Below are 57671 nucleotides of genomic sequence, written 5' to 3'. Positions count from 1 at the left end.
GTTCTTATGTTAGGAATGGTTGCTTGCCAAAGCGGAAATAAAACAAATGCAAATAAAGCTCAAGAAAATGCAGTAGAAGCTCAAGAAAATGCTGATAAGAATCAAGCAGAAGCTAATGCATCTCAAGCTGAAGCTAACAAAGCTAAAAACGACGCTCAAGAAGCTGCTAAAGAAGAAGCTACTAGCAATGCTTCAACTGAAGAAGCTACAAACAACGCTTCAACTGAAAAAGCTGAATAATTTTTTTAAAGTTAGGGTCTCTTTTGAGGCCCTTTTTTTACATATATTATTATAATAAAACATTTTTTAATATTTAATAATTTACATTTATGATATAATAGTATTAATTTTGAAAGAAGGTGGCATATGTTTTGTCCTAATTGTGGAAATATTGTTTCAAAAGATGACAATTACTGTACCCTTTGTGGGAAAAAGCTTAAAAATATAAAAATAAGCGTAGAAAATTTAGAAGATACTGTAAATACCAGTAGAACAACTACTAAAGAATCTACAAAAGATGTTACAAGGATTTTTAATCCACATAAATTAGATGGCATAGATACTACTGATGACATAAAAAATATAATTGCTGCTGTTGATAAAAAGATTTCTAAAAATATTAGAGATTATGAAAATCGTTCTAACACTTTAGACGATATCCCCAAAGTTAAAGAAACTAAATCGGCTCCAATTATAAAAAAAGATTCACCTAAAAAAGATGAAAATTTAAGTAAGAAGACTGATGTTAAAGAATCTGCTCCTCAAAAAAATATAAAATCTGATGAAAATTCTTTTAATGAATTCAAGATGTCTGAAAAAGAATTAGTTAGAAGAGTTCAAGAAGAACTAAAAAGAAATAATTTTAGCGAAAAAGATTATGAAAATTCTGATGATTCTTTAAATGACAAAAAATCTGAGACTAAAGCTGAAGATAAAAATAAGAAAAAGACATTAAAAGATAAATGGAAAGATTTTATAAATGAAGACGATGATGAATTTTCCATCTTCAATGATTTAAAAAAGGATAAATCTTTAAAAACTGCTAAAGAAAGAGATTTTCACCTAACAAATACTGAGGACTATTCTAATAAATCGATTGAACAAACATTGTCTGTTCCGAAAATTACAACTGAAAATGAAAAATTTTTAGATAAGATTGTCAGTAAAGAAAAAAGAAAAAACAAAGCTGAAAATAAAAAAATAAATAATTCTTCTAAAGAAAATGATAAAGTTTCTCCAAAGAATCATACAAAAAGTAAATTTTGGAATAATCAAAAAATTAAATCAAATATAAAAGAAGAAAAAATAAAATTATCTAAGCTAAAAGATAATATAGAGGATGATTTTAAGGAAAAACATATAGATAAAATAGAAAATGTCGATACCAATAGCTTTCTATTAAATAACTTCAAAAGATTTTCTGTCTTAAATCTAAATTTTTCTGATTTTCTAAAGAATATAAAAAGCAATGAAAGTTTGATATTGCTTGGTCTAGGCATATTATTGATTTTTGTACCAATGTTTATAGGTCAAGGAAAATTATCTTTTAATCTTATATTTTTCTTGCTTTTAAAACTCGTTTTTGACTATATTCAGTTTTCTATACCTTTAAAAGTCGCAAAGGAAAAAACTAATCTTACAGAAAGCTCTGATAGGTTTAGAATCAATGTTTTAATAAACTGGTTTTATACGAAAATACTTTTATTCATAGGATATATAATTACACCTATGGGTGGATTTTTCCAATTTAACCTTTTAAAAGCTATGACACCAATGCCAATAGCTACAATAATTATAATTCTTCTATCCCCTATCATAGCCTTGGGATTTTATTATAGGGATTTAGAGAAAAACAAAATTATAGATTTTGTCGGATGGTACTCATCAATGTTTATTTTGTTTGAACTGATCTTCAAACTATCATGGTTTGGTCTAAATTTTATATTTAATACTTTGTTTTAAAAAAGCTGCTTTAAATAAGGTTTTCTAAGTTGGCAAAAAACCAACTTAGAAAACTGCTTTAAATGGCAGCTTTTTCTTTGATAGATTTTCTCCATTTACTTCCCAATAAATAAATAATATATATGAGTAAATTATAAATAGCAAAAACAAAAATAGTATAAATTATTTTATTCACTGAATCAAAAAAACCAGTAAATATTGGACTATGAAGTAAATATCCAGCATTTGCACCTGTAGAATAACCAAAAATAAGAAAAACTAAAAGATTTATATTTGCAAATTCATACATAAATTTTAACTGTCCCTTAGAAAACTCGTAATTATCCACAAAAATAAATATTGCAGCGCAAATAATTATTATAAAGTGTTTTGCAAAGAAGCAGAATACTGTTGCATGAGGAAATTTGTAAGGATACATATCCGGAGATATTAAAGCCAATAATCCGCCTATACATCCCCAATAAACATTAACTGTTTTAAAGCTATCTTTTTCGTTAAATAAAAGTGCAAAAAAACCTGCCCATTGTGCAATTCTACAGGTATATATGGGAAGCAAATCATCCCAACTAAAAGGCTCTTTTAGAAAAAAATAATAGTAAATAAATTCTTCAAGAATAACAAAAAATATTAAAAATAATCTCAAAGCTTTTTTAAAGTTTTCTGAATTTTCAATTATATTACTATTTTTATATATACCAACCAGTACTAATGCAATAAAAATAATTATAGAGATATGTGCTAGAGAAAATTTTTCAAAAGGTACATTCTCATTAGTATGTCTAAAAAAATAAGTCAACAAATTTATCACCTACAGTAAAAATATTAACCCCACCCTTACATAAAAGTGGCATAAATTTTATCTAAAAATATTTAATTTATAATCAATAAAACCGCCTATAAGACGGTTTATTAATTTAATTTATTTATGTTCATTTAAAAAATCATTGATTTTTGGTGCGACTTCTCTTTGACTCCTACTGCTAACAAATAAACCAATATGACCTGTGTTTACTTCTAAAAGCTCCTTATCTTCAGAGGAAACTGCATCCATAATAGGCCTTGTTGCTGCTGGTGGAACCTGATTATCTTTCAAACCTAAAATTGCTAAGAAAGGACACTTGATATTTTTTAAATCTACTTTTTTCTTCCCATCAAGTGAAAATTCTCCTTTAATTAAAGAATTTTTATGATACATTTCTATTTGAAATTCCTTATAAGCCCTGCCTACTTGATCAGGTGAGTCAAAAATCCATTGCTCCATCCTTAAAAAGTTGGCAAGTTTTTCTTCATCGTCAATATAATCAATAAGACCAACATATTTATCAATCATTAGATCTAAGGGTTTTAAAAATACAAAACCTGCATTCATAAATTCACCAGGAATATTTCCAAATGTATCTACTAAAACTTCTGGATCCAAATACTTGCCCCATTTAAAAAGTAAACCATCGTTTGTAGAAAAATCCACTGGCGTAACAAGACTAACTAAATTTTTAATCTTATCCTGATTTAAAGCTGTGTATATATATGAAAAGGTTCCGCCCTGGCAAATTCCCATAAGATTGATTTTATTTAATTTATGTCTTTTCCTTATAAGATCAACACAATCATTAATATAACCATTAATATAGTCATCTAGACCAATATATCTGTCATCAGCAGTTGGATATCCCCAATCAATTATATATAAATCTTGACCACCTTTTAAGAGATTTCTAATAATAGATTTATCTTCTTGTAAATCCATCATATATTGTTTGTTGACAAGTGCATAAACAATCAAAAGTGGTGTCTTGTTTATATTTTCGACTAAGGGTCTATAATGGTATAACTTCATCTTATCTTCTTCAAAAATAAGGTCTTTGGGAGTTTCATTAAAACCACTGTAATCAACATTCATAATATTATTTATGCCCTTTAAAAGTTTGTTATATGATTTTAAAGATTGAGTCAAAGACTTATCAACTTCAATTCCATAAAAATTATCCAAAGAATACCTCCTTAATCCTCAAAATTATCCTTATCTTTTTCCCTAAGCTCTCTTTTTAAATTACGAATTTCTTTTTTTAAATCATAAACAGACTTGTAAAGAGAATCCATATCTTCATTTGTAGGTATAGGTAAATTCTTAAAAGCATCCATTATAAGCTTATCTAAATCTTTTTTCAAAAACATTAATGAATCCACATAATTTCCTAAAAATTTACTAAATTCGTCTGAATAAAATAATTTGTCAAAATTTTTAGAAACATTAGACTTCCAAAATTCATAAAATTCTTCAAAAGTCTTGGGTGTATTATCATTTTTAACATTTTCCACAAAAGAATTTACAACATCTTCTGTTGTATCCATGACAACAGTATTTAATTTTATATTAAGTTCAGCAAAATAAATTATAAATTTTATAAATCTATCAAAAGTTTGCATACGAACCTGATAAGTGTTTCTATCAATTCCAAATTGCGGTGCATTTAAAAGCTTTTCATAAGTCTTATTATAATTTTCTTTCCAAATATTGAAAAACTCAAGGAAGCCTTCAGGGTCTAATAAAGCACCTTTCATGAAACTATCAACTAAATTTTCACTTGCGTCCATCCAAGGCCCATAAATTATATTTGCAGTTTCCTTATAAGTATTTGTTAATTCATAAGCCTGTTTGAAAAGGTCCTGTAAATCTAAGGGTAAAAGAGGAAATATGTGATTATTTATAAATTTAACTTGACTCACTTTGAAGTTTTCTAAAGCTTCGTCTATAACCTTTTTACTGTCCTTATAATTGTCCAAAAAAGAGTCCTTATATAACTTATAAAGGTCATAATATATCTTTGAAGAATCTTTGATTTTATTTATAACTTGGAAAGGACTTCCTGTATAGTTAAAAAAATCCTGATTAATAAAAGAACCCATCATTTTTTCATAGTTAAGAAAAGGATTCATATTCGAACCAGCGTTTTTTGCAAAATTTTCTGTGAATTTAGACCAGGCATCCATAGATTTCTTTTGCCAATCCATATAATTATCAAAAAATTTAAAATCATTTTCCACTAAAACTACCTCCTATCATAATTACATCATAACATTTTATTTATTACTTATGCAAATATATTAAATATATAAATCGTTAAGTTTTAATTATATTATAATGAGTAGATTTAAAATATTTTTTAAATTTGTGAATTATTTAATAAAATTTTTCCAACAAATATATAAAAAAGAACTTAGCATATGCTAAGTTCAAAAATCTTTTTAATTAGTTTTGATATTCTTTGTAAGTTTCTTCATTGTAAGGAACTTTAATATCACCTGATATTATTTTTTTAGTTAATTCTGGAATTTTATCTAAAATTTCTTTCTTAACGTGTTTATCAGAAGTTGGTGCAATACCTACTGCTCCTTCATCTGCAAGGCCTAATTCTATAGTCTTTCCACCTTCAAATTTTCCTTCTTTCATAGTTTTAATAACATTATAAACTGCAACATCAGCATTTTTCATAGCAGAAGTAAGCACATTATCAGGTCCAACTTCGTATTGGTCTTTATCAACACCGATAGCCCACATTGTTTTATTGTCTTTACTAGCATCTTTTGCTGCTGCAATAACACCATCTCCAGCTCCTCCAGCTGCGTGGAATACAACATCAGCTCCGTTTTGATACATTGTAAGAGCTATTGATTTACCTTTTTGTGCATCAGTAAATCCACCAACATATTGGCTCATAACTTCAATTTTTGTTCCTTTTTCTTTAGCTGCATAATCAACGCCAGCTCTGTAACCATATTCAAAGCCCCAAATAATATTACCTTCTTGACCACCAACAAAACCAACTTTATTAGTTTGAGAAGTCATACCAGCAATATAACCAACTAAGAAAGATGGTTCTTGTGCTCTAAACATAATTCCTAATAAATTTGATGGAGCTTCTTTTTCTCCGCCATTAGTTGGGTCAACATCAACAATAGCATAATTAATTTCAGGATAATTTTGAGCAGCTTCTGTTATAGCATCGCCCATTTTAAAACCAGCACCAACAATCAAATTTTTTTCTTGGTCAACAAAAGTTTCAAGGTTAGGTACATAATCAGCAGCTTGTTTAGATTCCAAATAAGAACTTTCAATTCCTAAATCCTTAACAGCTTTATCAATACCTTCTTTTACACCTTGATTGAATGATTGGTCATTAAGACCACCTTCATCAGTTACGAAACCTACATTAATTTTTTCATCAGAAGATTTTTCTTGACTAGCTTCATTAGTGTTAGCATTTTCTTTCTCTGTGTTTTTTGAAGCATTATCTTTGTTTCCTCCACAGGCAGTCATTGCTACAGCTATAAATAATATTAAAGCTAATAGAGTTTTTTTGATTTTCATATATTTCCTCCTAATAATTTTCTCATTAAATTATATAACAATAAATAATTTTTTACAATTTCTATTGTAAACGATTTTTATATTTATTTATGCAAAAAAATCCGCAAAAATGCGGATTATAATCATTTTAAAATTTTACAAAAAGGCTCTTGGTACTATAAATACTATAATACAGAAGCACAAGTACATAAGTGCAAGGCCAAGAGATTGTTTCAAATCTTTCTTATCAACCATGACAACATCTTTTGAGATTAATTTTCCTGCCAAAGCTCCAATAAATCCCAAAATTGGATAAATAATTATTATTCCTAAATTTGAACTTCCCTTATCAATAAACCTATAAAAAGTTGAAATCATAATAAACATTGGCGCCACATATAATATGTAGTTATTTCTATTAAACCAAATCATAACAACAACAAATAAGCACAAAACTAAAAATACTACTGTTGCTAGTGTATTTAAAATATTTATCCTTGAAACAAAGCTAGAATTAATCATTTCAAGTTTATTTACATAATAGCCCGAATCATTGAATGCTTCTTTTATTGAGTCGGTAGTTTTAGTTGATTCTTTAAAATCACTCATCCTTGCATTAGTAATGAACACAGAAGTTTTTTCGACTACCCTTCCTCCTGAAAATAAAAGATTCTCAGGTTTATAATAAACCGTAAAAGAATAGTCTCCTATTTTTTCTTCAAGAGGTATTCTCATAACTGAATATGGTTTATAAAAGTTATTCTTAGATTTATTATAGAAATCCCTCAACCTGAATTTTGCATTGAAAAGTGTATTGTTTACCTTTTCATAATCTCCTTTAAGATTAGCAATTGAGTAGTAAGGGAGTATTCCTTCTTCAAAAAATATGTGTCTAGCTGGAACACCCATAATTCTAGCCGTTGAATCTTCTCCTGTATAGGTAAAACTTATTGTATATTTTATTAAATCTTCATTATTTTGATTCTCAACACTTCTAGAAACTACTAAATCCTCAACATTTGTAGGATTTTGGAAAATAATTCCCGAAAAATATCTATCCTTGCCATCATCAGGCCAAAGCAGATCTTTGCTAAAAAATTGTGTCAGAGAAGATAAAAATAAAACTATAATAAATATTGCAAAAATAATGTATTTTTTTATCTTTTCACTCATTTTCTACCTCCAAATGAAAACATTTCACTTTATTATTATAATAACATAGGTTAATGATAAAATAAACAAAAACTTTAATTTTAAGCTATTTATGATATTTATTTAATTAATTTTATCAATTTATAAATTTTTGTGAAATTATTTTCTTACATTTTAAAAAAGCTCCAATAAAATTTTATTAGAGCTTATTTTATTAAGGCTTATTTTATTAAGAAGTTGCATTGAGTTCTGTCCATGCTCTGTCATATAATTTTAAGCTATCTCCTAAATCTTTAAAACTTTCTAGATTTTCTAAATCATGAGGATTTGGATATGCTACATCTGAGTTTTTTATTTCCTCTGGCAAAAGCTCTCTTACTCCTTTTACAGGAGATGTATAACCGATGCAATATTTTACATTTTTTACTTGAACTTCTTTTTTTATCATATAATTTATAAATTTATGAGCGCCACTAGGGTTTTTTGCATTTTTTGGTATTACCATTGCATCCACCCATTTGTTAGAGCCTTCTTTAGGAATAACATATTTTAAATCAGGATTTTGTTCTATCATAAGCAGTGCATCTCCTGAATACATCACTCCAATATTAGCATCACCTTGAACAATTACATCTCTGCCATCATCATCCATATAAGCATATACCAAGGGTTTTTGTTTTATCAATTCATTTTTTGCTTCTTCTATTTCTTTTGGAACTACTGAATTAATTGAATATCCCAGCCTTTTCAAAGAAAGTCCTATTGTATCTCTTTGAGAATTATACATTATAATTTGTTTTTTATACTTGGGATTCCAAAGAATATCTAGTGAATCGACTTTATCTTTTACCTCTTTTGAATTGTATATTATGCCGACAGTTCCCCAATAATACGGAACTGAATATTTATTTTCCTTGTCATATGTTGGATTTTTTAAAAAATCCTCAACTTGTGAAAAATTATCTATTTTAGAAAAATCAATTGGTTGAAGAAAATCTTCCTTTATTAATTTCTCAATCATATAGTCGGAAGGAACTATGACATCAAATTTGTCTTGAGATTGAGTAACTTTAATATACATATCTTCATTTGAAGCAAATGTTGAATAATTTACCTTTATTCCCGTTTCTTTTTGAAAATCTCTTAAAATTTCTGGATCTATATATTCCCCGGCATTATATACATTGATACTTTCTTTGGCTTGATTTTTTCCGCAAGCCGTTAGAGAAAATAATATTAATAATAAGCATACAAAAATTTTTTTCATTGGCTCAACTCCCTTAATTTATTTTCACTTCTCCTATTTATAATTACAAGAAGTATTAATAAAATCAACAGCATTAAAGTTGATAAGGCATTTATTGATGGATTTATTCCTTTCCTTGCCATGGAGTAAATTGTTATTGATAGATTTGTTACTCCTTGTCCTGTATTGAAAAAAGACACAACAAAATCATCTATTGAAAGAGTAAAAGCCATCAAAGCTCCTGTTAAAATAGCTGGCTTTATTTGTGGTATTATTACTTTTCTTATAGCATAAAAAGGTTTAGCCCCTAAATCAAGTGCCGCTTCCAATGTATTGGTATCTAATTGATTTAATTTTGGCAAGATTGATAAAATCACATAGGGTATGCAGAATACTATGTGTGAAATTATCATTGTGCAATAGCCCATGCTGAGCTTAAATAGTCCGAAAAAACCCATTAATGCTATTGCTGTAACTATATCAGGATTAAGAACTGGTAGATAATTAATATTTAAAATTACATCTTTTTTTATTCCTCTTAATTCATGAATTCCTATTGCAGCAAGAGTTCCAATAATTGTTGAAATTAGTGTTGCTAAAACTGCCACTATTAAAGTTGTTCTTAAAGACGACAATATTGACGGGTCATAAAATAAATTTTTATACCATCTCAAAGTAAAACCTGCCCAGGAACCTCTAAGCCTTGAATCATTAAAAGAAAAAACTATTAAGATAAATATGGGAGCGTATAAAAATATAAATACTAGAAATAAATAAACTCTATCAATCAATTTTTTCATAAGCAACCGCTCCTTTAGACTCTTTATTTTTATTCATTTTCAGTAATCCAGGAAGTACCATAAATATAATCATAATAACTATTAGAACTATAGAAATTGCAGAGCCAAATCCCCAATCTCCTGTGAATGTAAATTGTTTTTCAATTAAATTACCTATCAAATAGAAATTATTTCCTCCCAACAAGTTTGGTATAACAAAAGTAGAAATAGCAGGTATAAATACCATAGTTATACCTGTATATATTCCTGGAAGTGATAGAGGAAAAATAACTTTTAAAAATACCATAAAACTATTACAGCCTAAATCTTTTGCTGCCTCAATAAGTCTTTTATCAATTTTTAATAGAACTGTATATATTGGAAGTACCATAAAAGGCAAGAAGTTATAAATCATACCTATTGCTACAGCCTTCATATTATACATAAGATTAAAAGGACCAAGACCAATTAATCCCAAAGCTTTATTAATAAGACCATTTCTTCCAAGTAAAGTCAACCAAGCATAAGTTCTTAATAGAAAATTCATCCACATAGGAATTATAAAAACCATTATTAAATTATTTCTTATTTTTTCATTAAATTGGGAAATAATATAAGCAATAGGATATCCTATTAATAGACACATCAAGGTTGATATTGCAGCTACTCCCAATGAAACAAATAGTATCTTTAAGTAAAGAGGTTCAAAAAATTTTGAATAATTATTTAATGTAAAAGAAAAATTAACTATATCTTTATTGGCATTTAATGAATAAAGTAAAATAAGTGTTAAGGGAAAAACTATAAATAAAATTCCCCATAAGGCATAAATATAAGCGTATCTCTTCATAATAAGCCCTACTTTCTTCTCATAACGTGGATTAAATCAGGTTCAATTATAAGTCCTACCTTTTCTCCAACCTCATTTTTAATTGTAGACTGTATTATCCATTCAACTCCGTCAACATCAACGCTCATTTCATGATGAACACCATAAAAAACTTCATTAGTAACAATACCATTAATCATCCCTTCATGGCGAACGAGCTTTATATCTTCCGGTCTTACAACAATATCCACTTCTTCATTTTTTTCAAAACCCTTGTCTACACAATCAAAAACATGTCCTTGAAATTCCACCTTATAATCTTCGATCATTTTACCTTTAATTATATTAGATTCTCCTATAAAATCTGCGACAAAAGCATTTTTAGGCTCATTATAAATAGATACAGGATCATCTTTTTGCTGAATTATACCATCGTTTAAAACCACAATGGTATCAGACATAGATAAGGCCTCTTCTTGGTCATGAGTTACATAAATAAAAGTTATACCGACTTGCTTTTGAATTTTTTTAAGCTCATATTGCATATCTTGACGAAGCTTTAAATCAAGAGCTCCTAGGGGTTCATCAAGCAAAAGAACTTCAGGTTCATTAACAAGTGCACGAGCTATGGCTACCCTTTGTTGTTGACCTCCTGAAAGAGAATCTATATTTCTATTTTGAAAATTATTTAATCCTACTAATTTTAATGATTGTTTAACCTTATTTTCGATCACATTTTTAGATAATTTTTTTATTTTTAAACCAAAAGCTACATTATCAAAAACATTTAGATGGGGAAATAAGGCATATTTTTGAAAAACTGTATTTATTTTTCTTTGGTAGGGTTCATCATCTGTAATATCCTTGCCATTAAAAATTACCCTACCCTTATCAGGCCACTCGAAACCTCCAATTATCCTTAAAATCGTAGTTTTGCCACACCCAGAAGGTCCCAATAGAGTTAAAAATTCATTTTTCTTAATTGTTAAATTAAAATCTTTTAAAATTACATTATCCCCAAAAGTTTTGCTGATATTTTTTAGTTCAATAACAAATTTATCTTCCATCCTTACCCCCTAGAAATTTGGTGGAGAGCTAATCCAAATAACCTTAGCCTCTCTTTTTTTATTATTTACAAGAAAATGCTCCCTTTTAGCCTCGAAATAAAAAGTTTGCCCACTTTTTAATTCAAAAATTTTATCACCATAATGCAAACAAATGCTTCCCTTCTCTACATATCCAAAAACTTCACCTTCAAAGGGGGCAATTTTTTTAGACTTGCCACCCTCTTTTAAGGAAATTAGAGTAGGTTCCATCATATTTTTTTGTGCATTAGGGACAATCCATTGTAAAAAAAATCCCAAATCTTCATTTTCATATTCAAAATAATCATCTTCAGAAAATATTATTCTTTCATTTTTGTCTTTTGAAAAAAATTCTGAAGGAGAAGTACCCAAAGCTTCAAGAATATCTAAAAGTGAATCAACGGAAGGTGATGTAAGATCTCTTTCTATTTGTGATATAAAACCTTTCGTAAGCTCACTTCTTGTGGCAAGCTCTTCCTGAGTAAGTCCACTGGCTACTCTTAGCTCTTTTATCTTATTACCTATTTCCATTTAATCTCCTCTTATTAAATATTTTTCTTAAATTATTAAACTATTCACAGTATAAAATCAATACCTATATTTGTCAATAGGTTTATTATATTAAATTTAAAATTTATCATAATTATAATTTGAATTTCATTTATTTGTTTTTCGTGATATAATTTTTTTATGAAAGAAAGATATAATACAATTGATTTTTTGCGTGGATTTACCATCATTCATATGATTATTTTCCACTTGATATTTGATCTGATTAATTTTTATAATTTTAATATCAACATGAATTTTTATTACTACCAACAGTATATATGTATTTCCTTTGTTTTTTTAGCTGGGCTGTGCGAAAACTTTTCAAAAAATAGGATAAAAAGATCTATTATTTTAGGAATATCATCTATATTAATTTCTGTTTTTTCATTCATTTTTGATAGATCTTATACCATATATTTTGGTGTTATACATTTCTTTTTTTCAGCAGGTATTATTTTTTATTTATTTGAAAAATTTTCTATAAAATTAAATAAAAAAATTTTATTCTTTGTTAGTTTATTGCTATTTATAATTTTTAAAGATATATACAAAGGTACTATATTTTTCAAGCTTATTGATATACCTAAAAATCTTTATACTTACAATTTATTTATCTTAGGCTTACCTAAAGCCACTTTCACTTCTGGAGATTATTTCCCGATAATTCCTTGGATATTTTTGTATTTTTCCGGTTACTATTTTTATAATTTTTTAAATATAAAAAAAAGAATGCCATCCAAAAATATTATTAATATTTTGGGAAGACATTCTCTAATTATATATTTGCTCCACCAAGTTATTTTAGTGGCAATATTAAAATTAATTTTAGGCTAGTTAGAATTTACCTCCGGCACCTCCGCCGCCACTTGAACCGCCGCCGAAGCCACCAAAGCCTCCTGAGCTTCCGGAACCAAAACCTCCGAAACCACCAAAGCCGCCAAAACCACCAAAATCATCAAAACCGCCGAATCTATTTCTTCTGTATCTTCTCTTGCGATTTTTAGGACCATTGATAAAAAATGAAAATATTATATAAATTACAATAATTAGAATTATAAATTCAGGACTTGACAATGAAAAATCATCTGATTGAGAAACATCTTTAGAATATTTCCCTTCCTCAGCATTTAATTCCACATCATATTCATCTTCATAAAGTTTAATAATATTATTAAAACCTTCAAGAATACCAGCTTCATAATCCAAATCTGAAGAATTTTCACTTTCTCTTATAACTTGTCCCATAGCCCTATAAATTCTGGCACATTTTGCATCAGTTATAAAACCTTCAGCTCCATAACCAGGCTCAATCTGAATATCTCGTGATTTAGTAGCCATAAGTATAAGACAACCATTATCCTTTCCCTTTTCACCAATTCCAAGCTCACTAAAAATTTCTGTGGCATAGGCTTTTGCTTGTCCTTCTTCAATGCTATCAAGGATAACTATTGCTATTTCTCCACCTGTTTTATTTTTTAAATCCAAATTTATTCCATTAATGTAGTCCTTACTTTCTTGGGACAATACGTTTTGTGTATCGTAAATAAAATAATCAAATTTATTTTTATCTATAATATTTTTAGCAAAACATATATCAAATATTAATGGAAATAAGACTACAATAAATAAGAGCCTTCTCTTCATAAAATCACCTAAAATTCAACACTAGGAACTTCCATATCCTTTTCTGAAACTTCAAAATATTCTTTTTCGTCAAATCCTAATATTCCAGCAATTAAATTTGTTGGAAATCTCTTTACAGATTTATTATAAACCGTAACAGTATCATTGTATCTTTTTCTTTCAGTTGCTATTCTATTTTCTGTTCCTTCGAGTTGAGATTGAAGGTCGAGAAAGTTTTCATTAGCTTTCAATTCCGGATAAGATTCTACAACAACATTTATTGCCCTTGTAAGTTCTGCATCGGCTTTTGCAAGTTCTTTCGGTGTTGATGCACTTTCTATCCCACTTCTTGCTTGTGTTATTTTTGTAAGTGTTTCTTCTTCATGTTTAGCATATCCCTTAACTGTATTTGTTAGATTAGGAATTAAATCAGCACGTCTTTTAACTTGATTTTGCACTTGAGCCCAAGACTGATTCACGTCTTCTCTGAGTGACATCAACCTATTATATTTACCTCCGAGAATTGCTACTAAAGCAATTGCTATTACTATTACAATTATTAATCCTGCTATTCCCTTATTCTTTCTCATGGTTTCCTCCTATTTTTATTATTTTCATATCATTTATAGCTTGCTCAACTAACTTATCAATATCTAAAGCTTCTTCTGAATTTTCCATCTCTTCAACCTCTGGTCTTAAAGATGGATGCTTAGGTAAAAATACTGTGCAGCAATCTTCAAAAGGTAGAATTGAAGTTTCATAAGTTCCAATTTCTCTAGCAATATCAATAATATTAATTTTATCCATACCTATCAAAGGTCTAAAAACAAGTTTACGTGTGATTATATCCGTAACTTTTAAACCGTCAATAGTTTGTGAAGCTACTTGTCCTAAATTTTCTCCTGTTATTATTGCATCATAAGAATTGTCTAGACTTAATTTATCAGCTATTCTCATCATAAATCGGCGAGAAAGAAGAGTCATCTGATCTTCAGGACAATTTTTGTTAATTTCTTTTTGAATATTTAAAAGATTAACTGAATACATTGTCATTTTTCCTGAAAAGCTAGAAATTTTTTCAGCTAATTTAATAACTTTTTCTTCTCCTCTTTGAGATGTAAAAGGATAAGAGTGAAAATGTAGGACATCTAAGGCTATTCCTCTTTTTGCCATTAAAAATCCTGCAACAGGTGAATCTATTCCACCCGATAAAAGTAATAACCCTCTTCCATTTGTACCCCTAGGAAGACCTCCATAAGCTTTTATTTTTTCCATATATATATAAGAATTTTCTTTTTTAAAATCCAAATATAAATAAAAATCAGGATTATGAACATCTACTTTTAGAGGGAAATTTTTTAAAATTGCCCCACCTAATTTATTATTAAAATCCATTGAATTCATTGGATAAGATTTATAGGCTCTCTTGCAATGAACTTTGAAAGTTTTAAAATTTGGGTTTTCTTTTAGTTTTTCTCCAACAAAAGAAACCACAGCCTCTTCTATTTCTTTTAGATCACTTTTAACTTTTATACAGGGACAAATATAAACAATTCCGAATATATGCTTACACCTTTTTATTAACTCTTTTTCGTCCCTATATCCATCAATATAAATTTTCCCCATAGAATGGTATACATTTCCATGATCTAAATCGCTTATAGCCTTTTTTATTTGTCCAAGAAGTTTTGACATAAATTGCCCTCTATTATTTCCTTTAAGGACAATTTCTCCTAAAGACATTGACAATACTTTTTCCAAACAATCACCCTATCATTATATTTCTAATTTCATTTACATACTTAATTAGTTTTTCGACAAAAATATCTATATCTTTAAAACTGATATCTTTAGATGTGCAAATTCTAATAGTTCCATCCATTAAATTGTCATTAAGACCAATTTCTTTTAAGGTTTTTGACTTGTGATTTCCGTTAGAAGAACAAGCTGAAGCAGTAGAAATATAAATTTCATCTCCCTCTAAATAGTGAAGAAGAACTTCTGCTCTTATATCTTTTATAGATACACTCAAGTGGAAATTTGAAGAATTTTGGGGCGTATTTATCTGATAATCTTTTAAATTTTCCTCTAAAAGTTTTAATAGATAAGCCTTAATCTTACCAGCGTGTTCTATTCTTTGTTCTAAATTTTCATAGGCAAGTTGGCAAGCCTTGGCAAAACCTAAAATTCCCGGAACATTTTCTGTTCCACTTCTGAGACCTTTTTCTTGACCTCCACCGATGACAAGGGATGGAATATCAAGGGATTCTCTAACATATAAGGCACCCGCTCCCTTTGGTCCATAAATTTTATGAGAAGAAATGGAATAAGTATCAATGCCTAAATCTTTTAAATTAACATGAATCTTACCAACAGCTTGAACGCCATCACCATGTATTAAAACATTTCTATTTTTTTCTTTAACTCTTTTAGTAATTTCCTTTAAATCATTTATAGTCCCAAGCTCATTATGAACATGGATAAGAGAGAGAACTATAGTATTTTCATCAATTTCATCTAAAAGTTTTTCTATATCTACATTTCCATGTTTATCAACACCAATAAATTTAACATCTAATCCTTCATTTTTATAATTGATAAACTGATCGTTAATTGATGCATGCTCAATAGCAGTAGTTATTATTTTTTTCCTTTTCTTTTATTCTTTTTTATTAAACCATGAATGGCAATATTATTGCTCTCAGTTCCACCCGATGTGAAAAAAATCTCTGAAGTTTGTGCCCCAACTAATTTAGCAACTGCACTTCTTGATTGTGCAATTTCTTTTTCAACTTTTAATCCAAAAGAATGTAGAGATGAAGGATTGGCAAAATCCTCACTCAAAGCTTTTGTCATAATATCTATTGATTCTTGACAAGTTTTTGTTGTTGAACAATTATCTAAATAAATCATCTAATCACCTATGTATCAATATCCTAAATCTTCATTTATCAAAAATACATATATATCTCTACCCTTAGCAGATGCATTTAAAAATAACTCCATATTAGCTGCATCATCATAATGTACACAATTATCAGACCTCAAGCCTTTAAAAATATCATTATTAATCCTTCTTGAATTTAAAGGTATAGCTATATTTTCAGCTCTTCTAACAGCTTCAGCCTTATCTGCTACAATTTTATTTCTGCCAATAAAAATAAAAACTTTCTTATGACCAAAGCAAACTGAGGAAATTCTATTTCCAATTCTATCTACAAAATACAAACTTCCATCAGATGTAATTGCATTTGCAGAAGTTAGATAATAATCAGCATCTTTACAGTTGTCTAATCCTTCTTTAAAGCCATCTTTCCAATGCCAAAAACATTTATAGCCCTTATCTATTAAAATATCATAAATTCCTAAAGTTTCTAAAGTCTTAGAGCCAGCAAAGCCAAAACTTATATTTTCTTTTGCAAAATGAAGAAAATAATCTACTGCATCTTCTTTATTATCAAAAATATAAGAAAAAAAGCCATTTTTAATAAGTGAGCTTTTAGTTCTTAGTAAATCTATCATTAAAGTTAATTCACCTCATATTTATGATATACTATTTTTTTTAAAATTTAAAGTATTTATAAGATCAAGTTAAATGCTATAATCATATTGGTGATTGCTTTGATATATAATGAAAAAAGACTAAGTGAAAATTCAGAAAAAAATTTTTTAATAATAGAAACAACAGGGCTTTCAATAAAAAATGACGTCATTATTGCAATAGGAATTATTAAAAATAATACTATTTATCAATTTATTATAGAAGATTTAAAAGAAGAGATAGAACTTATAAATAAGGCAAATAAAATTATTAGAAATGAAGAAATAATTGCTTATAACGGAACTTTTGAAAAAAATTTTTTAACTTATAAGGCTGATACTTATAAAATCCCAACTGATTTCAACATAAAAAAATTAAGTCAAAAAATAAAAAACTTTAAATATCTATTCCCTTTAGAAAATTATTCAAAAAATAATTTAGAAGAATTTTTCAAAATTGAGGGTCAACCTGTAATTTCAGGAAAAAATGTCGGCGAAAACTTTAAAAAATATTTGCTTAATAAAGACAGAAATAAACTCCTAGAAATTTCCAAAAGAAATAGGGAAAATCTAATAAAATTAAAAAACTTATATGTGGAAGTAAGTAAATACCTAGGAAAATTTCTTAAATTAGAATTTGGTAGCTTAACCTTTGAAATAAAAAATATTTATCTAGAAAAAAATACAATAATATATGAAGGAGAATCCTCTTTTGAAGGAAATTATTACAGATCTAATAAAAATTATACCTTTATTTGCAATAAAAATTTCAAAGTGGAATTATTTACTCATTCCGATATCTATGATAAAGCTGATTACTGTTACTATTTATTAAAAAAAGACTTTAAAAACCTGACCAATAAATCTCATCTAAAAAGTCCTTCTCAAATTTTGATTTTATACTATAAAGATTTTTTAATAGAAAATATAATACAAGTCTTTAAAAAAATAATCCAAATGGAGATAGAAAACTTTATTTAAGACTATGATTAATTCAAATATCTTTAAAAAAGACCTAAAGATTATTCTTTAGGTCCCTTTTCCTTAATATAATTATAAACTTTGTCTAACCTTTCAGCAGGCAATGTTTCTACAATTTCTTTTATTGAACTAACAATTTCAGAATCTTCTTTAGGGTCACTGCCCAACAATCCATAAATAAAAGATAATTCTTCATGAGATAACCATTTTTGATATCCCTTTAAATGACTTAGTATAAATTCTTTTTTTTCGTTATCACTAATCATATTATCACCTCTTCGTGACTATTTTACCCAAAAATATGAAGATAAACATAAAAGTTAAAAATTTTTCAAAATTTTTTAAATTGTAATAATTTTTTTCAAAAAGAAAAAATAAGTTTATTTTATCCATTATAAAAACTGATTTCAAATTTATTTATATGATTATTAATATATAGAATCACTCCTGTGTATTTATTAGAACCTATATTTTGTTGAAATTGTCCTTTGTCATTTTTTACATAAAAATATCTTTTATAGATTTACTCACAAACTTATTTTATAAAGCCTCAAAAAAAGTGCTGATGATTTGCCACCAACACTATTTTTCTATGAAAACATTAAATTTATGATACTAAATTCCTAATAAAAATTTTCTATAACATTAACTTATAAATTTTATATTTCTTTTAAATATTTTTTTAAAAACTTTACAGCTTTTTCTGGTTCAAATTTTGAAATAAGACCTACTGATGATAAAATATATGACTTGTCAAGCAAGAATTTGGGGTTTTCAGGTTTCAAATAAGAATCATCTAAATCATTTATCGACTTTAAAATTAAAGATGGATTCTTGGAATTAATCAATACTCCACCAGTTGCTAAAAATTCTTTAGCCCTTCTCAAATCCTTACCACTTTGCTTATATATATATCTTGTACTTGTAGGAATTTTTTTTAACTTGCCAATGTGTCTTGACAATGCAGTTTTTGCTGCTAAATACCCTAAAATTTGATCAAACTTTTCTTCTTCAAGATCAGTAGGAATAAAATCTGTATTATCAAAACGCTCTTGACATCTTTTTTTCGCATCAGTATAGCCAAGGTTTTTAAAAACTTGGTCACCCAAAGACTCATAAAGAGCTGTCGCAGAATATCTCATTCCCATATCTCCCTCAACTGTCCTTTTTTCATATGGCTCATCAATTTCGGGAGCTATGATATTTTCATCTCCCCAATAGGACTTGCCAATAGAATGAATATCTGTAGTAGCTCCACCGATATCAATAGACAATAGGCTTATATCATTTACCTTGCCATAAGTTGAAATAGCATTTTGAACTGCTATTGGTGTGGGTAAAAATATTTTGCATTTTTTTGATAAGGCATCTATCCCCTTAGCTTTTGTAATTGTACTTATAAAAATTTCAGCAATTACTTTTCTTAAAGGAATATAATTTACAATATTGGTTGTTGGCATTACATTTTCAGTAAATACATATTTAATATTGGACTTATCAAAAATATCCCTAATACAATTATTAGCCGACTCATTGCCACAACAAACAACAGGAAAATTATAATTTTTTTTAGCTATAGCTTTTGCGTTAAAAATTATATTGTAAGTATTTCCACCATTAGTTCCACCACAAAGCAATAGTATATCTGGTTTTAAATTTTCAATTTCATCAAGGTCTTTACTTGTCAATTCATAATAATATTCTTTTAAAATTCTAGCCCCACTTGAAAGGCTGGCAGTTTTACAAGCATAAGTTGTTAAATTTTTAGAAAATCCCACAACAACAACCTTCAAACCGCCCGATGCTGAAGAGCAACCTAAAAATTCATCATATTCAAGCTTGCATTTTGCCTTAAGCTTTTCAAGTGCCTTATAAAATCCAACTCTTACATCTGAATTTACAGTAGTATAACTTTGACTAGAACCGATAACTTCTATTTTTTCAGTATCTAATAGGTTAAGCTTTGTATAAGTTGAACCTACATCTACTAAAAGATATCTCATGCAAGTTTTTCATCTACAACTTTCATTATACTTTGGTCATTTTCTTTGATTATTTTAGCAACTTTTTCCATTTTCTCTTCAAGTTCTTTTTTATAATCTTGATCTTTCAAAGAATTTAAATTAATTTTTACATTCAAAAAAGCGCCTTCTGAAGCTGCTTTAATATTAATTAAAGCTACAGCAACATCTGTTATAGCATTAGAATTACCATTTTCAGCAAGTTCTTTGCAATAAGGATAAAGTTCAGTAACTTTTGTGCCTAAAGTCAATGGAACTTCTATTGCTTTTTTATAACCTTCTTGAATTTTTTCTGCCCTTATCTTTTTTTCATCTTCTGTTTCTTTTGGCAACTTCATAGCATCCATAACACCATTAAAAGAAGATGCGTCTTTATCTATAGCTTCTACAAATAAATCTTTATATTTAGCACATTCAATTTTAATTTCTTCAGCTCTTTTTGAAAAATCTGCATATTTTTTCTTTCCAATTGTTAAATTTGCAACCATAGTCAATAAAGAAGCTGCCATGGCAGCATTTAGTGCTGCAATGGATCCGCCTCCGGGTGCAGGAGAATTGGAAGCCGTTTCATTGGCGAATTCTACTATACTTAAATCTTTTAACATAATTCCTCCTAAAAAAGTCCTACAATATTTCCTTTATCATCAATATCCATATTTTCTGCTGCAGGCACTTTCGGTAGACCCGGCATTATCATAATATTTGAAGTTTCAACTACAATAAATCCCGCTCCGTTAGAAATTCTTACAGTCTTAATTTCAATATCAAAATCCCTTGGAGCTCCTATAACATTTTTATTATCGGTAAAGGAAAATTGCGTCTTGGCTACACATATTGGAAGCTTATCAAGTCCAAGCTCAACTAATTTCTTGACCTGTTTTTTGGCAGCTGCTGTTAAAACTGCACGTCTGCCTCCATAAATGTCTTTTACAATCTTATTTAATTTATCTTCAATTGAATCATTTACATCATATAAGAAATTAATTTCTGATTTTTGCTTTTCTATATTCTTTACTAATTTTTTAGCAAGGTCTTCGGCTCCTTCTCCTCCCTTTGCCCAAACTTGGCATAGAGAAATTTCAACCCCTAAATCCTTACAAAGTTTTTCAAGTTTTTCAATTTCCGCATCAGTATCTTGAGCAAATTGATTAATTGCAACTACAACAGGAAGACCAAACTTTCTTAAATTTTCAACGTGACGTCTTAAATTTTCAAATCCCTTTTCAAGGGCTTCGATATTTTCTTCTTTAAGATCGTTTTTATTTACGCCACCATGCATTTTCAATGCTTTGATTGTAGCAACAAGAACAGCTGCGTCCGGTCTTATTCCTGATGTTCTACATTTTATATCAAGGAATTTTTCTGCCCCTAAGTCAGCACCGAAACCGGCTTCTGTAACTGCATAATCAGAAGTTTTTATTGCCAGCTTTGTAGCTATTATTGAATTGCATCCGTGAGCAATATTGGCAAATGGTCCTCCATGAATAATAGCCGGAGTATTTTCAAGTGTTTGAACGAGATTTGGCTTAATTGCATCTTTTAAAAGCATAGTAACGGCACCTTGAATTTTTAAGTCTGAAATATATACAGGTTTTCCGGCTCTTGTATAGGCAACAATTATTCTTGCAATTCTTTTCTTTAAATCGTCAAGATCTTTTGCCAAACAAAGAACAGCCATAATTTCTGATGCTACACTTATCATGAAGTGATCTTCTCTAGTAACTCCATCAGCTTTTTTACCAAGACCTATTACAATATTTCTTAAAGATCTGTCATTCATGTCAAGCACCCTGTTCCAAGTAATATTATTAAGATCTATATCAAGAATATTACCTTGGTGTATATGGTTATCAATGCAAGCTGAAATTAAATTATTAGCAGTAGTTATAGCATGAATATCTCCGGTAAAGTGAAGGTTAATATCCTCCATAGGAATAACTTGTGAATATCCTCCACCAGCTGCTCCCCCTTTAACACCAAACACAGGTCCAAGTGATGGTTCACGAAGAGCCACAACTGATCTTTTGCCAATTCTGTTAAAAGCTTGTGCTAGTCCTATTGAAACTGTTGATTTTCCTTCACCTGCCGGTGTCGGAGAAATAGCAGTAACAAGAATTAATTTCCCATCTTTATTATTTTCAGACCTCTTAATGGCATCCCAAGAAATTTTTGCCTTGTATTTCCCATAATGTTCAAGATCATCATCAGATAAACCGATTTTTTCTGCTACCTGCTCAATAGGGAGAATTTTAGCTGCATCTGCTATTTCAATATCTGTTTTAAATTCCATTTTTTACCTCAATTAGTCTTCAATCAAGAGAGTTTCAAGAACTTGTTCAGCTTTTAAATCTTCAATTTGCATATAGTAGGCTGCTGAATCAATAAGAGCTTGTAAGGGTAGAAGTCCAATTAGTTCAGTATTGACAACCCCAACTCCATAACGTCTAGCTTCTGATTTAACCATTTCAAGAGCTTGGTAGATTCTAGTCTTTTCAAAATTTACTAAGTTCATTGAAACTTGAACTTGTCCTTTATCTTTAAGTTCTAGACCTATTGCTTTTACAAATCTAAGACCTCCACCTATATGACGAACTTTTTTAGCAATTGCATCAGCAATTTCAAGCTTATCTGTATTCAAATTAACGTTGAATGCAACAAGATGAAATCTTGCACCAACTGCAGTACATCCTGATTTTTCATTCATTTGTGCTGGGCCAAAATCTGGTTTCCAATCTGGATCTTTAATTTTTTCAAAGAATCCTTCATATTGACCCTTTCTAACCTTTGCTAAATTTTTTCTTTCTTTTGTTGTAGCTGCATCTTCATATAAATATACAGGGATTCCCATATCTCCAATTGCCTTACCAACTTCATTAGCAAGTTCTACACATTCTTCAGTTGTCATTTCACTAACAGGTACAAATGGAACAACATCGACAGCACCCATTCTTGGATGAGCACCTTCATGAGTTCTCATATCTATTATTTCACTAGCAACTTTTACTGATTCTATAACAGCTTCAACGACTGCTCTTGGATCCCCGATTACTTCAACCACTAATCTATTGTGGTCCTTATCGGGTTGATAATCAATTAACTTAATTTTTCCCTTATTTCTAAAACATTCTGTAATTTTATCTACCTTATCCAAATCACGTCCTTCAGAATAATTTGGAATACACATTACTCTTTTCATTTTTTTCCTCCTATTATCTATATATTATTAAAAATATTATTCATATACTATTTCAGTTCAAGGTTAACAGATTTTTTAACTTCTTCAAGTAACTTACCGCTATCTATAATATCAGTTGCTTTTTCAAGTTCATCATAGATTTCAATGTCCTTATCTTGTTCAATAAAGTCAACAAAATCTCTTATTACATCGTAAGCTTTTTGAGTTCCCTTGCCTAGATGAAGCTTACCATTTTCCATTTCCCTTCTGAAATCAACTGCTTGAGCAGCTATCATAAGTTCAGTTGCCAAAACTCTTTTAACGTTAAATACTACTTCACGAGCTTTTCTTGCTGCCCATTGACCCATAGATACAAAGTCTTCTTGATTTTCACAAGATGTTATTGAATCAACTGATGCAGGGTGAGCCAAAGTTTTATTTTCAGATACAATTGCTGCTGCTGCATATTGAGTAATCATAAATCCTGAATTTAGACCTGGGTGTTTAACAAGAAAAGATGGCATTCCTGAAAGTGTTGTATTTATTAGTCTTTCAATTCTTCTTTCAGAAACATTTCCTAGTTCTGAAACTGCAATAGCCAAAAAGTCAAGTGGTTGAGCCATAGGTTCACCATGGAAATTACCTCCACTGATTACATGGCCTTCTCCTGTTACTATTGGGTTGTCTGTTGCAGAATTTATTTCGATTTCTACCTTTTCTTTAACATATTCAATTGAATCTTTACTTGCACCATGAATTTGTGGAATACATCTAAAAGAATAAGCATCTTGTACTCTTAACTGTGCAGTATGAGTTACATATGTTGAATCTTCAAGCAATTCTCTCATATTTTTTGCAGTTGCAAGATTTCCTTCATGTGGTCTTATTGTGTGAAGTTCTTCCCAGAAAGCATCTATAATTCCTCTTGCACTTTCTATAGATAAAGCACCAGCTATATCAGCTATTTTTGCAAGTTCAATTGCATCGTAAGTTGCAAGAGCACCAGTAGCTGTTAAAATTGTTGTACCATTAATTAAAGCAAGACCTTCTTTAGCAGCAAGTTTAATAGTTTTAAGTCCTGCACGCTTCATCGCTTCAGCACCCTTTAAAAGTTCTCCTTCATAATATGCCTTTCCAAGACCAAGCATTGGAAGAACCATATGAGCAAGTGGAGCTAAGTCACCGCTGGCACCTAGAGAACCTTTTTCAGGAATAAATGGTACTACATTTTTGTTTAACATAGCTACCAAAAGTTCAATTGTAGAAAGTCTTATTCCAGAAACACCTTTTAACAATGAATTAATTCTAATGGCAATTGATGCCCTTACTTCAGCTTCTGATAATGGATTACCATATCCTGAAGAGTGAGTTCTGATTAGATTTTCTTGTAATTGTGCGTTATCTTCTTCTGGAATGCTAACCCTTGAAAGCGAACCAAAACCGGTATTAATTCCGTAAACAACTCTTTCTTCTTCAACAATTTCTTCAACAAACTTTCTTGATTTTTCAACTTCAGTTTTTGCACTTTCATCAATTTCAACTTTTTCATGAAATCTTGCAATTTTTACTAAATCTTCTAATGTAAGATTATTTCCATTTAAAACTATCATAATAATTATTCTCCTTTTTTTTAACACTTTTAATTTTTAATAAAACTTTTATTTTTAGCTGCATCAAAAATTTTAATTTTTTTTGATTTAGACTTAGCTAACGAAATTATACCTTGTAAATCTTCAGACTTGAAATAAAATCTCTTAGTTATATCACCCTTGGTAAAATAAATAATTTTTAGATCTTTGTAGTCATAATCATTAGCATAAGTTAATGCGTAAATATCTTCCCAATCCCAAATCTCATAAGATTTGCTAATAAAAATATTGTAAAATATTTCAAGCCCCCTACTTGTAACTACAACATATCTTTTATAAACCAAGGTTAAAAACAACACTAAAGCAATAAAAAGCCCAATTCTATAAACTGTAAAAAACCCAATTAAGGCAAAAAGAATTGTTAAAAACCACGCAATATAATTTACATAATTTTTTCTATTTTTTACATCTATATATGAGTAGATATTTCCATCTAAATCTTTCCAAGGTAAATCAAATTTCACTATAAAACCTTTCAATTAATCTATTTAATAATATATTTTTTTTAACTTTTAACGAATACTAGGTGCTTTTCCTTCAGCTCTTCTCTTTTCAAGTTGAGAAACTGCATACTTATGAATTTTTTCAGGAGCATTTGGAACATTTTTAAGCATTTTTGTTTTACCAAACAAATTAGTATAAGCGCCATCAGCCCAGAAAATATTGCGTCCTAAATAAGCGGTGATAACTGCATATATTGGATTTAATAAGTTAACAAAAGCAAATGGGAAGAATTTAAAAGGTGAAATTCCCAAAGTTCGCATTTGATAAGCGCCACAAGCAGTCCAAGGAAACATAACAGCCCAAAGTGTACCAGCATCTTCAAGTGTTCTAGAAAGCATATTTCTTGCAAGTCCCAAATCGTCATACTTATCATCATATAATGGTGCAGGAACTCCAATACCTAAAAATTGGTCACACATTGTAGCATCACAGAAAATTGATGTCATCATTGTTGCAAGGACAAGTCCTCCAACACTATTTATTCTCTTCTTTAAATTTCCAAATAATTTTTCTACGGTACCACATTTTTCAAGGATACCTCCAAAAGATACTGCTAAAATAATAAGGTTTATTGTCCACATTTGATGGTCCATACCACCTTTAGCTAAAGCTGCATCCAAAAATTCATTTCCTGTTTCTACACTTGGTCCATAGTGAAGAACTGAAAAAATTTCTCCAAGAGATCTTGGTTCTTGGAAAATAAGTGAAAAAATCACACCTGTAAATACAGAAATCATTACACCAGGTAATCCTGGAACTCTTAAAATACAAACTACCACAATTACTAAAATTGGAATAAGTAAGAATGGGTTAATATTAAAAGAACCAATTATCGCATCTTGAATCCCCTTAGCAATTGTTGGGTCATATGTCCCAATATTTGAACCCATACCCAAGATTGTATAAAAAATTAGTGCCAAAACAAATACTGGTCCTGTAGTTGAAACCATAGCTGTAACGTGGTCAAATAAACCAGTTTGTGCAACACCTGCTGCTAGGTTAGTTGTATCAGATAATGGTGAAAATTTATCACCAACATAAGCTCCTGAAATTGCCATGCCGGCGGTTATCGCTGGGTTAATACCAAGGCCTTGACCTATTGTCATAAAAGCAATACCTATTGTACCTGTAGCAGTCCAAGAAGAACCACAAGCAAGTCCAACAACAGCAACAAGAAGACATCCAACAGGTAAAAATAATTTTGGTGTCAAAATATCTAAACCGTAATAAATTAGAGCTGGAATTGTACCTGATATCATAAAAGATGATATTAAAAGTCCGACAGTAAGTAAAATTAATATAGCTTCCAATGTCGCATCCAATCTTTGAATCATACCAGCAACCATATCTGACCAGGTATGACCGCACATAATTCCAACAATTGAACCCACAATAATGCCAATAATTAATGGCATATGTGCAGCGTTATAAGTCTCGTTACTAAAATTAAAAACATAAATCATAAGACCAACCATTGTAAGAACAGGCAAAAGAGCTTCCAATAAATTTGGTAGCCTTACAGTTTTTTTACTATTGTCCATAATAACCTCCTTTAAAACTTTGCGCTTTGTGAAAACGCATACACATTGATTAAGCAGAAAAACTCTGCGCTAAATGTATCTGATTAGAAACTAAACAGATAAGCTTTGAAAATATCCAAACAAATTTCACCATTTGGATTATTTCAAAATGAATATGATATAGGCACTTTTCATACCTAACTTCATACTTAAATTATTTCACACAGGAAAATCATTGTCAACATAAAAAAAGATAAACTTTTTGACAAAAAAGGCTAAAATACAATATGTTAGCAAGACTTTTCGATAACTGTTTAGCACAGAAAAAAGTTTTAAATAATTCATAAAATATAAAAGCCTTAATTATCAATAACTTCAGCATATGGTAAAATTTTTAAGTGAAATGTCAATCAATATTGCAAAAATAAATACAATAAAAAATATTTTTATTTTTTAATTTCCTTTAAGATACCTATAATATAATTCAAAAAATTTTTACCTTTAAATTTAAAATAATTAATGATTAAATATATTTACTTTAAAATATAATTTTATACTTACAAAAACGTGCAAATTTTATTTACACAAAAAAATCCGGGATTGTGTCCCGGAAATTTTTTATTATTTTACTAACTGTCTTTGATCAACAACAAGTTCTCCATCTATATAAACTTTTTTACATAGGTTTGTTGCAAAGAAATATAACAAGTAGTCAAGATTTTTGGCTTCAAATACTGATATATTTGCAGCCTTACCTTCTTCAAAAGAACCCATTGTTTTGGCTCTATCTATTGAATATGCGGCATTTATGGTAACAGCATTAAATACTTCTATTGGGGTGAGTTTTAAGGCAAAACATCCTAACTGCATAATAAATTGCAAATTTGCTGTCGGGCATGAGCCTGGGTTTGAATCAGTACATAGGGTGATTGCCATGCCATTTTCAAGCATTTTTCTAGCTGGTGCATAAGTGTCTTCCATCAAGGAGAAAGTTGTCCCTGGCAAAAGATTACCTATTATATTATTTTCTGCAAGTGCCTTAATTGACTCATCACTTATTACCATCAAGTGTTCTGCTGATCTTACCTTTAATTCAGATGCAACTTTTGTACCACCGATATCTGCAATTTCATCTGAATGAATACGAAGTTTAAAGCCGTTTTTTCTTGCTGCTTCGAGTATTCTTTTTGATTGTTCGGCAGTAAATACATCTTTTTCGCAAAATACATCACAAAATTCTGCCAGACCTTTTTCTTTAATTTTTGGCATCATATCAATAACAATGTCTACATATTTGTCAGGGTCATCTTTATATTTTTCTGCAATTACATGGGCAGCCATAAATGTAGGAACAAGTTCAACCTTTAAATCTTCGTTGATTTTTTTTATGACTTCTAGTTCTTTAACTTCTGTATCAAGTTCAATTCCATAGCCTGATTTTGCTTCTACAGCTGTAACCCCATGAATCATAAATTGTTCCACAAGATTTCTTGTTTTGTCATATAATGTTTCAAAGCTTGCTTCTTTTGTTGCTTTAAGTGTTGATAAAATTCCACCGCCAGCGGCTAGTATATCAAGGTATTTCATGCCATTTAATTTCATGGCAAATTCATTTTCTCTGCTGCCACCGTAAACAAGGTGAGTATGAGCATCAATTAATCCTGGAGTAGCCACGCATCCCTTTAAATCTTCCATTTTTGTATGCTCATCTTGAAGTGATTTATAAGCATCTCCTTGTCCTATTTGTAAAATTTTACCATCTTTTATTGCAATGTAGGCATTTTTTAAAATATCAGCTTCATTCATTTCTTTTCCTCTAAGCGGTCTGCCCAAATCCTTAGGTGAAAATACTTCTTCTAAATTATATAAAATCTTATCAGCTTTCATAATAACCTCCCCTTATTTTGATAAATTATCCCAATTTAAAAACTAACCTTAATTTTAGATTTACTTAATTATTTTGTCAAGGAAAACAATTTTATAATTATGACTTTGCTAGCTAATTGGATAATATTTACAAGATGTAATTTTATTATTTATAAGTATATAAAAAAGCTTATTTATTCTGAAAACATTTTTAATTCATCAAATTAAAAATCAGTTTACAAAATTTTTTCATTGTTTTATAATTATTTAAAAAGGAGGTTGATTAACTTTTATGGATAATCAAACATTAGAAAAAGCGATGGTAGTTAGGCTGGATTTTCTTCCTGAAAAGAAAACTTTCGAGCCTGGAATAAGGCGTGCTCCAGATAGAGGATTCAGATTAACCAAAGAACAAACTAAGATTGCTCTTAGAAATGCTCTTAGATATATACCGGAAGAATATCATGAAGAACTTATTCCTGAATTTTTAGAAGAATTGACAAGTCGTGGAAGAATTTACGGCTATAGGTTTAGACCACAAGGAAGAATTTGGGGTAAAGCAATTGATGAATATAAGGGTAATTGCTTAGAAGGAAAAGCATTTCAAGTTATGATTGATAATAATCTTGACTTTGAAGTTGCTCTTTATCCATATGAACTTGTTACTTATGGAGAAACTGGTTCAGTATGTCATGACTGGATGCAATATAATCTTATAAAAAAATATTTAGAAGTTATGCATGATGACGAAACTCTTGTAGTTGAATCAGGTCATCCTCTAGGACTTTTTAAATCTAGAAAAAATGCTCCAAGAGTTATCACAACAAACGGACTTATGATTGGTGAATATGATAACTTAGATGATTGGGAAATTGCTGAAGAAATGGGAGTTGCAAACTACGGTCAAATGACTGCAGGTGGATGGATGTATATAGGTCCTCAAGGCATAGTTCACGGTACTTATAACACAATTTTAAATGCAGGAAGATTAAAACTTGGTCTTGGCGAAAAAGATAATCTTAAAGGAAAACTTTTTGTATCATCTGGTCTTGGTGGCATGAGTGGTGCTCAAGGTAAGGCTGGAGATATAGCAGGAGCTGTTTCAATTATTGCAGAAGTAGATATTTCAAGAATAGAAACAAGACTTGAACAAGGCTGGATTATGAAACTTGCAGAGTCTTCTGAAGAAGCTGTTAATATGGCTTTACAAGCACAAAAAAATAAAGAAACTTTATCTATTGCATACCATGGAAATATAGTTGATCTTCTTGAATACATGGATGAAAAGAATATTCATATAGATTTATTATCTGATCAAACTTCTTGTCATAATGTTTATAATGGTGGCTACTGCCCAGTGGGACTAACATTTGACCAAAGAACAGATATGTTAGGAAAAGATATTAAAAAATTTAGAGAATTAGTAAATGCTACACTTAGAAGACATTTTGAAGTAATAAAAAGACTTGTCGACAAGGGAACATATTTCTTTGACTACGGTAACTCATTTATGAAAGCAATTTTTGATTCAGGTGTAAAAGAAATATCTAAAAATGGTGTTGATGATAAAAACGGATTTATTTGGCCATCATATGTTGAAGATATTATGGGACCACTTCTATTTGACTATGGATATGGACCTTTCAGATGGGTTTGTCTTTCAGGAAAACACGAAGACCTTATAGAAACTGATAAGGCTGCTATGAGCTGTATAGACCCTGAAAGAAGATACCAAGATAGAGATAACTATAACTGGATTAGGGATGCAGAAAAAAATAAATTAGTTGTAGGAACTCAAGCTAGAATACTATACCAAGATGCAAAAGGTAGGGTTGCTATTGCACATAAATTTAATGAATTAGTAAGAGAAGGAAAAATCGGACCTGTAATGATGGGTCGTGACCACCATGATGTATCAGGAACTGATTCACCTTTCAGAGAAACATCAAATATTAAAGATGGTTCCAATGTAATGGCAGATATGGCAACACAATGTTTCGCAGGAAACTGTGCCAGAGGAATGAGCCTTGTTGCTCTTCACAATGGCGGTGGTGTTGGAATTGGCAAAGCGATTAACGGAGGATTCGGACTTGTACTAGATGGTTCTGAGCGTGTAGATGAAATAATAGATTTATCTCTAACATGGGATGTTATGAGTGGCGTAGCTAGAAGAAGTTGGGCTAGAAATGAACACGCTATGGAGGTTTCAGTAGAATTTAACGATGAAAAAACAGGAGTTATTACTCTTCCCTATTTAGTTGATGATAAGTTAATTGAAGATGCTGTAAAAAACATTAAATAAGCTTTATTAAAAAATTAAGTCGGGTGCTTATCCGACTTATTTTTTAATTTACATAATATTTTAAAAATTTACAAAAGATTGTTTGTTTTACATAATACTTTTTTTATTTTTAATTTTAATATATACTTTAATAGTATGAAAGGAGGTTTTTTATGAAATACCAAGAAATTGTAAAAGGTATTTTTATAGAAAGGATAAATAGATTTATAGGTAAAGTTATTATAGATGGGAAAGAAGAATTGGTTTATATACCAAACACCGGAAGGTGTGAAGAACTTTTTATTAGAAATGCTCAGTGCTATCTAAGTAAAAATGATTCTCCTAAAAGAAAAACAAAATATACTCTTACATCTATATTGAAAAACGAAATACTTATAAATGTTGATTCCACAGCTCCTAATAACGTTGTTGAAGAAGCAATCAAAGAAAATAAAATAGATTTTGGTTTTGAAGTTAAAAGTTATAAGAGAGAATTTAAATTTGATAAAAGTAGATTTGATTTTTACTTAGAAGGTGAAAATAAAAAAGCCTTTTTGGAAGTAAAGGGTGTAACTCTTGAAAATAATGGACTGGCATCTTTTCCTGATGCACCTACAAAAAGAGGTTTAAAACACATAAAAGAGCTTTCTATGGCTATTGATGAGGGATATGATGCCTATATATTATTTTTAATTCAAATGCATGGTCCCAATGAATTTTTCCCCAATTATAAAAGACATTACGACTTTGCTAAGGAATTAGAAATGGATAACCAAAAGGGAGTAAAGGTTCTAGTTTATGATTCTCTTGTAAGTCCATATGAAATAAAAATTCTTGATAAAATAAACTATAATTTGGACCATATTATTTTAAGACTGGCTGAATTTTCCGATAAAAAAGCTATAGAAAAGATTTATGATGATGGTTCAAAATCTCTTCATGCAATGGGTGTAGACCAATGGCAAGGAAGTTATAAACCTAACCTTTCCAATATGCAAGAACTCTTAAATAAAGAAGAGCTTTTTGTATTAGAAGATAAGGTTCCTGTGGCGACTGCTATTTTACAAACTTATGATTCAGATTATGAAGATATAAGAGGAGAATACCTCTATGGGAAAAAATATTTAAGTATCCATAGGTTTGCTGTAGCTGGAAACCACAGAAATAAAGGCTATGCCAGAAAACTTTTAAATAAAATTGAAGATTTGGCAGTTGAAATGGGGCTTAATGTATTAAGAATTGACACTCACAAGGATAATTATAAAATGCAACATATTTTACGTTCATGTGGCTTTAGATTTGCCGGTGTTATTTATTTTAAAGGTAAGCTGCCCAGAGATTCTTTCGAAAAACCCCTGCGCATAAAATAATTCCATGAACGAAAATAATAAAATAATTTTTAGACTTTGCAAAAAATCAGATAAAGAAAAAATACTAAAAATTTATGATGACGGCTCAAAAGCCTTAAATAAATTGGGAGTGGACCAATGGCAAGGCTCTAAGAAACCTAATCTTGATAATTTAGAAGAACTAATCACAAATAAAAATCTATACGTTCTTGAAAGTGATGATATAATTGCCACAGCCCTTTTAAGAAATTACGATAAAGATTATGATAATATTGATGGCAAATGGGTCTATGAAGGACCATATATAGTTATTCATAGATTTGCTACTAAATCAGAAATTCACCGTAAGGGCTATGGCAAATTTCTTTTTAAAGAGATAGAAAAATTTGCAAAAAATAACAATATAGATATTTTAAGAATTGATACTCATGAAGAAAATCTTCCCATGCTTGGTCTTTTAAAATCTTTAGCTTTTAAATACAGGGGTATTATCTATATAGACGGCAAAGATAAAAGGTTAGCTTTTGAAAAAAAACTAACCTAAACCAAGTACCTCAAAAAAATCGTTGCAAGACCTAGAAATATAAAAAATCCACAGGTATCTGTAAATGTCGTTAAGAAAATGGAAGATGCAACAGCAGGGTCAATATTAAATTTATCAAGTAATAGGGGTATCAAAAATCCTGTTATTCCTGCTATTATCATATTACCAATCATAGATAAAAATAATATTATGGCTAAATATATATTATTAGACCACATCGTAAAAATACCAGCGGTGATTATCCCAATGACAGCCCCTTGCAAAAATCCAAGAATAATTTCTTTCATGATAAGATTAAAATCTTCCTTAAGGGAAACCTCTCCCCTTGCAAGAGAAGTTAATACAATTGATAAGGTCTGACTTCCAGAGTTTCCACCCATACCTGTAACTATAGGCATAGCTACTGATAAAACTACAACTTTTGAAATCGTAGGTTCAAATTGTTTAACAACAGATGAAGCTAAAAATGCTGTTAGTAGGTTTATGATAAGCCACGGCAATCTGGATTTTACAGATTTTACAATTCCTGAATCTAGATCTTCATGTCCCACCCCATGCATAGCAAGCATATCTTCGTTTAACTCATCTTCAATTACAGGGATAATATCTTCTGATGTTATTACCCCTAGGATTGCTTTATTTTGATTTAGAACAGGTAATACTGTCAAATCATATTTAGTAAATAAGTTAGCTGCAATTTCCTGATCATCTCTACCGTACACATAAAAATTCAATTGTTCATATAAATCTTTTAGTAGATCCTCATCATCTGCAGTTAAAATTGTCCTCAAAGTTACATAACCTTTGAGCCTGTGCATATAATCAGTAATAAAAATTTCATCAATTATTTCTGTTTCAGGAGAAATTTGTTTAATTTTATTGAGGGCATCTTGGGCAGTTAAATTTTCTCTTAAAGAGATAAAATTTGTACTCATTATGCCCCCTGCTGTATCTTCGTCAAAGGACAAAATCATCTTCAAGATGTTAGAATCTGATGTCTTCATAATTTTTAAAATTTCTTTACGCCTAACTGTGGGTAAATATCCCAAAAGATCTGCCACATCAGAATTTTTCATATGCGAAAATATTTCTATTAGCTGAAAATCATTAAATGATTTAGATATTCTTACGGCAAATTCCTCGTCACAAACTTCAAAAATTTCTGCCACATTTACATCTTTACATAGCCTTAAAAATTTAAAAAGATTCTCATCGGATAAGTCTTCAAGTTCATCTAAAATATCAACAACATGGTATTGTTCAAATAATCTATTGGCTAGAAACTCATCTCTTCCTTTAATTATCACACCTATCTCTTTTGAAATATTATCCATATTTACCTCACTTATCTCTACAGCCTTCTAGTTCAATCAGAAATCTTGACATCTCATTTTTAATATTATTCCTATAGTAAGGATATATTAAAAAAAGATTTTCCTTGGTTCTTGTCATAGCAACATAAAATAATCGTCTTTCCTCTTCTAATCCTAATGTATCATCAGGCAAAATGTCTATAGCACTCTTAGAAGGAATATTTCCATCTATTAAATCAATCATAAATACATTAGTAAATTCTAATCCTTTTGATGAGTGAATAGTTGAGAGGAATAAATTTATATTTGAATCATTAGGTTTTTTCAATAAAAACTGCAAATGTTTAAGTCTACCAATAAATTCATCAATATCTTTAGCATTTTCACCAATCAAGCTTATATAAAATAGATACTCAGAAATAGAATTCATATTTTCTCCGAGTCTCTTTGCATTTTCCTCTAAATACTTATTATAACCCATTTCATATTGAATGAAAGATATAGCCTTAGATAATTTCATGTTTTTTAATATTTTAAAATCACTGGCAAGTTTAGAAATATTTTTTAAATAATATGGTGGCAAATTAGGATATGCCATTAATTCTTTAAAAATATTATCAGTAACTTTATTTTTTAAATAAGCAATATGCCTTTTTGAAATATAGCCTTCAAGTTTGTAATAAAATTTTTGATAGAGAGCTAAGTTTGATAAGTCATTTGAAAAATTAATAATATCAATTATATCCTTAACTATAAAATGAGAGAAAAACTTATTTTTGTTATCTTTAATATTAAAATCAATATTGTTTCTTTCCAAAAATTCAACAAGACCTATGGCAGATAGATTGTTTCTATATAAAATTGCACAGCTACCTTGCAATTTCGGCAATTTATCCCTAATAAATTCGTACTGATCCAAAGAGTTCTTTAGTTTAATCAGCTCAACTGGATTTTTCCAATCATTATTTGTGCAAATAGCTTTTTTGAAACGGTTCTGATTTTGCCCAATAAATAAATTTGAAATATTAACAATATTTTTTGAAGACCTGAAATTCTCTTCCATATAATAGATTTTTAAATCCTTATAAGTTTCATTTAACTTCAATAATTCATCAGGTTTTGCTCCTCTAAAACCATAAATACTTTGGTCATCATCAGCAACAATAAAAATATTATCTTTAGGCTTAGCCAAAAGTTTTAAAATTAAAAATTGCACATAAGAAGTATCCTGACCCTCATCGAGCTGAATAAAATCAAAATAAGACCTGTACTTATTCTTAAAATAGGCATCATCTTTTAAAATTTTGTAAGTTAAAGTTAGCATATCATCAAAATCAATATAATGATTTTCTTTCTTATAATTTTCATAAGACAGAAAAATCTTTTGAAAATTAGCAGTCTGACAATTAAAATTGTTCTCAAAAGATGAGGGATTAAGAAGCAAATTTTTACAAAGGGAAATTTCATTAGAAGTCATATCCAATAAATCTTCAGTTGGATAAGTATTATTAATTGAAATATAGATATTTTTTAAAACCTGATTTTTCAATGATTTTTTTTCTTCAATAAGCTTATAATTTTTACCACGAACCCTTGCATAATCAAGAAGTATTTTATATGAAAAAGCATGAATAGTTAAAAAATTAGTATTCAAATTAGAAGACATTTTAGAAAATCTCTTTGACATTTCATTAGTTGCTGCCTTAGAAAAAGTTATAGTTAAAATTCTTTTGGCATCTACGCCCGTTTTTATAAGATTTAAAGTTCTGTGTAAAAGTATAGTCGTCTTGCCTGCCCCAGGAACAGCTAAAACAAGTGCCGGTCCATCTCTATGTAAAGTTACTAATTTTTGTTTTTCTGTAAGTTCCAAAAAAATTCCCTCCATAATTAGTCTATACTATTTTTTTAGTTTTTTAAATCTATTTTTTTAAGGTCAAGTGTATTATAATAAAGATAATGGGAGTGATAATATGTTAATGACAAATTTTTTACAAAAAAGGAAATCTGTTAGAGATTTTAAAAATAAGAAAATTCCTGCAGATGTATTGGCTAAAATAAAAGAGAATATGAAAGTAATAGATAATCTAGATGCGATGGCTAAATTTTATCTATTTGAAAACGGTAGCATAATTTATAAAGGACTGGACGGAAAAGCCGGCTATAATGGAGTTATGATTGAAGCGCCCCACTACATAGGTCTTGAATTTAATAAAGACTCTGAAATAAATATTCTAAAAAGTGGATATTTGTTAGAAAAACTAAACACCGAAATTGTTAATTTGGATTTAGACACCTGCTGGATAACTGTTTTTGCAGTAGATGACAATACAAAAAAATCATTATTTGGTGAAAATGGTGCAAATATTGATTATCTAATAGCTATAGGTTACGGTAAAAAGAAAAAATTATTTGATTTAGCTGTTACTCAAGAAAGACTTTCTGTTGAAGAGATAGTATCTAAAGGCAGTTTATCAGAACCTATAACAGCCGAATTTCTTGAAAATAGGGGACTTTTTGACTTGTTCTCCTCAATCAGATATGCACCTAGCCACAAAAATTTCCAACCATGGAGATTTATGATAAAAGATGAATCAGTTTATGCCTATATGGTCAAAAAAGAAGGAGAAGACAAAGCTTCATTAATAGATATGGGAATAATTTTATTCTACTTTGAAGAAATGGCAAAAACAATTGGCATAAGTCACAAATGGAATATTGAATTAGAAGATAAAGGAGAATATCTACAAGTAGGTAATTTTAAATTATAATTCATAAAAAAATAAAATAAATATTTTCATTAAAATAGGGACGCTGACTGAGCAGTCCCTATTTTTATTCCCCATCTTACTTTTTATACTTAATATAGTCTTCTATTATTAGAGGTATCTGAATTACAGTTAAAAATATATAGCAAAGACTATAATTTATATTTTCATATGACATACTATAAGAATCAAAAAAGCTCCCAGTCTTATAACTGAGAGCTTGAAATAGCTAAAATTATTTATTTTCTTCTTTTTCTAAAACTGCTGTTGCCGTTTTTGTGGAAGGTTCAGCTTGAGTTTCTTCTTTAGCTTTTTGAGCTGCAAGCTTTTTTGCTTCCATTTCTTTTTGTTTTCTTTCCTTTTCTCTTTCTTTCATCTTAGCAACTCTGTCCGGATATTCACAGAAAATTGCTCCTGTAGGACATACTGAAACACACTTGCCACAGTTGATACATTTTTCATAGTCAATTCTTGCCAAGTTATCTTCAACATGAATTGCATCTTTAGGGCAGTTCTTTTCACACATCTTACATGATATACATCCAATGTTACAGTTAGCTCTTACAATCTTACCAACATCATTAGACATACACTTAACAACTGTTTTAGATTTATAAGGTACTAATTTAATTATTCCCTTAGGACAAATATTAATACACTTCATACAAGCTACGCACTTTTCCTTGTCTACTTGTGCAACTCCATTTACCATATGTATGGCATCAAATTCACAAACAGATACGCAAGTTCCTCCGCCACAGCACCCAAATGTACAAGCTTTTTGTCCTTTTTGAAAATCTGAAATTAATCTGCAATCAACAAGGTCATGATAATCATATTTATTTTTAGCCTTACCACAAGTTCCTTGACATAAAACACAGGCTACATTTCTTTCAACATTTCCTGCATTTACACCCATTAGTTCTGCAATTTTTTCTGCTGTATCATTACCACCAATAACACATCCATTTACTGGTGCCTTACCACTACATATGGCACTTGCCATACCGTCACATCCTGGAAAACCACATGCACCGCAGTTGGCACCAGGTAGGGCATTTCTTACTGCAATAACCTTAGGGTCTTGTTTTATATAAAATATTTTTGAAGCTACTGAAAGAATTACCCCAAAAAATGATCCTGTAATTCCCAAAAATAAAATAGGATATAAGATTGATTTTAAGTCCATATTCTCCTCCTATACCAATCCGCCAAAACCTGAAAATGCTAAAGCCATTAGGCCTGCACTAACAAGTGCTATAGGAACTCCTTGCAAAGCTTTAGGTACATTACCAATGGCAAGTTTTTCTCTTAAACATGACATAAAAAGTAATGCAAGAGTAAAGCCCACAGAAGCACCAAAACCTGAAAATATTGTTTCTATTAAATTGTATTCTTTTTGAATGTTTAAAACTGCTACACCAAGCACAACACAGTTTGTTGTAATAAGTGGAAGGTAAACCCCCATTGCCGTGTACAGAGCGGGCGATGCCTTTTTTATAAACATTTCAACAAATTGTACTAAAGATGCAATAACAAGAATAAATGCTATTGTCTGTAAGTAAGCAATATTTAAAGGATTTAGTATAAAAATTTGAATCATCCAAGTTAAGGCAGAAGCTAAAACAACTACAAATGTTACTGCAATTCCCATACCAATTGCTGTATCAACTTTTGCAGAAACTCCCAAGAAAGGACATACTCCCAAAAATTGTGCAAATACGTAATTATTAACTAAAATTGTAGATACCAATATTACAAAAATACTCTTTAACATCAATCTGCCCTCCTTGTTAATAAGTTTTTAAAAGCTGCTATAACAAAACCTAAAAGTATGAAGGCTCCAGCAGGAGCAGCTAAAATCCCAATTCCTGGATAGATTTCTTTTGGTATAATTTGAATGTTTAATAAAGATCCATATCCAAAAAATTCACGGACAACACCCATTATTAAAACAGCCAATGTATAACCTACTCCTGTTCCTAAACCATCCACTAATGATGGAATTAATTTGTTCTTATAAGCGAATCCTTCAGCTTCACCTAAAATACAACAGTTTACAACTATTAATGGTAAAAATATACCAAGAGCTAAATAAATTGGGGTTGCATAGGCTTGCAAGATCATTTGAACTAATGTAACGAAAGTTGCAATAACAACTATAAAACAAGGTATTCTAATTTTATCTGGTATAACATTTCTTAATGCTGAAACAACTCCATTTGACATAATAAGTACAAAGGTTACTGCAATTCCCATTGAAACAGAATTTACAACATTGTTTGTAATTGCAAGAACTGAACAAAGACCTATCAATTGAATAAAAGTCGGATTGTTTTTGAGCATGGCATCTGTAAATACTTTACTTAATTTCAACTTCTCCACCTACTTTCCTTCTTTTAAATACTTATTATAAACATCTATAACTGCATTATCCCCTGCAAGGACTCCCTTAGAAGTTACTGTTGCACCAGTAAGCCATGGAATTTGATTTTCCTTATCTGGGTTTGGTGATAATTCCACAGGACCCGCAGCAGATTTTCCTTCATAAAGCGGATAATACTCTTCAGTCGTTATTCTCGTACCGAAACCAGAGGTTTCTTGATTTGAAATATTTCTAAAACCAGCAATTTTATCACCATCTAATAAAATTCCTATAGCATTTATCATATCTCCACCGAAACCTGTTGCCTTAAAGTTGATGCCATAACCAACAACTTTGCCATCTTTTTGGGCTATAAAAATTTTATCAATTGCTTTGTTTTCTTCTTTTATTTTATTAAGTTTATCTTGGTCATATTCTTTGAAATCATCTGCTGCATCTCCAAATATTGATTCATAACTTGCAAGAGCTTTTTCAAGTTCTGCTTGAGCAATAATTGGGGCCGTAAACCCATTTGCTACTGACAAAAGACCGGCGGAAAATACACAGAAAAATAAAAGAATTAATCCAAATTTAATATGCTCTTTCATTTATTTGACCTCCCCGTAAGCTTGGGTTCTTGTAAATTTATCAATGACAGGTGTGCAAATATTCATAAGACATATTGCATATGAAACACCTTCAGGAAGAGATGCTTTAACTCTTATTATGGCTGTTAAAAATCCACAACCGATAGCAAAAATTATTCTGCCCTTTTTAGTAATTGGATTTGTAGCATAATCTGTTGCCATAAAGCAAGCTCCCAAGATTAATCCTCCTGCCAAAATTTCATAAGGTATAACATCAATAGGTATTCCCAAAATAACAAGGGTAATGGCACATACTCCAATATAAATTACAGGAATTTGAACTGAAACAACCTTTCTTATAACTAGATATAAAAATCCAAGTAAAAGTAATATTGAAGATGTTTCTCCTATAACTCCACCAATATTACCTATAGCCATATTAAAAAGTGATGGCAATTTTTCATAAGCTCCTGAACCTATTAATTTTAATGGAGTTGCAGCACTTACCATATCAACTTGACTTAAAGAGCTAACTCCATTTTTAACCATCTCAGGGCTAAGATAATCAGTCATACGTTTTGTCCAAGAAGCCATAAGCACAAGTCTTCCCGCCAAAGCTGGATTCATAAAGTTAAATCCTATACCACCGAAACATTCTTTTACTATTAAAATTGCAAATATATCTCCAAAAATAAGTTCAAATACTGGCATTGTAATAGGTACATTGAAAGCAATCAATATTCCTGTAACAACGGCAGATAAATCACCTATTTGAATGGGTTTTTTAAGTAATTTTTGAGTGACATATTCAGTAAGAACACAAGCTAAAGATGACACACATATTAAAAATAAAGACCTCATACCGAAGAAATAAACTGAGCCAATAATTGCTGGTACAAGTGCAATTATCACATCTAGCATAATCTTTCTAACGGTATCATTAGACCTAATATGTGGTGCCAGTGAAACAAAATATTCGGAACCAGTCACTTCTTTTTTTAAATTATTTTCCATTTGCTCCTCCTATTTCCTCTTTGCTCTTTGAGCCATCTTTAATTCACGCTTAGCAAGCTTTGTTGATGCTGATAAGTGTCTTTTTGCAGGACATACAAAAGAGCATATTCCACACTCCATACATTGATCTGCATGAAGTTCTTCACAAATATCTAGTCTGCCACGTAAAATTGCTGCATTTATATCTGTTGGGTTGATATTAGCTGGGCAATGATCAACACATCTTGAGCATCTGATACATGGACTTTCTTCAATAGAATTTTCTTCCTTGTCTGTAAAAACTAAGATACCGGAAGTAGTTTTGGTAATGGGAGAATTCAAATTAAAGACAGACTTACCAGTCATTGGTCCGCCACAAATAATTTCTTTATAATCTTCAACAACTCCACCACAGAAATCTAAAATTTCTCCTACTGGAGTTCCTATTTTTACTAATATATTTTTGGGTTCTTTAATACCTGAACCACTAACAGTTATGACACGTTCATAGGTTGGCTTACCTTTAACCATTGCTTCAGAAAATGCAAGTGTTGTTCCAACGTTTGTTAAAAACAAACCAACATCATTTGTAACCCCATTTTGTGGTACAATTCTACCAATTACCGCTTCAGATAATCTCTTAGAATCACCTTGAGGGTATTTGGTTTGACATCCTACAACTTTCAAGTGAGACCAGTTTGGATGTTTTGAAATAACTTCTTCCATTTTTGCTATGGCATCTGGTTTATTTTCTTCAATCGCCATATATGAAACCTTTTGATTATAAAAGAAAGAAAATATATCTAAACCTTCTAATATTTCTTCAGTTCTTTCTAACATAATCCTATGGTCGCATGTTAAAAATGGCTCACATTCAGCCCCATTTATTATACATTCATCTAATGGAGGATTTTCACCTTTCAGCTTAGCATGAAGAGGAAAACCAGCTCCTCCCATTCCTACGATTCCCATATCCTTCACAAAAGGAATTAAATCATCAACAGGATGTTCTCTGTAATCTAAAAATGGTTTGAATTCAACTTGTTCTCCAAGACCATCATTTTTAATGATTACACAGTCACAATACCTTGCATCAGCTGTGTACATTTTTTCAATACCAATTACCTCTCCTGAAACACTGGCATGAACAGCAGCTGAAATAAAAGCATCAGATTTTCCCACAATTTGACCAACTTTAACCTTATCGCCCTTTTTTACAGTAGGTGTATTTGGGGCACCTATATGCTGAGACATAGGTATGTAAACAATTTCAGGATCCGGCATCCTCTCAATTGCAATTTTCTCAGTTAAAGTTTTGTGTTCGTCCATATGAACTCCGCCAATAGAAAACGTGAGATTTCTTGAACTCATAAAACTTCACCCCTTATTTAACAAATAAATAATAGCTATTTAATAATAACTTTGATTTCATTATAGCACTAATTTTTCATTATGTATATGTAAAATAATAAAAATATCACTTTATAAACCCCTAAGTGTTCTAATTTATAGTCTTTATCATAAATAAGAACAAAAAATTTTTTTAATTTATCTATTAGAAAAAATAAATACATGGTTAAAATCCCCTATTTTTTTATATTTTTTTAAATACTAATTGATAGAAAATAATTTTGTTGAAATCGTTTTTTGAAAATTTCAATCAATTAAAAAATCCAAAATAAATTAATTTTGGATTTTCTATATAATAATTATTCAATTATTGACTTAATTTTTTGATATATTAAATCTATTGCCACATCATTATAGCCGCCTTCAGGAATTATTATATCGGCATATTTTTTTGATGGCTCAATAAATTGTAGGTGGGCTGGCCTAACAGTTTTCATATATTGATAAATAACAGAATCCAAAGACCTTCCCCTTTCCTTTATATCCCTCAAAATTCTTCTGATTATTCTGACGTCTGAATCTGTATCAACAAAAACTTTTATATCTAAGAGATTTCTTATTTCTTCCTCTGATAAGATGAGTATTCCTTCTAAGATTACAACTTCCTTAGCCTCAACTAAAAGTGTCTCTTTTTTTCTGTTATGAAGTCCAAAATCATATAGTGGTTTTTCTATACTCTTTCCAGATTTCAAATCTTTTAGATGCTCAATCAAAAGTTTGTTATCAAAAGCAAAAGGATGGTCATAGTTTGTTTTTACTCTTTCTTCAAAGGAAATATTAGATTGGTCTTTGTAATATGAATCTTCTTCTATTACTGCTACATTTTCTTCCTTTATAAGTTCGACAAGTTTTTTTGTTACAGTTGATTTTCCACTTCCAGTGCCGCCTGAAATTCCAATCAATAATGTTTTATTCTTCATCTGCTCGTCTCCTAATTAAATATCCTTTTTTTAGAGGATATTGAGATTTTATCTTAAAAATTTGTTTAGCTTTATTTGCTACATCTATTTCATTATCCTTATCATCAGTCATATAATCAAGCTTTAATTTAAAATCTTTAATGCCTGGTCCAAAAATTTCTACATCTGTACCCTTAAATACCCTAGACCTTTCTTCGACTGTGGCAATCTTAGAATTTTCATCATAATCTAGAACTATACCTATAAAATCATATTCTCTAATATATGAATTTGTTTCATAAACTTGAGAATTTTCATTTGCCTTATTATAGAAAAATCCAGTTGTAAAATCTCTATGAGAAACTTTTTTTATTTCTTCTAAAAGGTAAGGGTCAAACTTATAATTTTCAGGGTCTTCATAGTATTTATCTATAGCCATCCTATATGATCTTACTACTGTTGCAAGATAATATTCACTTTTAACCCTACCCTCAATTTTTAGAGATTTAATTCCAGCTTCAATAAGATCTGGTATATGTTCAATCATGCAGAGATCTTTTGAATTCATGATAAAAGTTCCTTCGTCATGCTCTTCCAATTGGAAATATTCTCCAGGTCTTTTTTCTTCCATTAAATAATATTTATAACGACAGGGCTGAGCACAATCTCCCATATTTGCATCACGACCTGTCATATAATTTGATAATAAACATCTTCCAGAATATGACATACACATAGCACCATGGGCAAATGTTTCAATATCAATCTTATTTGCGCACTCACCTATTATCTCTTTAATCTCTTTTAAAGAAAGCTCTCTTGCAAGCACAACTCTTTGAGCTCCCATTTTTTGCCAGAAACTTACTGTTGAAGAATTTGTAACTGAACCTTGAGTAGAGATATGAATAGGAAGCTTTGGTGCTGCCTCGTGAATTCTCATAAACATTCCTGGATCTGCTACTATAAGGGCATCAACGCCAATTTTTTCCAAATCTTTTACATATTCTTCTAAACCAACTATATCTTTGTTGTGTGGGATTATGTTTAAAGTAACATGGATTTTTTTCCCTCTTTCATGGGCAAAATCAGCACCCTCTTTTATTTTATCAAGAGTGAAGTTTTTTGATGCTTTTCTTAACCCAAAACTCTCTCCACCAAGATAAACAGCATCTGCCCCATATTCTATAGCTGTCTTTAATTTATTTATATCACCCGCCGGTGCTAAAAGTTCTATTTTATCCATTAGCTCTCCTAACTAAAAGTAATCCATCACCAATCGGAACAATTGATGATATAAACTCATCATTTTTTTCTATTTTTTCTAAAAATTCTCTTAAGCGTCTGACTATTGTAATTTTTCTTCTTATTACCAAATCATCATTTGCAATCATACCTTTAAATAATACATTATCGCATATTATTAAACCATCCTTATTAAGATGATTTATGGCTTCTGCAAAATAATTTTCATATTGACCCTTTGCAGCATCTATAAATATTAAATCAAATGAATCTCTGGTCTTATTCAAAAAGACATAGGCATCTTCTAAAAAAACTTTTATCTTATCTTCTAAAGAAAAATCTTTAATATTTTCCATAGCAATTTTATACATTTCTTCTTTTATTTCTACACTAATATATTTTTCGATAAATGGTGAAGATTTTGTAAAAGAAATTGCAGAATATCCAATAGCTGTTCCAAGTTCTAAAACACTTTTAGGTTTTTTTGTAGAAACCAAAAATTTTATCAACGATTCTGTTTCTTCTTCCACTATAGGTACATGGTTGTCTTTTGCATATTCTCTTAATTTTTTTAGTTTTTCATCTTTGTCAACTATAAGTGACCTTATATAATTTTCAATATAATCATAATTTACATTTGTCATTTTATCACCATTTTATTTAGCATTAATCTATGCATTATGAAAAATTTATAAAGCTTAAGCCCTAAAGATAAGTTTTTTTAAGGACAAGACCTTTAAAAAAAGGAATCTAATGATTCCTTAAACTTCCATAATTATTGGCAATATCATAGGATTTCTTTTTGTAGCCTGGAATATAAAAGATTTTAGTTCTTCTCTTATTTCAGTTTTTAAAGTAGTCCAATCTTTTAACTGTTTCTTTGTTGAGCTATCTAAAACTTTTTTAACTACAGACTTTGAATCCTCGATTAGATCACCTGATTCTCTAACATAAACGAAACCTCTTGAAATAATATCAGGTCCTGAAATTATTTCTCCGCTGCTTGATATAGATACAACTACAATTACAAGTCCATCTTCAGCCAAGTGTTTTCTATCTCTTAGAACAATATTTCCTACATCGCCTATGCCTAAACCATCGACTAAGACATTACCACTTGGAACATCACCAACTAATTTTGCTCCATCTTGACCTATTTCTAAACAGTTACCATTTTCCATAATAAAAATATTCTCAGGTTTTATCCCCATCTGTTCAGCTATTTCAGAGTGCTTCATTTGATGTCTTACTTCCCCGTGGGCAGGTATAAAATATTTAGGATTAACTAAATTTAAAATAAGTTTTAGTTCTTCTTGGCAAGCATGGCCTGAAACGTGAATTTCTGAAAGTGTTTCATAAATAACTTCAGCTCCGCTTTCAAGAAGCCTATTTATAACTTTTGACACATCGGTTTCATTTCCAGGAATTGGATTAGCTGAAAGAATGATCGCATCATTTGGTGTGAGTCTAATCTTTCTATGTTCACCATAGGCAATTCTTGTCAAGGCACTCATGGGTTCGCCTTGAGAACCTGTAGTTATAAGGACAAGTTCTGAATCATCATACTTACTCATATCTCTAATATCTACAAGAGTTCCCTTTTTAACCTTCAACTGGCCAAGCCTAACGGCAGTTTCTGTAACATTAACCATTGACCTACCGGAAAGTACAACTCTTCTTCCATATTTTTCAGCAGAATTAATTATTTGTTGGACTCTGTGGACATTTGATGCAAAAGTTGCAATTATAATCCTATTTTCTGTTAATTGCATGAATAGACGGTTGAAAGTTTCTCCAACTTTTGATTCACTCATTGTGTAACCTTCACGCAAAACATTAGTAGATTCCCCAATCATAGCTACAACACCTTTTCTACCAATTTCAGAAATTCTCGCCAAATCTATGGGCTTTCCTGAAATAGGTGTCATATCTATTTTAAAATCTCCACTGTGATATACATAACCAAGAGGTGTCTTTATGGCAAGGGCTGTAGAATCAGGAATTGAGTGATTAACTCTTATCCATTCGACTTCCATTTTCCCAAGTTTAACAGTATCGCCTGCATTAACTACATGCAATCTTTTTTTAGATAAATTGTGTTCTTTATATTTATTTTCTAACAATCCAATTGTAAGAGGCGTTCCATATATATCCATATCTAACTTTTTGACAACATAAGGAATAGCTCCAATATGATCTTCATGACCATGTGTCAAAACAAGTCCTCTTATTCTATTTTTATTTTCTACAAGATAAGTTACATCAGGAATAACCACATCTATTCCTAACATCTCATCTTCAGGAAAGGTCATACCGCAATCGACAATAATAATATCATCTCTGTACTCAATTACAGTCATATTCTTTCCTATTTCATGTAATCCCCCTAAAGGAATTATCTTTAGCTTATTGCTGTTTTTCATCTACATCTCCTAATTTCTTTTGGCAGTCTTCGCAATAACCTATAAATTTAAGAGAGTGATCTATGATTTTAAATTTGTATTTTGTTGTAATTTCATTTTCAATTGCTTCTAATTTATCAACATTAACTTCAGTAATTTTTCCACAATTCAAACAAATAAGATGATGGTGCCTATGACCGGTTGATGAAAGTCTTAATTCATACCTTACAATATTATCCTCAAAGGTAATTTGGTCAAGTATTCCTAATTTATGAAATAATTGTAAAGTCCTATATACTGTAGCAATACCAATTTCAGGATTATCTTTTGATATGAATTTATAAACTTCTTCTGTTGTTAAGTGATCCTTAACATGGTCTACAAAAACTTTAAAAACTGTATCCCTTTGCCATGTGTACTTATAACCGTGTTCTTTTAAAATATCCTTAACCTTAAGTGCATTTAATTCCATACTATCACCTATTGTAAATTCTCGTTCAAAAGTTCTTCATAAACTTTTGATGCCTCTTCTAATTCTTCATCATCTATACCCTTAAGAGCTTCTTCTCCATTTTTATCAGTAAAAACTTTTAAAATATAGGTATAAGAATCTTCATCTTCAGCAGGGTGCATGGCAACATATGAGGTATTATCAATCGAAAATTTCGCATCAATAATAAATTCACAAGCTCTGCCTTTTTCATCATAAAATACTGTTTTTTCCATCATTACCCCCATCTGAAGAATCCATATACGTTTTAAGAATAAAAGCTGCCGCTATCTTATCAACATATTTTTTTCGATTTTCTCTTCTCACTGAAGCTTCCATTAATACATCCTTAGCCATAAGTGTCGTCATTCTTTCATCAACATAAACAAGTTCTAACCTGAATTTATTTTTTAATTTTTCTGAAAATTTTTGAACCATCTGACAAGTAGGACCGAGAGTATTATTCATATTTTTTGGAAGACCTACCACTATTTTCTTAACATCATATTTTTCAATTAAATCATGAATCTTGTCATACGCTTCTTTATTCGATGTTCTTTCAATAGTTTCTAAAGGTGTTGCTATAGTAAAAGTTTCATCACTAATCGCTACCCCTATCCACTTTTCTCCAACATCTAAGCCTAAAACTCTATTCATTAGATCACAACCTTATAGGTACATATTAAATATGTAAATATGAGATGGCAAAACCATCTCATATCCTTTCTAAATAAACTTTTAACATTTCTTTTAAAAGCTCATCACGCTCAATATCTTGAATTATGGACCTTGCATTGTCATGGCTGGTTATATATGTGGGATCACCAGACAATATATATCCAATAATCTGATCAACTGGGTTATAGCCTTTTTCTTCCAAAGCATTAAAAACTGTCTTTAAAACTTCCTTAATTCTTGACCTTTCCAATTTTTGCTTTTCAAATACTTGAGTATTCGTATCCTTTTGATCCATAACTACCTCCAAGTAAATTATATCATAAATAAATTATAATTGTATACTAAATTAGACCTTCTAAAGTTTTTAAGGCTTCAGAAACCTTTCCTAAATCACGACCACCGGCTGTAGCCATATCGGCTCTACCGCCTCCGCCGCCTCCGCAAACTTTAGATACTTCTTTTATAATCTTACCCGCAGAATAACCATTAGAAACTAAATCTTTTGAAAGTGCACAAACAAAATTTAGTTTTCCGTCATTTTCAGTTGCTAATAAAACTACAACAGAATTTAACTTGTTTCTAACCATATCCGCTATATCTCTTAAAGAATTAACATCTTTATCTTTAAATTTATGTGTTAGATAATTAATTCCATTCTTTTCTTTAACTTCATCCAAAATATTAGAAAGTTCATCCTTATCTGAAGAATGTTTTAAACTATCAATGGCTTTGTTAAGTTTTTTGATTTCATTTAAGCTAGAGCTTATTTTTTGTAAAATATCAGTCTTATTAGCCTTTAATTCATGTGCTATTTCATCTCTCAAATTAAGAGTGTCATTAAGCATTTTATAAACAGCAGGACCAGTAACACCTTCAATTCTTCTTACACCACTAGAAACACCACTTTCTGATAAAATCTTAAACATAGAAATTTCAGAAGTGTTTCTAACATGAGTTCCACCACATAGTTCTATTGAATAATCTCCCATGGAAAGAACTCTAACTATATCTCCATATTTTTCTTCAAAAAGCCCAACAGCACCAAGTTCTTGTGCGTGTTTTGGATTAGTAACTGTAGTTGTTACGCTGAGAGCTTCAAATATTTTTTGGTTGACCCTCTCTTCAACTTTTTTTATTTCTTCTTGGCTCATAGCTTGATAATGAGTAAAGTCAAAGCGTAGTCTATCAGCTTCAACAAGAGATCCTGCTTGATTAACATGATCACCTAAAATTTCCTTCAAAGCTTTGTGAAGAAGATGTGTTACAGAGTGATTTCTTCTAATATTATTTCTTCTTACAACATCAATTTCTGCAAAGCATGGACCCTTAGTAACTTCTCCATCTAAAACTTCAACAATATGAAGGTGCAAGCCTTCTCTTGTTTTTTTAGTATCGATTACCCTACACTTGAAATCATCGCCATCAATATAACCGGTATCACCGACTTGACCGCCACCTTCTCCATAGAAAGGAGTTTTATCTAAAATCAAAACTGCCTTTTCTTCTGGTCCAATATTTTGAACTTCAGTATAATCTTTAAAAATTCCAATAATATTTGCTTGACACTTATCTTCTTCATATCCAACAAATTCATTTTTAAATTTTGTAAAAACACTTTCGTCTGTATGGGAATCCCAACCAATATTAGTATCTTTATGGGCATTTCTAGCTCTTTTCTTTTGTTTATCCATGTAGTCGTTGAAACCATCCATGTCCATTTCAAAGCCCTTTTCAGTTAATATTTCTTTAGTTAAATCTGGTGGAAAACCATAAGTGTCATAAAGTTTAAAGGAATCTTCTCCGCTTAAAATCTTTTCATTTGAAGATTTTAATTTTTCGATATATGAATCTAAAATGTTCATACCAGATTCAATGGTCATTTGGAATTTTTCTTCTTCACCCTTTATTACATCTTTAATTCTTTGGCTATTTTCTACAAGTTCTTTATAATTTTCTCCCCAAGATTTAATAATGAAATCACAAAGTTCATATAGGAAAGTTTTTTTAATTCCTAAAAGCCTACCGTGACGAGCAGCTCTTCTGATAAGACGACGTAAAACATATCCTCTTCCTTCATTAGATGGTCTTACAGTATCACCAACTAAAAAAGTTATAGCCCTTATATGGTCTGTTATAACCCTTGTGGAAACATCAAGTTTTTTATCAGTTCCATATTTATAGCCTGAAATCTTTTCGATTTCATTGATAATTTCAGTTATTGCGTCAATTTCAAAAATATTATTAGTCCCTTGTAAAACTGTAGCAATTCTTTCAAGACCCATACCTGTATCAATATTAGGGTGAGAAAGCGGAGTATAATTTCCCTTTTCATCCTTATCAAATTGAGTGAAAACAAGATTCCATACTTCTATAAATCTGTCGCCTTCACCACCAGGTCTTTCATCAATAGAGCCGTACTTAAGTCCTCTATCGACATAAATTTCAGTACAAGGACCAGACGGACCGACTTCAAGTTCCCAAAAATTATCTTCCTTACCTAAGCGAATAATTCTATCTTCAGCAATACCTATATCATTTTTCCAAATATTAAAAGCTTCATCATCATCTTTATATACAGTAACCCATAAATCATCTTTGTTAATTTCTAAATTTACTGTTAAAAATTCATAAGCCCAAGGAATTACTTCTTTTTTAAAATAATCTCCAAAGGAAAAGTTGCCGAGCATTTCAAAAAAAGTTGCATGTCGGTCCGTTTTTCCAACATTATCAATATCCCCAGTCCTAATACACTTTTGGCAAGTGGTTACTCTTTTACCAGGAGGAGTGGCTTCTCCTGTAAAAAATTTCTTCATTGGCGCCATACCCGCACCAATTAATAAAAGTGATTTATCATTCTTAGGAATTAATGAAAAGCTAGGAAGGACTTTATGTCCCTTCTTTTCAAAAAAACTAAGGAATTCTTTTCTAATTTCATGTAAGCCCAAATTTTTCATTCCACACCTCATCTAAAAAACTCCTCTAAAGAGTAGCAAACAATAATTATAAATAATTATAAAGTTTTTGAAAAAAAAAGTCAATTTAAAGGATTAAATCCCTAAAAATATGATATTATTTATACAAAAAAATATCAGCCACATCCTATAAGGATGGACTGATAGGCAAAACTTTTCACACCAGCATGTAAAGCTAAATAAAAAGCTTGCGTATTTATGTTTTTATTTAACTATCAAAGATGGGAATTTAATATAACCTTTTAATGCTTGACTTCTCTTATGTGTCTATTCTTATGTAAATAATCACCCTATTTTTCATTATTTCTATATTTATGCTTATTATTCTACACTCATTTTATATAATTCACTATACTCCTCAGAATTTTTTATCAGCTCATTATGAGTTCCAACTCCACTAATCACACCATCTTTTAAAATAACAATCTTATCTGCCTTATCTACATAAAGGATAAGTCATTATCACAATAACAGTGCGATACTAATCAAATCTTCCAAGAAACATAAACTCTCCAGTGAAGAAAGACAGTAACATCAGATTTTTCAAGTAGAAAGATCTATATAGAACATATAAATCGCTATTTAAAAAATTTTACATTTTATTTTCTCGCTATAGAAGTAGACAAAGAGGGTTTGCTTTGCGTATTTCTTTAATTTGTAGTATTTATAATCTCCAACATTACGCCATGAAACAGAGTTCTTATAATTTTATCCCATATTTTTACTTTTTATGATACATAATAATATTTTCAAAACTAAGTAAACTCAATTTTTCAAGGTCTCCAAATGACCGCTTTTATTTTCTCTAAATACGCTAGATCTCAAGAATGGAATTGATATAAGGAGTAGTATAATCGTTTGAACAGCTAATCCTTTATATCCAAAAGCAATGACAAATAACCCCCATGCAGACATCACAGTATGCAAACCATGAATCAATACCATACACCATATACTGTGTGATTTTTCATAAAAATATGCAAACCAGATTGCATAAAATATTTCTGTTATGATTCTAAGCGTACATACAAATAGAAAATAGAATTCGAATGTATATCCGAAAGATTTGATAATCTCCGGCATCACCATAAAATACTCATTATTAAAATGCCATATTGCCCAAATGACTCCAAGTAAAACCACTCCACCTATTTTCCCAAATTTCTTTTGTAATCTTGGTTGCAAAAAAAATCTCCAACCATACTCTTCCCCAAATAATGTACAAAAACCAAAAATCGGCATCAATATATATACAAATCCAGGTCTAGAAATGGAACTGTCCTCTGTCAATGTTTTTAATAGCACATCAACACTAATATATTTACCTTGATAGTAGACGGTCTTGAAAAGGTCCGTATAAGAATAAAGTAAGTAAGCACTCAAAAATGTAACCGTAGATACAATCAATATTAAAATCATATAAAGAAACAACCATTTTAATGTTTTTTTGAAATTTCCTCCTCGTAACCCCCATTTTTCAGCAACTTTTTTATTCTCATTAAATAATAGCATTAAAAAAATGACTACTGAAAGATCAATAAATAGCTCTGCATAGACACTATAGATGATTCCCAAACAAACTAAACCGATTATAATAGCACCACAGATTATGTAGAAATGAAAACTACTTTGTGGATAATTTTTATATTTTAGTTTAATTGTAATCATAGCCGCCATAGCTGGAGTCAGAGTCTGAGTAGGATTAATTTGAAAATATTGCCCCATGAGTTTAAAATATGCTGCTGCACAAGTCAAAAGAAGTACCATAATAGATAGTATCATAAGAAAAAGCACTACATCATCAATTTCTTGAACACTCCTCATAAAAATTTGACAAAACTTGCTACACTGATCTGTATCAGGATTTTCTTCAGGTGTTACTATAAGGTAATTCGATGTATCTTGAATGCATTGATCTTGAACAAAATTATTTTCCTCACCAACATCTTCATTCAAATATAATTTTTTATCCATATCCTATCCTTTGTATATTTTCTAAATACCATCAAAAACGTTTTATCCATCCCTATATAAATAATAATTCGAAGCAGAATTATCACTTATTTTAATCCCAAGTTATTCAAAATAATAATTCTAAAAAATCTATTTAACATCTAATTTGTACACCATTTCCATTTCTTAAATGACAAGATCCTACTGGGTGATCTTTTGTTGGTGTTGGACAATCATCTGAACATTTTCCTTTAGTTCAATTGTTTGTACAATTTTTTTCACTAATACATACCACACAACTACCACTTGGACAAACAAGTAAAGAAAGTGTTACTGTTGTAGTTGTTGTGCCCATAGTCTCATCCCCTGTGTCACTTGTAACCTTCATATCAAGATCAAAATCTTCATATTTCCCCATGACTTCCTCATTTTTAATTTTTCTGCTCCGAAATTATTATTTTCACCTTTTTATCTCTTTGTATGCAATCATACAAAGTATGTTTTAGTATACCATCTGTAATGTCTATCCATTTTATTACTAAATAAGTCATCCTCTATAGCAGATAATTTCAAAACTCCTGCTTTTTTACGTAAAACATCTTTATTCAATCGTAAAAGTAATAAATTATCACTCTCATTTTATTCACTAAATATCTTTCCTTTTTAATTTAACTTCTTCTCAGTAAATACATCTGTTTTCAAAAAAAATATGGCTATAAATGTAAAAACTATGAAAGATACTCCTAAATCCATCCAATCTCCGGAATACAAATCTTGAATTCCACCCTGCTTCACAGCCACAATGCCCGCAATTGCATTATTTATAGAATGAAATGATACAACACACCATAGACTACCTGATTTTTCATAAAAATATGCAAAAACAATACTTAGAAAAATACAACCTGTAATTTGGTGTGTAACAGCATAAAAGAAATTTTCCGGTGTGGAATAATAAAATAAAACCAGTGGTAAATGCCATATTCCCCATATCACTCCAAGAAGTATCACACCTTTTATTTTACCAAACTTTTTCTGCAAACGAGGCTGAAGAAAAAAACGCCAACCGTACTCTTCACCAAAAAAGAAAGGTACATACAAAAAAACCATCGGTATCACAAGTATTTCTGCCAACCAAAATTTATAGTCAAGTATATACAACACAAAGTCTATATTTCCGCACAAAATTCCCACAACTATCATGATTATATTTTTCAGAACAATGAAATAACATGTATATTGTATTATTTTCTTGAAATTAAAATCGGAAAGTTTCCACAATTTCATTAACTCTTTATTTTCTTCCATCTTGTTTTCTTTGTATATGAAAAAAATCAAAAAGAAATTTGTTAGCCCTACTATGATTGGAAAAATATTTCCAATAAGTGATTCTCCATTGAAAAGCCACCCGACAATACCTAAATCAGAAGGTAAATCAATTCCCATAAAAATCGATATTACCACATACAGAAAAATTAAAAATGCTGTTACTTGATAAAAATCAAATATTTTTTTAGGGTATACTTTTGTTTTGTCCCACTTAACAGTAAGAATAACGGATAAAGCCGGTATCAACATCATAACATAACCTGCCATCCGTATATTTGAACCTGTATAATATCCATATGCTATAGCAATTCCTATAATCAGAGTTAAAATAAAAACTACCGTCAAAAAACGACATATATCTCTACCATCTGCTGAAAATTCAATTTTATCTTCCATAATTTTTTCACCTGTAACTTTCATATCTAGATCAAAATCTTCATATTTATTCATAATTTCCTCCTTATTATTCGCTCTGCTCCGAATTTATTATTTTCAACTTTTTATCCCTTTGTATGCAATCATACAAAGTGTGTCTTAATATTCCATATGTGTATGATTCAAATTCTCTTGTGCCATTCAATCTGTTACAGCACATATGAATTAAACTTAACCTAATATCGCTTATATCATTTGTTAAATTTCTCTTACTCGAAAGCTCGGACATCGCACTATCAACTATGCTACTTCTTTGAACACTTTCTAAAATGCCATCAAGAATTTTCATATATTCTTTCCTTTTCACTTTGTATTCTTTTCGATAACTATTCTTATTTGTTACTTTATCAAGAAGTTCATACATTTCATTTTTATCTTTGACTAACTGTCCTAAAAAATAGGATACTACTAAAAAATATACTTTTTTAACTACTTTAGAATCAGTCATGTCATTATTAGCTATAGTTCTAATTACAAACTCACTATTTTCAAAAAATATATTTTCAATAAATTCTATTAAATCTGCTCCACCATATCTATTATTCTCTCTATGATATTCATTAATTGTATAAGTTCTTAAAATATCAATATTCTTAACTTTTGAAAGCCAGTCTTTTACATATGAGAATTTATCAAATGCTTGCTTTGCATTTTTATACTTAATTCTTAACCTGATATGTCTACCTGTTTCATCAAAATATCTAATAAAAAAGAATTTATCAATAAATAGTTTTCTTTTTTCATTCTCTAACATGATTGAAAAATCGTTCTCCATTTCTTCTGGAGTATATATTTTTAAATATACCCAACCATCTTCAAATGGTGCTAGTATCCTATTTTTATTTTGAATACCTATATTTTCTTTAAGGGTAATTTGTTCAATCTTATCTTTATTTTTATAATTTTTTTCTGTACTATAAAATGAAAATATACATTCTAATGCGTAAGAATTTCCATATATATCTCTAGCAATTTTATTATTAAACAGATCAGCCTCTATAGCAGATAATTCCAAAATTCTTGTTTTTTTATATTCCTTATAAAGGATTTCCATAGTAATATCTTTATTTGCTTTTAAGAGTAATAGATTATCATTTTTACACATATAAAAATATTCTGGTAAATTATAGCGTTTAGAAAATTGTTTAAAACTATTTACAAAATCCATGTAACTTATTTCATCTGATAGATTTTCTCTAAATAACCATTTTTCAGATGAGATTTTTATATCTTCAACAAATATTTCAGGAGTATATGTATATTTATTCATTGATAAAAGTGCCAATCTATTTACAATTCCTAACTCATTTTCATCATTTGATATATCTTTAATTAAATTAAATAACTTACTATTTATCTGTGGATTAAGCATTTTATCCGTTATCATTTTGCATAATTTGTTTTTTGAAATAGATTTAAGATACATTCTATTGTTTTCTGTCATTCCGCATACTAAATCAGCCAGAAGTATATACTCTGAGTTGTTATTGAAGGGCATACTAAGTGCTAAAGTATAAGGGTAATTTCTTTGACTATTTAAAAGATTTGTGAATCTTCCCTTACTTGGTATTTCTATTAAATCTACATATAAATAATCATCACCTTTTGCATATTCATATATTTTATTATATTTCTTAAATTTATCTTCTTTAAAAACTCCAGAAAAACGTTGGAAAGATTTCCCTGCTTCATTAGCACCAAAATTCGCACCTATTTTCATTTTAATTTCATAATCTTTATAAATCATTATGTTCATATCAAAAGATTTCGAAAAGTTAGCTTGTTCATTTAATACAAGATTTTTAAAATCATCTTTATAAAGATAAACTCTTTTTTCTCCATTAAATAAAGCTTCTTGCACTTTATTATCTACTATATTTGTTATTTTTGTGTCTTGAGAACTTGGATTGTATTGATTTTCTAAATAGTATGACAACCCGTTAAAACCAGCAGGATCTAAAAGTTGAATAAGTGGAACTTCTACACCTGTCCCATATTCTTCTTGAAATCTATTCTTAAAATCTTTAAGTGACGAAAATGTTCTTGATTCTACACTAAAACTTCTAATTACTTCGACAAAATTTTCCAGTTTGTTTTTTATTGAAATAGGAAGTTCACAACTTTTCAAATTCATACCAGTATTCACATTTAAATATAATTCATTCTTATAAATTTTCTTCATAATATTAGTTATTTTTTTAAGAAAATTTATCCCTCCCCCAAACTTTTCATAGTTTTTAATTTCATTGATAATTTCTAATAATTTAGCTTGCAATTCTTCGTTTAAATTATTTTTTTTCAAAACTGAAAGTATATATAAAATAGGATTTTCACAATACGCTGGAATCCTAAGCTCTGTAAGTATTCCTTTTCAATTAATAGATTTATTGTATCAATGATTTTTTCTCTGGGAACGTTTTTATAATAGTTATCAACAATACCTATCAATTTAGAGTATTTTTCAAAACTCACAGTATTATCTTTATAATTTGAATAAGTTTTGTAAATCTTATACTTGTATTTTTGTGTTCATTTAATCTATTTACACCCTGATTAACAAAATTAGGATTTCGAATTCTACTAGATGTAACATAGGTGCTTTTATTCCATACAACAGAAATTCTATCTAATACATTCTGATCTCTTTGAAGTTCATCTACTAATTTATATATCCAAGAATAACTAACTAATATTTTTTATCTGGACTATTTAACTTTTCAATGCAAGATTTGTCATCAGAAGAAAAACTACCTAAAGCTACATTCGCCATTAACCCAAAAGAAGTCGTTCTAGAAGAAGCACGTATTAGATATTTATAAAGGCTTATAAAAG

Annotated in this window: 54 protein-coding genes and 1 pseudogene (2 of these 55 cut by a window edge); 8 read left to right on the top strand and 47 right to left on the bottom strand. The window is 29.8% G+C overall.

What is annotated here, in order from left to right:
- Window positions 1-240, top strand: partial view of a hypothetical protein gene (locus tag HMPREF9131_RS04335; RefSeq protein ID WP_009345545.1) — the 3' portion only. It extends 42 nt beyond the left edge of the window; the window shows 240 of its 282 coding nt (coding positions 43-282); the start codon falls outside the window, past its left edge; it ends in the stop codon at window positions 238-240.
- 126 nt (window positions 241-366) lie between these two features.
- Entirely contained in the window at window positions 367-1962 is a 1596-nt protein-coding gene (locus HMPREF9131_RS04330; protein ID WP_009345619.1) for a zinc ribbon domain-containing protein, read from the top strand.
- Window positions 1963-2020: 58 nt separating this feature from the next.
- Here the strand turns inward: HMPREF9131_RS04330 and HMPREF9131_RS04325 are convergent, their stop codons facing one another.
- The 10 genes from HMPREF9131_RS04325 to HMPREF9131_RS04280 form a co-directional block, all read right to left on the bottom strand.
- Window positions 2021-2770, bottom strand: a complete 750-nt coding sequence (locus tag HMPREF9131_RS04325; protein ID WP_232202584.1) for a TIGR02206 family membrane protein — start codon at window positions 2768-2770, stop codon at window positions 2021-2023.
- 111 nt (window positions 2771-2881) lie between these two features.
- The gene (gene phaC / locus HMPREF9131_RS04320; RefSeq protein ID WP_009345514.1) at window positions 2882-3952 is read right to left on the bottom strand and encodes a class III poly(R)-hydroxyalkanoic acid synthase subunit PhaC; all 1071 of its coding nucleotides are present in this window, start codon (window positions 3950-3952) and stop codon (window positions 2882-2884) included.
- Window positions 3953-3963: 11 nt separating this feature from the next.
- Entirely contained in the window at window positions 3964-5007 is a 1044-nt protein-coding gene (locus HMPREF9131_RS04315) for a poly(R)-hydroxyalkanoic acid synthase subunit PhaE (protein WP_009345539.1), read from the bottom strand.
- 205 nt (window positions 5008-5212) lie between these two features.
- Complete coding sequence (locus HMPREF9131_RS04310) at window positions 5213-6331, bottom strand: BMP family protein (RefSeq protein WP_009345528.1); 1119 nt, start codon at window positions 6329-6331, stop codon at window positions 5213-5215.
- Between the two features lie 135 nt (window positions 6332-6466).
- On the bottom strand, window positions 6467-7483 hold the full coding sequence (locus HMPREF9131_RS04305) for a hypothetical protein (protein WP_009345598.1): 1017 nt from the start codon (window positions 7481-7483) through the stop codon (window positions 6467-6469).
- A 208-nt stretch (window positions 7484-7691) separates the two neighbouring features.
- Entirely contained in the window at window positions 7692-8729 is a 1038-nt protein-coding gene (locus HMPREF9131_RS04300) for a PotD/PotF family extracellular solute-binding protein (RefSeq protein ID WP_009345605.1), read from the bottom strand.
- Window positions 8726-9508 (bottom strand): ABC transporter permease, encoded by a 783-nt coding sequence (locus tag HMPREF9131_RS04295; protein WP_009345613.1) that lies wholly within the window; start codon window positions 9506-9508, stop codon window positions 8726-8728. Before HMPREF9131_RS04295 ends, HMPREF9131_RS04300 begins: the two co-directional genes overlap by 4 nt.
- Complete coding sequence (locus tag HMPREF9131_RS04290; RefSeq protein ID WP_009345515.1) at window positions 9492-10337, bottom strand: ABC transporter permease; 846 nt, start codon at window positions 10335-10337, stop codon at window positions 9492-9494. Before HMPREF9131_RS04290 ends, HMPREF9131_RS04295 begins: the two co-directional genes overlap by 17 nt.
- 8 nt (window positions 10338-10345) lie before the next feature.
- Window positions 10346-11383, bottom strand: coding sequence for an ABC transporter ATP-binding protein (locus HMPREF9131_RS04285; RefSeq protein ID WP_009345485.1), 1038 nt, complete (start codon window positions 11381-11383; stop codon window positions 10346-10348).
- Between the two features lie 9 nt (window positions 11384-11392).
- Window positions 11393-11932, bottom strand: a complete 540-nt coding sequence (locus HMPREF9131_RS04280; protein ID WP_004825598.1) for a helix-turn-helix domain-containing protein — start codon at window positions 11930-11932, stop codon at window positions 11393-11395.
- Between the two features lie 159 nt (window positions 11933-12091).
- Between HMPREF9131_RS04280 and HMPREF9131_RS04275 the strand changes: the two genes are divergently transcribed.
- Window positions 12092-12787, top strand: a complete 696-nt coding sequence (locus tag HMPREF9131_RS04275) for a heparan-alpha-glucosaminide N-acetyltransferase domain-containing protein (RefSeq protein ID WP_009345575.1) — start codon at window positions 12092-12094, stop codon at window positions 12785-12787.
- Here the strand turns inward: HMPREF9131_RS04275 and HMPREF9131_RS04270 are convergent, their stop codons facing one another.
- From HMPREF9131_RS04270 to HMPREF9131_RS04250, 5 genes and pseudogenes are all read right to left on the bottom strand, one after another.
- A complete protein-coding gene (locus HMPREF9131_RS04270; protein WP_009345612.1) occupies window positions 12788-13597 on the bottom strand; it encodes a YgcG family protein in 810 nt (269 codons plus the stop codon). It abuts the gene before it with no gap.
- An 8-nt stretch (window positions 13598-13605) separates the two neighbouring features.
- A complete protein-coding gene (locus tag HMPREF9131_RS04265; protein ID WP_004825382.1) occupies window positions 13606-14166 on the bottom strand; it encodes a LemA family protein in 561 nt (186 codons plus the stop codon).
- Window positions 14153-15337: a tRNA uracil 4-sulfurtransferase ThiI gene (gene thiI, locus HMPREF9131_RS04260; RefSeq protein WP_009345527.1), complete on the bottom strand. Its 1185-nt coding sequence runs from the start codon at window positions 15335-15337 to the stop codon at window positions 14153-14155. Before thiI ends, HMPREF9131_RS04265 begins: the two co-directional genes overlap by 14 nt.
- Before the next feature lie 4 nt (window positions 15338-15341).
- Window positions 15342-16432 (bottom strand): annotated as a pseudogene (locus HMPREF9131_RS04255) (cysteine desulfurase family protein).
- A gap of 72 nt (window positions 16433-16504) precedes the next feature.
- A complete protein-coding gene (locus HMPREF9131_RS04250) occupies window positions 16505-17098 on the bottom strand; it encodes an LUD domain-containing protein (RefSeq protein WP_009345609.1) in 594 nt (197 codons plus the stop codon).
- A 99-nt stretch (window positions 17099-17197) separates the two neighbouring features.
- Between HMPREF9131_RS04250 and HMPREF9131_RS04245 the strand changes: the two genes are divergently transcribed.
- Entirely contained in the window at window positions 17198-18097 is a 900-nt protein-coding gene (locus HMPREF9131_RS04245; protein WP_009345492.1) for a ribonuclease H-like domain-containing protein, read from the top strand.
- A gap of 41 nt (window positions 18098-18138) precedes the next feature.
- Here HMPREF9131_RS04245 and HMPREF9131_RS04240 read toward each other — a convergent pair whose 3' ends face one another.
- The 9 genes from HMPREF9131_RS04240 to hutI all read right to left on the bottom strand — a co-directional run bounded on the left by HMPREF9131_RS04240 (window position 18139) and on the right by hutI (window position 28853).
- Window positions 18139-18363, bottom strand: a complete 225-nt coding sequence (locus HMPREF9131_RS04240; protein ID WP_009345574.1) for a hypothetical protein — start codon at window positions 18361-18363, stop codon at window positions 18139-18141.
- 393 nt (window positions 18364-18756) lie between these two features.
- Window positions 18757-20100 carry a methylaspartate mutase accessory protein GlmL gene (glmL, locus tag HMPREF9131_RS04235; RefSeq protein WP_009345517.1) on the bottom strand — a complete coding sequence of 448 codons (1344 nt, stop codon included), beginning with the start codon at window positions 20098-20100 and terminating at the stop codon, window positions 18757-18759.
- On the bottom strand, window positions 20097-20723 hold the full coding sequence (locus HMPREF9131_RS04230) for a cyclodeaminase/cyclohydrolase family protein (protein WP_009345603.1): 627 nt from the start codon (window positions 20721-20723) through the stop codon (window positions 20097-20099). Before HMPREF9131_RS04230 ends, glmL begins: the two co-directional genes overlap by 4 nt.
- A gap of 8 nt (window positions 20724-20731) precedes the next feature.
- The gene (locus HMPREF9131_RS04225; RefSeq protein ID WP_009345565.1) at window positions 20732-22408 is read right to left on the bottom strand and encodes a formate--tetrahydrofolate ligase; all 1677 of its coding nucleotides are present in this window, start codon (window positions 22406-22408) and stop codon (window positions 20732-20734) included.
- Window positions 22409-22420: 12 nt separating this feature from the next.
- Window positions 22421-23314 (bottom strand): glutamate formimidoyltransferase, encoded by an 894-nt coding sequence (gene ftcD, locus HMPREF9131_RS04220; RefSeq protein ID WP_009345637.1) that lies wholly within the window; start codon window positions 23312-23314, stop codon window positions 22421-22423.
- A gap of 47 nt (window positions 23315-23361) precedes the next feature.
- On the bottom strand, window positions 23362-24903 hold the full coding sequence (hutH, locus tag HMPREF9131_RS04215; protein WP_009345560.1) for a histidine ammonia-lyase: 1542 nt from the start codon (window positions 24901-24903) through the stop codon (window positions 23362-23364).
- Between the two features lie 29 nt (window positions 24904-24932).
- A complete protein-coding gene (locus HMPREF9131_RS04210) occupies window positions 24933-25406 on the bottom strand; it encodes a hypothetical protein (RefSeq protein WP_009345618.1) in 474 nt (157 codons plus the stop codon).
- 48 nt (window positions 25407-25454) lie between these two features.
- Window positions 25455-26987 (bottom strand): Na+/H+ antiporter NhaC, encoded by a 1533-nt coding sequence (gene nhaC / locus HMPREF9131_RS04205; RefSeq protein ID WP_009345587.1) that lies wholly within the window; start codon window positions 26985-26987, stop codon window positions 25455-25457.
- A gap of 600 nt (window positions 26988-27587) precedes the next feature.
- Window positions 27588-28853, bottom strand: coding sequence for an imidazolonepropionase (gene hutI, locus HMPREF9131_RS04200; RefSeq protein WP_009345569.1), 1266 nt, complete (start codon window positions 28851-28853; stop codon window positions 27588-27590).
- Between the two features lie 271 nt (window positions 28854-29124).
- Between hutI and HMPREF9131_RS04195 the strand changes: the two genes are divergently transcribed.
- The 3 genes from HMPREF9131_RS04195 to HMPREF9131_RS04185 all read left to right on the top strand — a co-directional run bounded on the left by HMPREF9131_RS04195 (window position 29125) and on the right by HMPREF9131_RS04185 (window position 33006).
- Entirely contained in the window at window positions 29125-31134 is a 2010-nt protein-coding gene (locus HMPREF9131_RS04195; protein ID WP_009345535.1) for a urocanate hydratase, read from the top strand.
- A 152-nt stretch (window positions 31135-31286) separates the two neighbouring features.
- Window positions 31287-32483, top strand: a complete 1197-nt coding sequence (gene sfsA, locus HMPREF9131_RS04190; protein ID WP_009345568.1) for a DNA/RNA nuclease SfsA — start codon at window positions 31287-31289, stop codon at window positions 32481-32483.
- Window positions 32484-32487: 4 nt separating this feature from the next.
- A complete protein-coding gene (locus HMPREF9131_RS04185; RefSeq protein ID WP_009345521.1) occupies window positions 32488-33006 on the top strand; it encodes a GNAT family N-acetyltransferase in 519 nt (172 codons plus the stop codon).
- Here HMPREF9131_RS04185 and mgtE read toward each other — a convergent pair.
- Window positions 33003-34340, bottom strand: coding sequence for a magnesium transporter (gene mgtE / locus HMPREF9131_RS04180; RefSeq protein WP_009345490.1), 1338 nt, complete (start codon window positions 34338-34340; stop codon window positions 33003-33005). The two genes, HMPREF9131_RS04185 and mgtE, sit on opposite strands and share 4 nt — an antisense overlap.
- Before the next feature lie 7 nt (window positions 34341-34347).
- A complete protein-coding gene (locus HMPREF9131_RS04175; RefSeq protein ID WP_009345631.1) occupies window positions 34348-36189 on the bottom strand; it encodes an ATP-dependent helicase in 1842 nt (613 codons plus the stop codon).
- Between the two features lie 100 nt (window positions 36190-36289).
- On the opposite strand from HMPREF9131_RS04175, the gene HMPREF9131_RS04170 reads away from it, so the two are divergent.
- Window positions 36290-37087, top strand: a complete 798-nt coding sequence (locus tag HMPREF9131_RS04170) for a nitroreductase family protein (RefSeq protein WP_009345537.1) — start codon at window positions 36290-36292, stop codon at window positions 37085-37087.
- A gap of 232 nt (window positions 37088-37319) precedes the next feature.
- On the opposite strand, the gene HMPREF9131_RS04165 is transcribed toward HMPREF9131_RS04170, so the two are convergent.
- The 21 genes from HMPREF9131_RS04165 to HMPREF9131_RS08880 form a co-directional block, all read right to left on the bottom strand.
- Window positions 37320-38273, bottom strand: a complete 954-nt coding sequence (locus tag HMPREF9131_RS04165) for an RnfABCDGE type electron transport complex subunit B (RefSeq protein ID WP_009345615.1) — start codon at window positions 38271-38273, stop codon at window positions 37320-37322.
- 9 nt (window positions 38274-38282) lie between these two features.
- On the bottom strand, window positions 38283-38861 hold the full coding sequence (gene rsxA, locus HMPREF9131_RS04160; RefSeq protein ID WP_009345562.1) for an electron transport complex subunit RsxA: 579 nt from the start codon (window positions 38859-38861) through the stop codon (window positions 38283-38285).
- Window positions 38861-39460 (bottom strand): electron transport complex subunit RsxE, encoded by a 600-nt coding sequence (gene rsxE, locus HMPREF9131_RS04155; protein WP_009345501.1) that lies wholly within the window; start codon window positions 39458-39460, stop codon window positions 38861-38863. The genes rsxA and rsxE overlap by 1 nt, the downstream gene beginning before the upstream one ends.
- A gap of 9 nt (window positions 39461-39469) precedes the next feature.
- On the bottom strand, window positions 39470-40057 hold the full coding sequence (locus HMPREF9131_RS04150) for an FMN-binding protein (protein ID WP_009345577.1): 588 nt from the start codon (window positions 40055-40057) through the stop codon (window positions 39470-39472).
- The gene (locus tag HMPREF9131_RS04145; protein WP_009345624.1) at window positions 40058-41050 is read right to left on the bottom strand and encodes an RnfABCDGE type electron transport complex subunit D; all 993 of its coding nucleotides are present in this window, start codon (window positions 41048-41050) and stop codon (window positions 40058-40060) included.
- Window positions 41051-41059: 9 nt separating this feature from the next.
- The gene (gene rsxC, locus HMPREF9131_RS04140) at window positions 41060-42400 is read right to left on the bottom strand and encodes an electron transport complex subunit RsxC (protein ID WP_009345594.1); all 1341 of its coding nucleotides are present in this window, start codon (window positions 42398-42400) and stop codon (window positions 41060-41062) included.
- A gap of 338 nt (window positions 42401-42738) precedes the next feature.
- On the bottom strand, window positions 42739-43359 hold the full coding sequence (udk, locus tag HMPREF9131_RS04135) for a uridine kinase (protein ID WP_009345498.1): 621 nt from the start codon (window positions 43357-43359) through the stop codon (window positions 42739-42741).
- On the bottom strand, window positions 43349-44581 hold the full coding sequence (locus tag HMPREF9131_RS04130) for a U32 family peptidase (protein ID WP_009345601.1): 1233 nt from the start codon (window positions 44579-44581) through the stop codon (window positions 43349-43351). The genes udk and HMPREF9131_RS04130 overlap by 11 nt, the downstream gene beginning before the upstream one ends.
- A complete protein-coding gene (locus tag HMPREF9131_RS04125; RefSeq protein ID WP_009345491.1) occupies window positions 44574-45224 on the bottom strand; it encodes an O-methyltransferase in 651 nt (216 codons plus the stop codon). The genes HMPREF9131_RS04130 and HMPREF9131_RS04125 overlap by 8 nt, the downstream gene beginning before the upstream one ends.
- Before the next feature lie 117 nt (window positions 45225-45341).
- A complete protein-coding gene (locus HMPREF9131_RS04120) occupies window positions 45342-47003 on the bottom strand; it encodes a ribonuclease J (protein WP_009345557.1) in 1662 nt (553 codons plus the stop codon).
- Entirely contained in the window at window positions 46987-47454 is a 468-nt protein-coding gene (locus HMPREF9131_RS04115) for a Fur family transcriptional regulator (RefSeq protein ID WP_004825476.1), read from the bottom strand. The genes HMPREF9131_RS04120 and HMPREF9131_RS04115 overlap by 17 nt, the downstream gene beginning before the upstream one ends.
- Window positions 47455-47462: 8 nt before the next feature.
- Window positions 47463-47708 carry a DUF1292 domain-containing protein gene (locus HMPREF9131_RS04110; RefSeq protein WP_004825628.1) on the bottom strand — a complete coding sequence of 82 codons (246 nt, stop codon included), beginning with the start codon at window positions 47706-47708 and terminating at the stop codon, window positions 47463-47465.
- Window positions 47686-48129, bottom strand: a complete 444-nt coding sequence (gene ruvX / locus HMPREF9131_RS04105; protein ID WP_004825457.1) for a Holliday junction resolvase RuvX — start codon at window positions 48127-48129, stop codon at window positions 47686-47688. The genes HMPREF9131_RS04110 and ruvX overlap by 23 nt, the downstream gene beginning before the upstream one ends.
- A 58-nt stretch (window positions 48130-48187) precedes the next feature.
- Window positions 48188-48445 carry an IreB family regulatory phosphoprotein gene (locus HMPREF9131_RS04100; protein WP_009345551.1) on the bottom strand — a complete coding sequence of 86 codons (258 nt, stop codon included), beginning with the start codon at window positions 48443-48445 and terminating at the stop codon, window positions 48188-48190.
- A gap of 46 nt (window positions 48446-48491) precedes the next feature.
- On the bottom strand, window positions 48492-51116 hold the full coding sequence (alaS, locus tag HMPREF9131_RS04095; protein WP_009345617.1) for an alanine--tRNA ligase: 2625 nt from the start codon (window positions 51114-51116) through the stop codon (window positions 48492-48494).
- A gap of 771 nt (window positions 51117-51887) precedes the next feature.
- Window positions 51888-53096 (bottom strand): CPBP family intramembrane glutamic endopeptidase, encoded by a 1209-nt coding sequence (locus HMPREF9131_RS04090; RefSeq protein ID WP_009345529.1) that lies wholly within the window; start codon window positions 53094-53096, stop codon window positions 51888-51890.
- 235 nt (window positions 53097-53331) lie between these two features.
- On the bottom strand, window positions 53332-53493 hold the full coding sequence (locus HMPREF9131_RS08360; RefSeq protein ID WP_009345626.1) for a hypothetical protein: 162 nt from the start codon (window positions 53491-53493) through the stop codon (window positions 53332-53334).
- A gap of 245 nt (window positions 53494-53738) precedes the next feature.
- Complete coding sequence (locus tag HMPREF9131_RS04085; RefSeq protein ID WP_009345592.1) at window positions 53739-54854, bottom strand: CPBP family intramembrane glutamic endopeptidase; 1116 nt, start codon at window positions 54852-54854, stop codon at window positions 53739-53741.
- Window positions 54855-54867: 13 nt separating this feature from the next.
- On the bottom strand, window positions 54868-57204 hold the full coding sequence (locus HMPREF9131_RS08885; protein WP_083794620.1) for a lantibiotic dehydratase: 2337 nt from the start codon (window positions 57202-57204) through the stop codon (window positions 54868-54870).
- A gap of 103 nt (window positions 57205-57307) precedes the next feature.
- Window positions 57308-57532: a lantibiotic dehydratase gene (locus tag HMPREF9131_RS08950; RefSeq protein ID WP_156780671.1), complete on the bottom strand. Its 225-nt coding sequence runs from the start codon at window positions 57530-57532 to the stop codon at window positions 57308-57310.
- Window positions 57526-57671 carry the 3' portion of a lantibiotic dehydratase gene (locus HMPREF9131_RS08880; RefSeq protein ID WP_009345567.1) on the bottom strand. The gene runs 85 nt beyond the window's last position, so 146 of the gene's 231 nt are visible here — the last part of the coding sequence; its start codon lies beyond the right edge, outside the window; its stop codon occupies window positions 57526-57528. Before HMPREF9131_RS08880 ends, HMPREF9131_RS08950 begins: the two co-directional genes overlap by 7 nt.

This window comes from Peptoniphilus sp. oral taxon 836 str. F0141 (genome assembly GCF_000179335.1).
Taxonomy (GTDB): Bacteria; Bacillota; Clostridia; order Tissierellales; family Peptoniphilaceae; genus Peptoniphilus_A; species Peptoniphilus_A lacrimalis.
The sequence above is the reverse complement of the archived record's forward strand: the minus strand, read 5'-3'. Positions and strand labels throughout refer to the sequence as shown.

What these genes read in the sequence shown, in the direction of transcription:
- HMPREF9131_RS04310 (WP_009345528.1), bottom strand. Translation starts at nt 6,331, where the DNA reads ATGAAAATCAAAAAAACTCTATTAGCTTTAATATTATTTATAGCTGTA.
- HMPREF9131_RS04230 (WP_009345603.1), bottom strand. Translation starts at nt 20,723, where the DNA reads ATGTTAAAAGATTTAAGTATAGTAGAATTCGCCAATGAAACGGCTTCC.
- ruvX (WP_004825457.1), bottom strand. Translation starts at nt 48,129, where the DNA reads ATGAATAGAGTTTTAGGCTTAGATGTTGGAGAAAAGTGGATAGGGGTA.
- HMPREF9131_RS04295 (WP_009345613.1), bottom strand. Translation starts at nt 9,508, where the DNA reads ATGAAAAAATTGATTGATAGAGTTTATTTATTTCTAGTATTTATATTT.
- HMPREF9131_RS04265 (WP_004825382.1), bottom strand. Translation starts at nt 14,166, where the DNA reads ATGAGAAAGAATAAGGGAATAGCAGGATTAATAATTGTAATAGTAATA.
- HMPREF9131_RS04130 (WP_009345601.1), bottom strand. Translation starts at nt 44,581, where the DNA reads ATGGATAAAATAGAACTTTTAGCACCGGCGGGTGATATAAATAAATTA.
- ftcD (WP_009345637.1), bottom strand. Translation starts at nt 23,314, where the DNA reads ATGAAAAGAGTAATGTGTATTCCAAATTATTCTGAAGGACGTGATTTG.
- HMPREF9131_RS04145 (WP_009345624.1), bottom strand. Translation starts at nt 41,050, where the DNA reads ATGGAAAATAATTTAAAAAAAGAAGTGACTGGTTCCGAATATTTTGTT.
- HMPREF9131_RS04240 (WP_009345574.1), bottom strand. Translation starts at nt 18,363, where the DNA reads ATGATTAGTGATAACGAAAAAAAAGAATTTATACTAAGTCATTTAAAG.
- nhaC (WP_009345587.1), bottom strand. Translation starts at nt 26,987, where the DNA reads ATGGACAATAGTAAAAAAACTGTAAGGCTACCAAATTTATTGGAAGCT.
- HMPREF9131_RS04290 (WP_009345515.1), bottom strand. Translation starts at nt 10,337, where the DNA reads ATGAAGAGATACGCTTATATTTATGCCTTATGGGGAATTTTATTTATA.
- HMPREF9131_RS04125 (WP_009345491.1), bottom strand. Translation starts at nt 45,224, where the DNA reads ATGACAAATGTAAATTATGATTATATTGAAAATTATATAAGGTCACTT.
- HMPREF9131_RS04085 (WP_009345592.1), bottom strand. Translation starts at nt 54,854, where the DNA reads ATGAATAAATATGAAGATTTTGATCTAGATATGAAAGTTACAGGTGAA.
- HMPREF9131_RS04165 (WP_009345615.1), bottom strand. Translation starts at nt 38,273, where the DNA reads ATGGACTTAAAATCAATCTTATATCCTATTTTATTTTTGGGAATTACA.
- HMPREF9131_RS04100 (WP_009345551.1), bottom strand. Translation starts at nt 48,445, where the DNA reads ATGGATCAAAAGGATACGAATACTCAAGTATTTGAAAAGCAAAAATTG.
- HMPREF9131_RS04270 (WP_009345612.1), bottom strand. Translation starts at nt 13,597, where the DNA reads ATGAAGAGAAGGCTCTTATTTATTGTAGTCTTATTTCCATTAATATTT.
- hutI (WP_009345569.1), bottom strand. Translation starts at nt 28,853, where the DNA reads ATGAAAGCTGATAAGATTTTATATAATTTAGAAGAAGTATTTTCACCT.
- HMPREF9131_RS04250 (WP_009345609.1), bottom strand. Translation starts at nt 17,098, where the DNA reads ATGATAGATTTACTAAGAACTAAAAGCTCACTTATTAAAAATGGCTTT.
- HMPREF9131_RS04285 (WP_009345485.1), bottom strand. Translation starts at nt 11,383, where the DNA reads ATGGAAGATAAATTTGTTATTGAACTAAAAAATATCAGCAAAACTTTT.
- HMPREF9131_RS04185 (WP_009345521.1), top strand. Translation starts at nt 32,488, where the DNA reads ATGAACGAAAATAATAAAATAATTTTTAGACTTTGCAAAAAATCAGAT.
- HMPREF9131_RS08360 (WP_009345626.1), bottom strand. Translation starts at nt 53,493, where the DNA reads ATGGGGAAATATGAAGATTTTGATCTTGATATGAAGGTTACAAGTGAC.
- HMPREF9131_RS04330 (WP_009345619.1), top strand. Translation starts at nt 367, where the DNA reads ATGTTTTGTCCTAATTGTGGAAATATTGTTTCAAAAGATGACAATTAC.
- HMPREF9131_RS04275 (WP_009345575.1), top strand. Translation starts at nt 12,092, where the DNA reads ATGAAAGAAAGATATAATACAATTGATTTTTTGCGTGGATTTACCATC.
- HMPREF9131_RS04115 (WP_004825476.1), bottom strand. Translation starts at nt 47,454, where the DNA reads ATGGAATTAAATGCACTTAAGGTTAAGGATATTTTAAAAGAACACGGT.
- HMPREF9131_RS04280 (WP_004825598.1), bottom strand. Translation starts at nt 11,932, where the DNA reads ATGGAAATAGGTAATAAGATAAAAGAGCTAAGAGTAGCCAGTGGACTT.
- glmL (WP_009345517.1), bottom strand. Translation starts at nt 20,100, where the DNA reads ATGAGATATCTTTTAGTAGATGTAGGTTCAACTTATACAAAGCTTAAC.
- HMPREF9131_RS04195 (WP_009345535.1), top strand. Translation starts at nt 29,125, where the DNA reads ATGGATAATCAAACATTAGAAAAAGCGATGGTAGTTAGGCTGGATTTT.
- mgtE (WP_009345490.1), bottom strand. Translation starts at nt 34,340, where the DNA reads ATGGATAATATTTCAAAAGAGATAGGTGTGATAATTAAAGGAAGAGAT.
- hutH (WP_009345560.1), bottom strand. Translation starts at nt 24,903, where the DNA reads ATGATAGTTTTAAATGGAAATAATCTTACATTAGAAGATTTAGTAAAA.
- rsxA (WP_009345562.1), bottom strand. Translation starts at nt 38,861, where the DNA reads ATGTTAAAGAGTATTTTTGTAATATTGGTATCTACAATTTTAGTTAAT.
- rsxC (WP_009345594.1), bottom strand. Translation starts at nt 42,400, where the DNA reads ATGAGTTCAAGAAATCTCACGTTTTCTATTGGCGGAGTTCATATGGAC.
- HMPREF9131_RS04225 (WP_009345565.1), bottom strand. Translation starts at nt 22,408, where the DNA reads ATGGAATTTAAAACAGATATTGAAATAGCAGATGCAGCTAAAATTCTC.
- HMPREF9131_RS04170 (WP_009345537.1), top strand. Translation starts at nt 36,290, where the DNA reads ATGTTAATGACAAATTTTTTACAAAAAAGGAAATCTGTTAGAGATTTT.
- HMPREF9131_RS04300 (WP_009345605.1), bottom strand. Translation starts at nt 8,729, where the DNA reads ATGAAAAAAATTTTTGTATGCTTATTATTAATATTATTTTCTCTAACG.
- HMPREF9131_RS04120 (WP_009345557.1), bottom strand. Translation starts at nt 47,003, where the DNA reads ATGAAAAACAGCAATAAGCTAAAGATAATTCCTTTAGGGGGATTACAT.
- HMPREF9131_RS04150 (WP_009345577.1), bottom strand. Translation starts at nt 40,057, where the DNA reads ATGAAAGAGCATATTAAATTTGGATTAATTCTTTTATTTTTCTGTGTA.
- udk (WP_009345498.1), bottom strand. Translation starts at nt 43,359, where the DNA reads ATGAAGAATAAAACATTATTGATTGGAATTTCAGGCGGCACTGGAAGT.
- alaS (WP_009345617.1), bottom strand. Translation starts at nt 51,116, where the DNA reads ATGAGGTGTGGAATGAAAAATTTGGGCTTACATGAAATTAGAAAAGAA.
- HMPREF9131_RS04090 (WP_009345529.1), bottom strand. Translation starts at nt 53,096, where the DNA reads ATGGATAAAAAATTATATTTGAATGAAGATGTTGGTGAGGAAAATAAT.
- sfsA (WP_009345568.1), top strand. Translation starts at nt 31,287, where the DNA reads ATGAAATACCAAGAAATTGTAAAAGGTATTTTTATAGAAAGGATAAAT.
- HMPREF9131_RS04110 (WP_004825628.1), bottom strand. Translation starts at nt 47,708, where the DNA reads ATGGAAAAAACAGTATTTTATGATGAAAAAGGCAGAGCTTGTGAATTT.
- HMPREF9131_RS04305 (WP_009345598.1), bottom strand. Translation starts at nt 7,483, where the DNA reads ATGAGTGAAAAGATAAAAAAATACATTATTTTTGCAATATTTATTATA.